At 43.1% G+C, this 57,671-nt stretch carries 54 protein-coding genes and 1 tRNA gene (2 of these 55 running past the window's edge); 46 read left to right on the top strand and 9 right to left on the bottom strand.

Features of this window, described 5'->3' with window-relative positions:
- The 42 genes from D0T20_RS00745 to upp all read left to right on the top strand — a co-directional run.
- Window positions 1-66, top strand: the final stretch of a protein-coding gene (locus D0T20_RS00745; protein WP_016810207.1) for an ABC transporter permease subunit. 924 nt of this gene lie to the left of the window's left edge; the window shows 66 of its 990 coding nt (coding positions 925-990); its start codon lies off the left edge, out of view; it ends in the stop codon at window positions 64-66.
- Between the two features lie 135 nt (window positions 67-201).
- A complete protein-coding gene (gene gatC, locus D0T20_RS00740; protein ID WP_004114131.1) occupies window positions 202-498 on the top strand; it encodes an Asp-tRNA(Asn)/Glu-tRNA(Gln) amidotransferase subunit GatC in 297 nt (98 codons plus the stop codon).
- A gap of 2 nt (window positions 499-500) precedes the next feature.
- Window positions 501-2,042, top strand: coding sequence for an Asp-tRNA(Asn)/Glu-tRNA(Gln) amidotransferase subunit GatA (gatA, locus tag D0T20_RS00735; RefSeq protein ID WP_101889503.1), 1,542 nt, complete (start codon window positions 501-503; stop codon window positions 2,040-2,042).
- Window positions 2,043-2,074: 32 nt separating this feature from the next.
- Window positions 2,075-3,574 carry an Asp-tRNA(Asn)/Glu-tRNA(Gln) amidotransferase subunit GatB gene (gene gatB / locus D0T20_RS00730; RefSeq protein WP_116285403.1) on the top strand — a complete coding sequence of 500 codons (1,500 nt, stop codon included), beginning with the start codon at window positions 2,075-2,077 and terminating at the stop codon, window positions 3,572-3,574.
- Window positions 3,575-3,750: 176 nt separating this feature from the next.
- Complete coding sequence (locus D0T20_RS00725; RefSeq protein ID WP_116438128.1) at window positions 3,751-4,722, top strand: GNAT family N-acetyltransferase; 972 nt, start codon at window positions 3,751-3,753, stop codon at window positions 4,720-4,722.
- Window positions 4,719-5,033 (top strand): DUF2469 domain-containing protein, encoded by a 315-nt coding sequence (locus tag D0T20_RS00720; RefSeq protein ID WP_004105898.1) that lies wholly within the window; start codon window positions 4,719-4,721, stop codon window positions 5,031-5,033. The genes D0T20_RS00725 and D0T20_RS00720 overlap by 4 nt, the downstream gene beginning before the upstream one ends.
- Before the next feature lie 103 nt (window positions 5,034-5,136).
- Window positions 5,137-6,756 (top strand): NAD(P)/FAD-dependent oxidoreductase, encoded by a 1,620-nt coding sequence (locus tag D0T20_RS00715; protein WP_116438127.1) that lies wholly within the window; start codon window positions 5,137-5,139, stop codon window positions 6,754-6,756.
- A gap of 205 nt (window positions 6,757-6,961) precedes the next feature.
- Window positions 6,962-8,875: a transcription termination factor Rho gene (rho, locus tag D0T20_RS00710; RefSeq protein WP_116438126.1), complete on the top strand. Its 1,914-nt coding sequence runs from the start codon at window positions 6,962-6,964 to the stop codon at window positions 8,873-8,875.
- Window positions 8,876-9,168: 293 nt separating this feature from the next.
- Complete coding sequence (locus D0T20_RS00705; RefSeq protein ID WP_004132301.1) at window positions 9,169-9,666, top strand: Lrp/AsnC family transcriptional regulator; 498 nt, start codon at window positions 9,169-9,171, stop codon at window positions 9,664-9,666.
- Window positions 9,667-9,673: 7 nt separating this feature from the next.
- Complete coding sequence (locus D0T20_RS00700; protein ID WP_116438693.1) at window positions 9,674-10,069, top strand: chorismate mutase; 396 nt, start codon at window positions 9,674-9,676, stop codon at window positions 10,067-10,069.
- Window positions 10,070-10,144: 75 nt separating this feature from the next.
- Window positions 10,145-11,200 (top strand): class II fructose-bisphosphate aldolase, encoded by a 1,056-nt coding sequence (fbaA, locus tag D0T20_RS00695; protein ID WP_016636068.1) that lies wholly within the window; start codon window positions 10,145-10,147, stop codon window positions 11,198-11,200.
- A gap of 129 nt (window positions 11,201-11,329) precedes the next feature.
- Entirely contained in the window at window positions 11,330-12,631 is a 1,302-nt protein-coding gene (locus D0T20_RS00690; protein WP_116438125.1) for an adenylosuccinate synthase, read from the top strand.
- Between the two features lie 54 nt (window positions 12,632-12,685).
- Window positions 12,686-13,186: a fluoride efflux transporter FluC gene (locus D0T20_RS00685; protein WP_116438124.1), complete on the top strand. Its 501-nt coding sequence runs from the start codon at window positions 12,686-12,688 to the stop codon at window positions 13,184-13,186.
- Window positions 13,183-13,602 (top strand): fluoride efflux transporter FluC, encoded by a 420-nt coding sequence (locus tag D0T20_RS00680; protein WP_116438123.1) that lies wholly within the window; start codon window positions 13,183-13,185, stop codon window positions 13,600-13,602. Before D0T20_RS00685 ends, D0T20_RS00680 begins: the two co-directional genes overlap by 4 nt.
- 131 nt (window positions 13,603-13,733) lie before the next feature.
- Entirely contained in the window at window positions 13,734-15,092 is a 1,359-nt protein-coding gene (locus tag D0T20_RS00675) for a ClC family H(+)/Cl(-) exchange transporter (RefSeq protein ID WP_116438122.1), read from the top strand.
- A 140-nt stretch (window positions 15,093-15,232) separates the two neighbouring features.
- Window positions 15,233-16,357, top strand: a complete 1,125-nt coding sequence (locus tag D0T20_RS00670; protein ID WP_116438121.1) for a CpaE/TadZ family protein — start codon at window positions 15,233-15,235, stop codon at window positions 16,355-16,357.
- Complete coding sequence (locus tag D0T20_RS00665; RefSeq protein WP_116438120.1) at window positions 16,338-17,372, top strand: TadA family conjugal transfer-associated ATPase; 1,035 nt, start codon at window positions 16,338-16,340, stop codon at window positions 17,370-17,372. The genes D0T20_RS00670 and D0T20_RS00665 overlap by 20 nt, the downstream gene beginning before the upstream one ends.
- 67 nt (window positions 17,373-17,439) lie before the next feature.
- Window positions 17,440-18,078 (top strand): type II secretion system F family protein, encoded by a 639-nt coding sequence (locus tag D0T20_RS00660; RefSeq protein WP_116438119.1) that lies wholly within the window; start codon window positions 17,440-17,442, stop codon window positions 18,076-18,078.
- A gap of 78 nt (window positions 18,079-18,156) precedes the next feature.
- Complete coding sequence (locus D0T20_RS00655; RefSeq protein WP_116438118.1) at window positions 18,157-18,774, top strand: type II secretion system F family protein; 618 nt, start codon at window positions 18,157-18,159, stop codon at window positions 18,772-18,774.
- Window positions 18,775-18,925: 151 nt separating this feature from the next.
- Entirely contained in the window at window positions 18,926-19,201 is a 276-nt protein-coding gene (locus D0T20_RS00650) for a DUF4244 domain-containing protein (RefSeq protein WP_116438117.1), read from the top strand.
- A gap of 164 nt (window positions 19,202-19,365) precedes the next feature.
- On the top strand, window positions 19,366-19,827 hold the full coding sequence (locus D0T20_RS00645; RefSeq protein ID WP_409256826.1) for a TadE family protein: 462 nt from the start codon (window positions 19,366-19,368) through the stop codon (window positions 19,825-19,827).
- Window positions 19,824-20,228 (top strand): Rv3654c family TadE-like protein, encoded by a 405-nt coding sequence (locus D0T20_RS00640; protein ID WP_116438115.1) that lies wholly within the window; start codon window positions 19,824-19,826, stop codon window positions 20,226-20,228. Before D0T20_RS00645 ends, D0T20_RS00640 begins: the two co-directional genes overlap by 4 nt.
- 131 nt (window positions 20,229-20,359) lie before the next feature.
- A complete protein-coding gene (dnaX, locus tag D0T20_RS00635) occupies window positions 20,360-22,717 on the top strand; it encodes a DNA polymerase III subunit gamma/tau (protein WP_116438114.1) in 2,358 nt (785 codons plus the stop codon).
- The gene (gene recR, locus D0T20_RS00630) at window positions 22,718-23,326 is read left to right on the top strand and encodes a recombination mediator RecR (RefSeq protein WP_004132322.1); all 609 of its coding nucleotides are present in this window, start codon (window positions 22,718-22,720) and stop codon (window positions 23,324-23,326) included. It begins immediately after the preceding gene.
- 197 nt (window positions 23,327-23,523) lie between these two features.
- Entirely contained in the window at window positions 23,524-24,288 is a 765-nt protein-coding gene (locus tag D0T20_RS00625) for an aspartate kinase (protein WP_004131083.1), read from the top strand.
- Window positions 24,289-24,406: 118 nt separating this feature from the next.
- The gene (locus D0T20_RS00620; RefSeq protein ID WP_004132324.1) at window positions 24,407-24,988 is read left to right on the top strand and encodes an ACT domain-containing protein; all 582 of its coding nucleotides are present in this window, start codon (window positions 24,407-24,409) and stop codon (window positions 24,986-24,988) included.
- A gap of 99 nt (window positions 24,989-25,087) precedes the next feature.
- A complete protein-coding gene (locus D0T20_RS00615; protein WP_116438113.1) occupies window positions 25,088-26,155 on the top strand; it encodes an aspartate-semialdehyde dehydrogenase in 1,068 nt (355 codons plus the stop codon).
- 51 nt (window positions 26,156-26,206) lie between these two features.
- Complete coding sequence (locus D0T20_RS00610; RefSeq protein WP_004131086.1) at window positions 26,207-26,827, top strand: DUF5701 family protein; 621 nt, start codon at window positions 26,207-26,209, stop codon at window positions 26,825-26,827.
- A gap of 52 nt (window positions 26,828-26,879) precedes the next feature.
- A complete protein-coding gene (locus tag D0T20_RS00605) occupies window positions 26,880-27,581 on the top strand; it encodes an ABC transporter ATP-binding protein (protein WP_116438112.1) in 702 nt (233 codons plus the stop codon).
- Between the two features lie 32 nt (window positions 27,582-27,613).
- Complete coding sequence (locus D0T20_RS00600; RefSeq protein ID WP_116438111.1) at window positions 27,614-30,391, top strand: ABC transporter permease; 2,778 nt, start codon at window positions 27,614-27,616, stop codon at window positions 30,389-30,391.
- 75 nt (window positions 30,392-30,466) lie between these two features.
- Window positions 30,467-31,939: an amino acid permease gene (locus D0T20_RS00595; protein WP_116438110.1), complete on the top strand. Its 1,473-nt coding sequence runs from the start codon at window positions 30,467-30,469 to the stop codon at window positions 31,937-31,939.
- A 42-nt stretch (window positions 31,940-31,981) separates the two neighbouring features.
- Window positions 31,982-32,755 (top strand): endonuclease NucS, encoded by a 774-nt coding sequence (gene nucS, locus D0T20_RS00590; protein WP_116438109.1) that lies wholly within the window; start codon window positions 31,982-31,984, stop codon window positions 32,753-32,755.
- 328 nt (window positions 32,756-33,083) lie between these two features.
- Entirely contained in the window at window positions 33,084-34,082 is a 999-nt protein-coding gene (locus tag D0T20_RS00585; protein WP_116438108.1) for a DUF6788 family protein, read from the top strand.
- A 302-nt stretch (window positions 34,083-34,384) separates the two neighbouring features.
- Window positions 34,385-35,251: a GIY-YIG nuclease family protein gene (locus tag D0T20_RS00575; RefSeq protein ID WP_116438107.1), complete on the top strand. Its 867-nt coding sequence runs from the start codon at window positions 34,385-34,387 to the stop codon at window positions 35,249-35,251.
- Window positions 35,252-35,508: 257 nt separating this feature from the next.
- Entirely contained in the window at window positions 35,509-36,525 is a 1,017-nt protein-coding gene (locus D0T20_RS00570; protein WP_032815502.1) for a hypothetical protein, read from the top strand.
- Window positions 36,512-36,724, top strand: coding sequence for a hypothetical protein (locus D0T20_RS00565; RefSeq protein WP_016635898.1), 213 nt, complete (start codon window positions 36,512-36,514; stop codon window positions 36,722-36,724). The genes D0T20_RS00570 and D0T20_RS00565 overlap by 14 nt, the downstream gene beginning before the upstream one ends.
- Window positions 36,725-37,004: 280 nt before the next feature.
- Window positions 37,005-38,324 carry a hypothetical protein gene (locus D0T20_RS00560; protein ID WP_162862645.1) on the top strand — a complete coding sequence of 440 codons (1,320 nt, stop codon included), beginning with the start codon at window positions 37,005-37,007 and terminating at the stop codon, window positions 38,322-38,324.
- 196 nt (window positions 38,325-38,520) lie between these two features.
- Complete coding sequence (locus tag D0T20_RS00555; protein WP_162862644.1) at window positions 38,521-38,817, top strand: type II toxin-antitoxin system RelB/DinJ family antitoxin; 297 nt, start codon at window positions 38,521-38,523, stop codon at window positions 38,815-38,817.
- On the top strand, window positions 38,807-38,968 hold the full coding sequence (locus D0T20_RS06360) for a hypothetical protein (RefSeq protein WP_205412671.1): 162 nt from the start codon (window positions 38,807-38,809) through the stop codon (window positions 38,966-38,968). Before D0T20_RS00555 ends, D0T20_RS06360 begins: the two co-directional genes overlap by 11 nt.
- Before the next feature lie 393 nt (window positions 38,969-39,361).
- On the top strand, window positions 39,362-40,585 hold the full coding sequence (locus tag D0T20_RS00550) for an NUDIX hydrolase (RefSeq protein ID WP_116438105.1): 1,224 nt from the start codon (window positions 39,362-39,364) through the stop codon (window positions 40,583-40,585).
- Between the two features lie 46 nt (window positions 40,586-40,631).
- On the top strand, window positions 40,632-41,291 hold the full coding sequence (locus tag D0T20_RS00545; protein WP_016801838.1) for a hypothetical protein: 660 nt from the start codon (window positions 40,632-40,634) through the stop codon (window positions 41,289-41,291).
- A gap of 262 nt (window positions 41,292-41,553) precedes the next feature.
- Window positions 41,554-42,192 carry a uracil phosphoribosyltransferase gene (upp, locus tag D0T20_RS00535; RefSeq protein WP_004120306.1) on the top strand — a complete coding sequence of 213 codons (639 nt, stop codon included), beginning with the start codon at window positions 41,554-41,556 and terminating at the stop codon, window positions 42,190-42,192.
- A gap of 107 nt (window positions 42,193-42,299) precedes the next feature.
- Here upp and D0T20_RS00530 read toward each other — a convergent pair whose 3' ends face one another.
- The 6 genes from D0T20_RS00530 to ftsY all read right to left on the bottom strand — a co-directional run bounded on the left by D0T20_RS00530 (window position 42,300) and on the right by ftsY (window position 50,455).
- On the bottom strand, window positions 42,300-43,103 hold the full coding sequence (locus D0T20_RS00530) for a type 1 glutamine amidotransferase (RefSeq protein ID WP_101889489.1): 804 nt from the start codon (window positions 43,101-43,103) through the stop codon (window positions 42,300-42,302).
- Window positions 43,104-43,117: 14 nt separating this feature from the next.
- A complete protein-coding gene (locus D0T20_RS00525) occupies window positions 43,118-44,506 on the bottom strand; it encodes a Mur ligase family protein (RefSeq protein WP_198684166.1) in 1,389 nt (462 codons plus the stop codon).
- Window positions 44,490-45,953 carry a replicative DNA helicase gene (gene dnaB, locus D0T20_RS00520; protein ID WP_032839990.1) on the bottom strand — a complete coding sequence of 488 codons (1,464 nt, stop codon included), beginning with the start codon at window positions 45,951-45,953 and terminating at the stop codon, window positions 44,490-44,492. The genes D0T20_RS00525 and dnaB overlap by 17 nt, the downstream gene beginning before the upstream one ends.
- Window positions 45,954-46,097: 144 nt before the next feature.
- Entirely contained in the window at window positions 46,098-47,453 is a 1,356-nt protein-coding gene (locus tag D0T20_RS00515) for an MATE family efflux transporter (RefSeq protein ID WP_018620626.1), read from the bottom strand.
- A 241-nt stretch (window positions 47,454-47,694) separates the two neighbouring features.
- Complete coding sequence (locus D0T20_RS00510; RefSeq protein WP_016635483.1) at window positions 47,695-49,212, bottom strand: ammonium transporter; 1,518 nt, start codon at window positions 49,210-49,212, stop codon at window positions 47,695-47,697.
- A gap of 121 nt (window positions 49,213-49,333) precedes the next feature.
- Entirely contained in the window at window positions 49,334-50,455 is a 1,122-nt protein-coding gene (ftsY, locus tag D0T20_RS00505) for a signal recognition particle-docking protein FtsY (protein ID WP_116438103.1), read from the bottom strand.
- A gap of 206 nt (window positions 50,456-50,661) precedes the next feature.
- Here ftsY and D0T20_RS00500 point away from each other — a divergent pair, with 206 nt between their 5' ends.
- Both D0T20_RS00500 and D0T20_RS00495 read left to right on the top strand, forming a co-directional pair.
- Entirely contained in the window at window positions 50,662-50,925 is a 264-nt protein-coding gene (locus D0T20_RS00500; RefSeq protein WP_116438102.1) for a mycoredoxin, read from the top strand.
- A gap of 59 nt (window positions 50,926-50,984) precedes the next feature.
- Window positions 50,985-51,057, top strand: a tRNA-Lys gene (locus tag D0T20_RS00495).
- A gap of 164 nt (window positions 51,058-51,221) precedes the next feature.
- Here the strand turns inward: D0T20_RS00495 and D0T20_RS00490 are convergent.
- The 3 genes from D0T20_RS00490 to D0T20_RS00480 form a co-directional block, all read right to left on the bottom strand.
- Window positions 51,222-51,668: an RbsD/FucU family protein gene (locus D0T20_RS00490; protein ID WP_116438101.1), complete on the bottom strand. Its 447-nt coding sequence runs from the start codon at window positions 51,666-51,668 to the stop codon at window positions 51,222-51,224.
- A 264-nt stretch (window positions 51,669-51,932) separates the two neighbouring features.
- The gene (locus tag D0T20_RS00485) at window positions 51,933-53,369 is read right to left on the bottom strand and encodes a DUF4032 domain-containing protein (protein ID WP_116438100.1); all 1,437 of its coding nucleotides are present in this window, start codon (window positions 53,367-53,369) and stop codon (window positions 51,933-51,935) included.
- Between the two features lie 189 nt (window positions 53,370-53,558).
- The gene (locus D0T20_RS00480; protein WP_116438099.1) at window positions 53,559-54,686 is read right to left on the bottom strand and encodes an ABC transporter ATP-binding protein; all 1,128 of its coding nucleotides are present in this window, start codon (window positions 54,684-54,686) and stop codon (window positions 53,559-53,561) included.
- Between the two features lie 348 nt (window positions 54,687-55,034).
- Here D0T20_RS00480 and D0T20_RS00475 point away from each other — a divergent pair, with 348 nt between their 5' ends.
- Together D0T20_RS00475 and D0T20_RS00470 are read left to right on the top strand one after the other, a co-directional pair.
- Window positions 55,035-56,804 (top strand): bifunctional serine/threonine protein kinase/MFS transporter, encoded by a 1,770-nt coding sequence (locus D0T20_RS00475; protein ID WP_116438098.1) that lies wholly within the window; start codon window positions 55,035-55,037, stop codon window positions 56,802-56,804.
- A gap of 84 nt (window positions 56,805-56,888) precedes the next feature.
- A protein-coding gene (locus tag D0T20_RS00470; protein WP_032815985.1) for a DsbA family protein crosses the window boundary here: on the top strand, window positions 56,889-57,671 show its 5' portion. Its footprint extends 156 nt past the window's final position; 783 of the gene's 939 nt are visible here — the first part of the coding sequence; the start codon lies at window positions 56,889-56,891; its stop codon lies beyond the right edge, outside the window.

Below are 57,671 nucleotides of genomic sequence, written 5' to 3'. Positions count from 1 at the left end.
GTTCTCGCTTGGGGCGTAATCATGTATGCAATTGGCCACGTTGTGGAAAAGCATCGCGATATCTAAAATATTAAAATATTCTGCAAATAATATTTTGCAAAAATAATAAGGGCTTTATCTCGTAACTGACTACAAGATAAAGCCCTTTTTGCATAATTTTTGCTATAGCAAAGGTCACGCATCACACATATAGTTGAGGTTATGCCAACATTCACACGCGAAGAAATTGAGCATCTGGGCGTTCTATCCCAGATTGCGCTTAGCGACGAAGAAATCAGTCGCTTGCAAGGCGAATTAAACGTCATTGCAGAATCCATTAACAAAGTGCAGGAAGTTGCTGGCGAAGATGTGCCACCTACTGCAAATCCAGTACCTCTTGAAGCGTATTTGCGCCCAGACGAGCCTGCTACGCCATTGACTCAAGAAGAAGCGCTTTCTGGCGCTCCTAGAAGTGAGTCTGGCATGTTTGTAGCACCTCGAATTTTGGGGGAGGAATAAACATGACTAATACTCAAGATTTAGTAAAGCTTTCTGCTGCCGATATGGCAAAAGCTGTAAAAGCTAAAGAAGTTTCTAGCCGCGAGCTTGTTGAAGCTCACTTGGCAGTAATCGAAGCAGCCGAGCCAGAAATCAAAGCATTCTTGCATGTTTCTGCAGATGTTGCACTTGAACAAGCAGATGCCTTTGATAAAAAGAATGCTAATGGCGAAGCTGAAGGCTTACCTGAGCTTGCAGGCGTTCCAATTGCCATTAAAGACATGATTGTTACTAAGGGCATTCCTACTACTGCAGCCTCTAAGATTCTTGAAGGCTGGGTTCCACCTTACGACGCTACTGTTATTGAAAAGCTCAAGGCAGCTGGCATGCCAATTCTTGGCAAGACTAATTTGGATGAGTTTGCTCAAGGTTCTTCTACCGAGCATTCTGCCTACCAAACTACTTGCAATCCTTGGGATACCGAGCGCGTTCCTGGCGGTTCTGGCGGCGGTTCTGCAGCTGCTGTTGCTGCATTCGAAGCCCCTATTGCTTTGGGTACAGATACTGGTGGTTCCATTCGTCAGCCAGGCGCTTTAACTGGTACAGTCGGCGCAAAGCCAACTTACGGCGGTGTTAGCCGTTTTGGCGCAATCGCCATGGCAAGCTCGCTAGACCAGATTGGCCCTGTTTCTCGCACCGTTCTTGACTCTGCACTTTTGCAGGAAATCATTGGCGGCAACGATAAGCGCGATTCAACTTCGATTCCTGCTCCTGTTCCTCCAATGGCTCAGGCTGCGCGCGAGGGTGCTCGCCGTGATTTGAAGGGCGTAAAGGTTGGTCTTGTTAAAGAGCTTAGCGGCGAAGGCTTCCAGCCAGGCGTTGAAGCACGCTTTAATGAGGCTGTGCAATTGCTTAAAGATATGGGCGCAGAAGTAACAGAAGTCTCCTGCCCTCACTTCCCTTACTCGCTGGCCGCATACTACATTATTATGCCTTCCGAAGTTAGCTCCAACTTGGCTCGCTACGACGGTATGCGCTACGGTTTGCGCGTAATGCCACCAGCAGATAAGCCTCAAACTGCTGCAAACATGATGGCCGCAACTCGCGAAGCTGGCTTTGGTGACGAAGTAAAGCGCCGTATTATTCTCGGCACCTACGCACTTTCCGCTGGCTACTACGACGCTTGGTATGGCTCTGCACAAAAGGTTCGTACGCTTATTATTCGCGATTTTGAAGAAGCGTTTAATAAGGTAGATGTTCTAGTCTCCCCAACAAGCCCTACAACGGCATTCAAGTTTGGCGAGAAGATGAACGATCCACTCTCCATGTACATGAACGATATTGCTACGATTCCTGCAAACATGGCTGGCGTTCCAGCTTTGAGCCTCCCAGCTGGCTTGAGCGATGATGGCTTGCCTGTTGGCATTCAGATTATTGCTCCGCAATGCCATGATGAAAAGATGTACAAGCCTGCAGCAGCGTTGGAAGCAGCGCTCGAAGAAAAGTGGAGCGGCCCAATCTGGAAGTCGCTTAAAGCTGGTTGGCTCGATTCATTGGCTAAGTAAAGTGAAATAAAGCTTAAGTAAGAAGGATTCTCATGGCTGAAAAACTTATGAAATACGCCGATGCTGTGGAGCAATTTGACCCAGTTTTCGGCTTGGAAACTCACGTTGAGCTTAGCACGCGCACAAAGCTGTTCTGCCCAGCGGAAGTATCTTTTGGCGGCGAACCAAACACTCAGCTAACACCTGTAAGCCTTGGTTTGCCAGGCTCTTTGCCAGTTGTAAACAAGACTGCAGTTGATTACGCGATTAAGCTTGGCTTAGCGTTGCATTGCGAGATTGCCGAGTGGAGCCAGTTCGCTCGTAAAAACTACTTCTACCCAGATATGCCTCGCGATTACCAGATTTCCCAGTACGATAAGCCTACTAATGGCAACGGCTACTTGGATGTTGAGCTGGAAGATGGCACTGTGTTCCGCGTTCCGATTGAGCGCGCTCACATTGAGGATGACGCTGGCAAGAACACTCACGTTGGCGGCGCAGATGGACGAATCGAAGGCGCAAATCATTCTCTGGTTGACTACAATCGCGCAGGCGTGCCTTTGATCGAGATTGTAACTAAGCCAATCGAAGGTGCTGGCAGCCGCGCTCCAGAAATCGCAGGCGCATACATGCGCGCTATTCGCGATATTGTTCGCGCTCTCAACATCTCCCACGCTCGCATGGAGCAGGGCAATATGCGCGCAGACGTAAACGTTTCGCTTCGCAGAAAGCCAACCGATCCGTTCGGCACGCGTTCTGAAACTAAGAATGTGAACACATTCCGCGGAATTGAAAAGACGCTGCAATACGAGATTCGTCGTCAGGCTGCTATTTTGAGCGAAGGTGGCGAGATTTTGCAAGAGACACGTCACTGGGATGAGGCAACTCAGACTACTGCTGGCGGCCGCGTAAAGTCTGACGCCGACGATTATCGCTACTTCCCAGATCCAGATTTGGTTATGCTTCACATTACTAAAGAGCATATTGAGCGCATGAAGGCAGAGATGCCAGAAATGCCTCGCGAGCGCCGCAACCGCTTGCAAAGCGAATGGGGTATTAGCGATCTTGAAATGCGCGATATTCTTAACGCGGATGCTCTTGATTTGGTTGAAGAAACCGTTAAGGCTGGTGCAAGTGCTGCTGGTGCTAAAAAGTGGTGGCTTGGTGAGCTTGCTCGCGAAGCAAACACTCGTGGTGTAACTTTGGAAGAATTGCCTATTACTCCGCAAGACGTTGCGCAAGTTGAAAAGCTCATTGCAGACGGCAATCTTAACGATAAGCTTGCTAAGCAAACTGTTGCATGCGTTTTGTCTGGCGAGGGTAAGCCTGATGAAGTTGTTAAGAAGCACGGATTTAAGGTTATGAACGACGATGGCGCTTTGGAAGCCGCTGTTGATGCTGCTCTTGCAGCAGACCCAGAGGTTGCCGAAAAGCTTAAGTCTGGAAATATGAAGCCTATGGGCGCGATTATTGGCGCCGTTATGCGTGCAACTAAGGGTCAGGCAGACGCTAAGGCCGTTACTAAGATTGTAATGGCAAAAATCAAAGGCTAGTTTAGATTAGCTTTTACTTTGCACTTTTTGCGCTTTATACTTTGCGTTTTAACTTTGTATTTTATAGCATTGTATAGGGTGCAAAAAGTGCGATTTTATAACGCTATTTTTACTGCTTTTGTAGTGCTTTTTGTAAGCTTTGTAACACGTAAGTCGATTGTACGAAAAAGGTGAATATGCAAGGATTCAATGCTGATTCTACAAGCCACCGCGAGTTGCCAGAAAATATTACGATTCCACCAATCCGCGGCGAAATGGCGCGTCTTAGGCCAGCAACAATCGAAGATTTGGCGCAAATGGATGCATTGCACGCTTTTGATGGAGCAGCCGTTATAACAGGCAAAGATTCGCAATCGGAGCGCGCTATGGTTCATGCGTGGGTAAATCGTTCTGTGCAATGGTCTTCGGCTGGAATCAATGAGGCAAAATCTAATCAGAATGCCGCCTCTGGCGACGCTCAATCGCGCCCAACAATCGCATGGTCAATTGTGCCAGATTTTATTGATGACTCCGAAAACATCAATGGCAATATTATTGGAATGATATTTTTAATTGACATTGATGGTTGGTCTAAATCCGCTAGGATTCAAGTGATTCTAGGACGCGACTATAGGGGTCGTGGGTATTCTAGGGATGCAATGCCTAGAGTTATGACTTACGGTTTTGCACCAAGCGAGGTGGGGCTTGCTTTACACAGGATTTGGGTTGGCGTTCCTGCAACAAACACACGCTCGCTTTCCGTGTACCAGTCGCTTGGATTTATGAAGACGGGAACTGCTCGCGATGCACTTTGGGATTCTCAAAGCCAAAAATATCAAGATTTTGTTGTAATGGATACTCTTGTAGACGAGTACGATGCGATTCGTTCGCTAGACGCTTTTGGACTACACGTTATTGAAGATAATCCTGGCGTTTGCGAAGCTTTAAGCGCGCACGAACATTCGATTGCAATCCCAGTTAAAAATGACGATTCGCGCAAGTCGTTAGCGGCCGATAAGGCCGAGCATAGCGTTAATCACACGGATAATTCCTCTAAGCGCGCATGGTGGCGTATTATAGGACGAGGCCGCAAGCGTGCTCAAGAAGACGACGCAGCGAATAAAGCTACATCAAATACGCAAATCACGCCAACGGAAGGGAAGCAATGAGCGCCGAAGACCTCGACAATTACGAAACAGACGCCGAACTTGCGTTATACAAGGAATATCGTGACGTTATTAAGCTTTTTACGTACGTTGTAGAAACAGAGCGCCGATTTTACTTGGCAAATAAGGTTGATTTTAACGTGCGCTCCGCAGGTCAAGACGTGTACTTTGACGTGCAATTAACAGACGCTTGGGTGTGGGATGTTTACAGACCTTCGCGGTTTGTGAAAAACGTTCGTATTGTTACGTTTAAAGACGTAAATGTGGAAGAAGTACAAAAAACAGATATTGATATTCCAGAATCTATCGCGTGATAAGAGTATAATAGTAAAGCTTATATTTAGATTTTAGTATAAATACGTGCTTGCAATTTTGCGTTTTTGACTTTATAAAGCGGTTTTTAGTTATGGAGGAAAATTGGCTGATACACAATCCCAGAAACAATCTGTAGTGATTATTGGTGGCGGTCCGGCAGGGTTGACGGCAGCTTGGGAGCTTGTAAAAGATGGCGGCTCTAGCCGCTACGATGTGACTGTTCTTGAGGCAACCAGCGAGTTTGGTGGCATTTCTCGCACCGTAAAATACAACGGAAATCGCATGGATATTGGCGGACACCGATTCTTCTCTAAAGACGATCGCATTATGCAATGGTGGCGAGATATGCTGCCTCTTCAGGGCGCTCCTTCTTACGACGATAAGAAGCTTGGCAGGCATCACGATTTAGAGGCTGGAGGCCCAGACCCAGAAGTCGAAGATGAAGTTATGCTTAAGCGTCATCGTGTTTCTAGAATCTTCTGGAATCATCATTTCTTCGACTACCCTATTTCTCTTTCTGCGTCCACCTTGCGATCTATGGGCTTTACGCTAACAATGAAGGTTGGTTTTAGCTACCTTTGGTCCATGATTCACAAGTTGCCAGAAACAAACCTCGAAAACTTCTACATTAATCGCTTTGGCAAAAAGCTGTATTCCATGTTCTTTGAGGGCTATACCGAGAAGCTTTGGGGAAGGCATCCAAGCCAGATTTCTGCCGATTGGGGTGCTCAGCGCGTTAAAGGTTTGAGCATTGTTGAAGTTTTGAAGAACGCTATTTCTAAGCTTATGTCTAAGAATAAGGCAAGTCAGAAAGAAGTTGAGACTTCTTTAATTGAGGAATTTTGGTACCCTAAGCTTGGTCCAGGTCAGCTTTGGGAGACTGTTGAACGCCGTTGCCGCGAAAATGGCGCTACTGTTTTAACAGGATCTAAAGTTGTTGCCATAAAGCAAGCGGATGGCAAGATTTGCAGTGTTGTTGTTGAAAATCAAAATGGCGAGCGCAGTGAGCTTCGTGCAGATCAGTTTATTTCGTCTATGCCAATTAAAGATTTGGTTGCTTCTATTGAGCAAGGCGCGAATGGCGATGCAAATGCAGAAGTTCCACAAGACTTGCAAAAAGTTGCGTCTGGCTTGCCTTACCGCGATTTTGTAACTGTTGGCTTGCTTGTTAAGCGCATGCGTTTGCGCAACACTACCGACATTCCAACGCTTGGCAACCCTCCTATTGTGCCAGATTGCTGGATTTACGTTCAAGACCCTGGTTACAAGGTTGGACGTTTGCAAATCTTTAACAACTGGAGCCCATACCTTGTTAAAGACGTTGATAATACTGTTTGGATTGGCCTTGAATACTTCTGCAGCGAAGGCGACGATTTTTGGAATATGAGCGACGAAGAAGCTCGCAAAAACGCCATTGACGAGTTGATTCGCATGCAAGTTATTGACAGCGAAGACGACGTTTTAGATGCTCATCGCGAACGCGTTCCAAAGGCCTACCCTGCTTACTTTGACACTTACGCTCAAATGCCTGAACTTGTTAAGTACTTAGACGGTTTTGGCAACTTGTATTGCGTTGGCAGAAATGGCCAGCACCGCTACAATAACCAGGATCACTCAATGGCAACTGCTATTGAAGCTGTACAAAACATCAATAGTGGTAAGAAGTCTAAAGATAACGTTTGGTCTGTTAATACCGAAAAATCGTATCACGAAAAGAAGTAGCGTTTGTAGCGTATTCGCGTATATCGCGCATATAGTGCATACCCTGCCACGCGTGTGTTGTGAGTCTTACGAGTGTAGTAGCATACATTTATCAGCGACTAATACACATTGATATGTGTTTGTCGTTATATTCACAACGGATTTTCCGTAATCTTCCACGTAAAGCTCCAAGCAATCTATCTTGGAGTTAGGGAAAGGCATAACTGTGGCAACAAGCCAAAATCTTGATGATATGAAGCTTTCGGAGCTTAAGGATCTTGCGAAGCAAATGGGTCTACGCGGTACGTCTACAATGCGCAAGCCAGATTTGGTTGCTACGCTAACTGCTGCGCGCAATGGTGGGGATGCTCCAGCTGGTGTTAGCGTTCATGTTCCTAAAAGCACTTTACGAATAAATCGTGTTTCTCAAGGCGACGACGAAACGCAAAACAATTCATCTTCTTTTGAACTCCGCTCGAGCATTGACACGAATCGCGATTTTAATGATTCTTCTGATTCAAGCGATGAAAATAGAGGTGAGCGTCATCGCAATTTTGCGCGCGAAAATCAGACTCATCGATATCGCAAAGAAGGCCCTACAAATGTTACGAGAGAAGATAACGCTCGTACAAATGCAAGCGTAAACGCTGAACAAAATAATGGTAGTAATTTTGCTAAAACAGACGAAGTGGATGCTAATTTAGATCAGATTCTTGCCACTTTGCCAAGCGAAAAGTCTTCTGCTCCAAACGCTAACCGCAACTCGGAATCGCGCAGAATGCGTATGTCTACTCGCTCTAGCGAAGAAAATGATTACACTTCTAAAGCAGAAAGATCTGATAGATTCCAGCGCAGAACGCGACGCACTAGAGACGACTACGATTCTAAAGCGGAACGTACTGAACGTGCGGAACGCTCCGAGATTCGTGAAGAGCACGAGATTCACGAGCAAGCTCCACGTCGCGAAGAGCCAAAAGAAGAGCTTGTTCCGGTTGCTGGCATTGTAGATGTGCTTGAATCTTACGCATTTGTGCGTACTTCTGGCTATTTGCCTGGTCCAAATGACGTTTATGTTTCTATGAGCCAAATCAAAAAGTACGGCTTACGCAAGGGAGATGCGGTTCAAGGCTCTATTCGCGCTCCTCGCGAGGGAGATCGCAGGAATCAGCGTCAAAAGTTCGTTCCTTTGCAAAGTGTTGACAGCATTAACGGCATGAGCGTAGAAGAGTCTCAAAATCGCCCACAATTTGCTAAGCTCACACCTTTGTATCCGCATGAACGCTTAAAGCAAGAGACTACGCCAAATCGCATGCTTGGCAGAATCATTGATCTTGTGGCGCCTATTGGAAAGGGTCAGCGTGGTTTGATTGTTTCGCCTCCTAAGGCTGGTAAAACAATCACTTTGCAAAATATTGCTAACGCGATTGCTGTTAACAATCCAGAAGTACATTTGATGGTTGTTCTTGTAGACGAACGCCCAGAAGAAGTTACCGACATGGAGCGCACTGTTCAAGGCGAGGTTATTTCTTCTACATTTGACCGCCCAGCATCAGACCACACTACTGTTGCAGAGCTTGCGATTGAGCGCGCTAAGAGGCTTGTAGAGCTTGGCCAAGATGTTGTTGTTCTTCTTGATTCCATGACTCGCCTTGCTCGCGCATACAATATTGCCGCTCCTGCTTCTGGCCGTATTCTTTCTGGCGGTGTAGATGCTCAAGCGCTTTACCCTCCTAAGAAGTTCTTTGGCGCAGCACGAAACATTGAAAATGGCGGCTCTTTGACTATTATTTCTTCTGCTTTGGTGGAAACTGGTTCAAAGATGGATGAAGTTATTTTCGAAGAGTTTAAGGGCACTGGAAACATGGAGCTTCGTTTGAGCCGCGATTTGGCAGATAAGCGACTGTTCCCAGCTGTAGACATTAATTCTTCTGGCACGCGCCGCGAAGAGTTGATTACTCCTGCTCAAGAGTTGCCGATTATTTATCGCTTGAGGCGATTGTTCGGCGGACTGGAGCCAGAACAGGCTTATCAGACTTTGGTTCCGCGCTTAAAGAAGACCGCTTCTAATCGCGATTTTCTTGCGGCTATTGTTCAGCAAGCCAACAATTCCACAAATGGCGGAACAGGCGCAATCGCATAAACTTTACGCGTAAAATTTACGTATAAAATAAAAATCTAAATTAAATGCCTCTTGATTTAATAATCGGGAGGCATTTTTAATAATCTCATACATAAAACATACAAAAAATGGAATGGTCAAAAGTTTATGTATGTAAACATGTGTTAAATAATGTGAAAAACCGTGATTTTTTATCTAATTTTGTTCTTTTTCATTAAAAAATACGATACGATTGAAGAGACTGCAGGGGGCGCAGCTAAAGTCGAAGAAGCAAAACAAAGATTTTGGTGGCGCTATATGAGGATGGAGATCGCATGACGGGAAACTCTCATAGGATTGAAAATAATATTCCTTCTGGCTTAGAAACCAGCGCGAGCACAGTTGCTCCGATAGATTCTACGGATGCAATTATTGTAGATATTCTTGAGCACGATGGCCGTGCAACATTAACCAAACTAGCTAAAGCTTCTGGACTGTCTGTTTCCGCTGTGCAATCCAGAGTTCAAAAGCTCGAGCGCAAAGGAATCATAACTGGATATCGCGCTTTGATTGACTACGAGCGCAGAGGCTTGCCAGTAAGCGCATTCGTGGCAGTTACGCCTCTTGATTTTGAGCAAGAAGCTTCTGTTCCAACCAAGTTGAAAGACATTGACGGCATTGAAGCGTGCTATTCGATTACTGGAAGCCCAAGCTTTATGCTTGTTGTTCGCGTTGCAACTCCTAGCAAGCTAGAAGAACTAATCAACACAATTCATCGTGTTGTTCCAGTTAGCACAGAAACAACAATGGTTTTGCAAACTTATTTTGACTAAAAATAGCATGTTCAACTTTTCTAAAGAGTCGATTGACGCGCGCGAACATTTCGATGAATCACATTGCAACGATTGCAGCGATTATAGTGATTGCAACGATTGCAACGATTGCAACGATTCAATGAATGAGATTTTTGCGCTGCGTCAGTCGATTGACAATATTGACAATGCAATTGTTTCGCTTCTAGCAGAGCGCTTTAAAGTTACGGAAAAAGTCGGAGAAATAAAAGCTCGCGCAAATCTTGCTACAGAAGATAAGTCTAGGGAAAATCGCCAGGCGAATCGACTTAAAAAAATTGCTGAAGAATCTGGATTAAAAGAAGAAATCGCGCTAGAGTATCTACATTTTGTAGTAGCGGCGGCAAAAAAACGCCATCAAGAAATCAAAAATAGTCAAAAATAAATACAAATTTAATCAAAAATAGTAAAAAATATAGCAAAATATAAAAATATGCGCGCTTAGAGTCATAATAAAAATATGACTATTGCAACCGTTGAACGTTACGCACAAATGCTTGATGCAGCCAGCAAAGGTGGATACGCCTACCCTGCGATTAACGTTACTAGCACACAGACCTTAAACGCAGCACTACAAGGATTTGCCGAAGCTCAAAGCGACGGCATTATTCAAGTGTCTGTTGGCGGATCCGCATATTTTTCTGGCCAGTGCGTAAATAATCGCGTTGTTGGATCAATCGCATTTGCGCAATTCGCGCATCAAGTTGCTGCACAATACCCAAACATTACGGTTGCATTGCACACAGATCATTGTGCAGAAGCCTATTTAGACGATTGGATTAGGCCACTTTTAGCTTATGAAGCAGATCAAGTTGCGAACGGCAAAGAGCCGATTTTCCAGTCGCACATGTGGGATGGTTCCACAGTTAAGCTTGAGCACAATCTAGATATTGCAGAAGAATTACTGGAAGAGTCTGCAAAAGCACGCACGATTTTAGAGATTGAGATTGGCGCAGTTGGCGGCGAAGAAGACGGCCACAGAGCAGATATTGACGAAAAGCTGTACTCCACTCCCCAAGATGCTATGCGCGTTGTTGAGCGATTAGGTTTAGAGGACCGCGCAAAATACATGGCCGCTTTTACGTTTGGAAACGTGCATGGAGCTTACAAGCCAGGCGTTGTTAAGCTTAGGCCGCAGTTATTAGACAACATTCAAAGCGCTGTATACAACAAATACAAGCTTGATTTGTGTAATCGCAAGTTTGGCGTGCCAACAAAACCATTCTTGCTAGTGTTCCATGGCGGGTCTGGCTCTACAGCCGAAGAAATTGCGCAAGCTGTAAAATATGGCGTTGTAAAAATGAATATTGACACAGATACGCAATACGCTTTTACGCGCGCAATCGCCGACCACATGTTCCACAACTACGATTCCGTTCTTAAAATCGACGGCGAAGTTGGCGCCAAGAAGCTTTACGATCCAAGGTCTTGGGGCAAAGAGGCAGAAAAAGCAATGGCTCAGCGTGTTGTTGAAGCCTGCGTGCAACTTGGGTCTGCTGGAAAAGCTCTAAAATAGTGTAATCGCAAATATTATTTGGCATTATTCAGCATTATTTAGCATTATTCGGTATTGGCTTTGCGCTAATCTTAACACGTAGGAATTGTGTTTATTTGGGCAACGTTAGCTCAAAAATGGAGGTTCAGCATGCCTGGAATTGTGCTTATTGGCGCTCAATGGGGTGACGAAGGCAAAGGTAAAGCAACTGATTTAATTGGTTCTAAGGTAGATATTGTTGCACGTTTTAACGGCGGCAATAATGCTGGCCACACTGTTGTTGTAGGAAACGAATCTTACGCATTGCACTTACTTCCTAGCGGCATAATCAGCCCAAACGTAACTCCCGTTATTGGAAACGGCGTTGTTGTAGACCCAGAGGTTCTTTTTGAAGAGATTGACGCGCTAGAATCACGCGGCGTTGACTGCTCGAAGCTGCTTGTTAGCGAGTCAGCGCATGTTATTACGCCGTATCATCGCGTAATCGATAAAGTTACAGAGCGATTCCTTGGAAAACATAAGATCGGCACAACTGGCCGCGGAATTGGCCCGACTTATGCCGATAAGATTAATCGCGTTGGTATTCGCGTACACGATTTGTTTAACGCGGATCATTTGCGAGATAAAGTAGAAGCCAGCTTGCATCAAAAGAATCAAATGCTTGTTAAGCTCTACAACCAGCACCCAATTGATATTGATGCCGTTACAAGCCAGCTCGTAGAACTCGGAAAGCGCTTAAAGCCATACGTTGCCGACACTTCGCTTGTGCTAAACCAGGCAATGGAAAATGGTAAAACCGTGCTTTTTGAAGGCGGCCAGGCAACTATGCTAGACGTTGACCACGGAACATACCCATTTGTAACGTCTTCTAATCCTACAGCTGGAGGCGCTTGCACGGGTACGGGCGTTGGTCCTACTCGCATTAATCGCGTAATCGGAGTTGCTAAGGCTTATATTACGCGCGTTGGCGAAGGCCCATTCCCTACGGAGCTTTTGGACGAAAGCGGCGATTGGCTACGCGAGCAAGGTCACGAATATGGCGTAACTACTGGCCGCCCTCGCCGATGCGGATGGTTTGATTCCGTTGTTAGCCGTTATGCTACTCGCGTAAATGGCTTAACTGATATTGTTCTTACAAAGCTAGATGTTTTGACTGGCTTAAAAGAGATTCCAGTTTGCGTAGCTTACGATGTAACTTTAACTGACGGAAGCGTTGAGCGCGTAAACGAGATGCCAGTAGATCAGTCTTTGTTTGCTAGCGCTAAGCCAGTTTACGAGATGCTTCCAGGCTGGAGCGAAGATATTTCTAAAGTGCACAAGTTTGAAGACTTGCCTTCAAACACTCAAAGCTACGTAAAGCGCTTGGAAGAGCTTTCCCATTGCCGCATTTCTGCAATTGGTACTGGTCCTCAGCGCGACCACATTATTAGCGTTCATTCGTTGATCGATTAATGCTATTAATGCTGACTAAATACCTATTAAACGCGATTTAAGGCGGCTAAAAATATGAGTGTTCCGAGAAAAAATCGCCCAGACTTGCCTAAAAAGCGCCAGCATAAATCACTTGGTGCAAAAACATATTTTGTTGTGTTTATTGGTGGATTGCTTGGCGCTTTTGTGCGTAGTGAAATAGGCGTTTTTACGTACGGCATGCATTGGGACTCGGGATATTCTATGCTTTTTAGCCGCTTTACTTTTGCAACTCTTTTGTCTAACATTTTGGCATGTTTTATTCTTGCTTTAGCGAGTTCGATTGTTGCACAAAGATTGCGCAGCAAGAACAAAGACTTAATAAAATACGGTTTTTGCACAGGATTTTGCGGCGGACTTTCAACAATGTCTACTTTTGCTTTTGAAGGCGCATATTCCGCATTTACCGCAATGAACATTGTAAAAGTAATTGCCATTATGGCGTTTTCTATGATTTTTGGCATTTTAGCGGCTCTTGCTGGAAGCTTAATTGGAGATAAATTTTCTGCTTTTAATAACAAAGGCGGCGCAAAATGATGTTTTACACATACGTTCTTTTTTTGCTGCCTCTTGTTTTTGCAGGACTTGGCGCAATGCTCCGTTGCGCAATATCTGACGCAATCGGGCGCGTTTATAACCATGATTTTCCAATCGCAACTTTGCTAATCAACGCTTTTGCGTCTTTTATAATGGGCTTAGTTGTATTTTTAAGTTCTTCGATTATATACGATTTAACTTTTGCTTCGACTATTATCTACACGTGCGCATTGGGATTTTTAGGCGGATTTTCAACGTTTTCAACCGCAATCTTAGAAGTCGTAAGCCTGTTTAAGCTAAAGAAAATCAAGCTTGGACTATGTCTTTTTATTAGCGAACTAATAGTGCCATTCTTGTGCGCATTTATTGCATACGCTGGACCGTGTTTTGTAATGTTTTTACTTCTAAAGTCTTAGTTTTTAATTTTATTAATTGACGTATTTTATTTATTAATTAACGTATTTTATTAATTAACGTTTATTGTGTTATTAAAATGTTAAAATGCTTTGTGTATTTGTTTGCGATTTGATTTAAGAATAGGTTTATTGTGACTTTAAAGAACGTAGGCGGTTTTATACGCGATTTTTTGCGCGACTTTTCGGATCGCATTCTTAAAACACTTAAGCATCTTAGATGGAAGATGGTTCTTGCAGGCGTAGTTGTTGGCCTTGTTTCTGGCGCGCTTGTAGCAACTTATAGACTTGGGATTGAGTACGGAACCGATTTTGCGCGATGGATGTATGCGCGAATGTTGCAAAACATGTTTTGGATTGTGCCTTGCGTAGCTTTTGCGATTGCTGCTGGATTCTTTATTGGGTGGATGAGTCGCAAAGAAAGCATGGCGTCTGGAAGCGGCATTCCACAAGTTGTTGGATACGTTCAGCGCGGACTAAAAATGTGTTGGAACACTATTTTGCCTGTTCGATTTGTAGGCGGATTGTTGGGGTCGCTATTTGGCTTGTCTCTTGGTCGCGAAGGCCCTTCGATTCAAATCGGAGCTTGCGGCGCGCAAATGATGTCTCGCATTTTTAGAAAAGGCAATAAAAACGATACTCAAGAGCATTATGTTGTAACCGCTGGAGCTGCAGCTGGCTTATCTGCAGCATTTAGCGCTCCACTTTCTGGGCTTATGTTTGCTATGGAAGAAGTTCAACACGGATTGTCTTCTACAGTTCTTATGGGAGCTGCTGCTGCATCTATTTGCGCGGACTTTGTGTCTCAAACATGCTTTGGACTTCGACCTGTTTTAGACTTTGGAAGGATTCCAGACTTGCCAATGGCACTTCATTTTTGGCTGATTCCGCTTGGCATTTTTGCGGGACTTATTGGCTCTTTAATGAACAAATCCTTGCTTGGATTGCAAACGCTGTATAAGTATTTGCCAAAGTGGGCTCCAGTATCTGTAGCATGTTTAATCGCAATTCCTGTTGGCTTATATTTGCCAGACGTTCTTGGCGGAGGCTCGAATCTTGTTAAGCTCTCTGAATATGGAAAAGCAAGCATAGCGCTTTTGTGCATTCTGTTTGTTGCAAAAATGCTATTTACTTCTACAAGTTTTGGATGCGGAGCGCCTGGCGGAATTTTTATGCCAATTCTTGCTGTCGGCGCTCTTGCAGGCGGCGTTGCTTCTCGCGCAATAATAAGCATTCCGATTCTTGGCATTGACGCAAAGCTAATGCCAATTTTTACAGTGTGTGTTATGGCTGGCACGCTTTCTGCTTCTGTAAAAGCTCCGCTTACTTCGATTTTGCTAACTGTAGAAATGTCGGGAACAATGATTCACACTCTTCCAGTTGCTGCATCTGCTTTTATTGCGCTTCTTGTATCCGATATTTTGCACACTAAGCCAATCTATGGCGAACTTCTGGAAAGGTACATGGCTTCCAATCCAAAACTTGTGCATTAATATGCTTATACGCTTGTACAAAAATACGCTAAAACAGCAATGTGGATAACTTTTTGGCGGATTTGCAACGTTTATTGAGCCTTTAACCACATTCTTACAAAAGTATTGCTTATTTATTTTGTATGCGATTCAATAGCTGCATGAGCAATATGAGTATTGATAACTACGATGCGCCTTCGTGCGCCGCTAGGGTACTTAACACGTACCCTCCGCAGGCGAGTGCGCTTAAAAACGCCATTAATCAGTCTAACAATGTTAACGACTCAACTGTTATTGCATCTTTTAATCGTAGTTGTGAACTGGCTGAAAATCCTACGTTTAACAAAGATTTTGGCGTTATAAATAATCGTGTTCTTAAAGACAATAGTGTTGCTCAAGAAACTACTGGAATCTTGAACTATTCACTAAAGCCTTTTCCAAAAAATGTTGTAATTGGTTCAGCAGCAAATAGCGGGATTGGCTTAAGTACTACTCTTGCACTTCTTGCAAGTAATATTGCTAGTAAAAAATACGTTGTAGCTTTAATCGACGCAGATATTTCTAATGGCGGTTTAGATGTTTTGCTTGGATTAGAGCAAGACGAAGGCAGAAGATTGCAAGAGGTTCAAGCTCCTTTAGGAAGATTAGACGGCTACGTTTTGCGTTGCGAGCTTTTGCACTGGAACAACGTGGATATTTTGGCCTATTCTCCTTGGAAAAATCAGGAGCCTAAACCGTGGGTTATTGAGGCTGCAATTAGAGGTCTTGCTAAAGCTTGCGACGTTGTGATTGTAGATATTGGATCTGGATTTTCAGCAAGAAGGCTTTTACAAAGTCTTCCAACTCTAGCGAATGTTCCAACAATTTTTGCATCGGAACTTAGCGTTTTAGGTTTAGCTCGATTGCGAGCGCATCTAAAAAATCTAGAGTCGGATCATAAAAATTACGCCGAGAATCTAACTTATATTGTTGCAGGCTTAAATCCACGCGGGCTTTCTAGCAGATTTTGCCCAGTAGAGATTACAGAAGCTTGTGATTATTTGCTTTGCAATGTAGAAGGCCCAATTGGTCACGATTCTAAGATGTACGAAGACATAATTGGCGGATATGGGATTAGAAGCATACCAAAATGCGCGCAAAGTGCGGTAGAAAAAATCACCGTATGGCTGCTTGGCGACTCGCGCAAATCGGGTTTAATGGCATCTAGTACACAAGGTGATTCTTCTTATGCGTTTGGCAGATTTTCAAAAATAGTGGGTGGTAGGCATGGCTTTACAAGATATTGATTTTGGAATTTTGCAAGATATTGCAGATAATCCAAATGTAACGGATATTGTTGTTACAGACGAGGGAAGAGTTTGGGCAGACTTTGGTCTGGGCCTTAATGAATACAATCCAAGAATCCCGTTTGATAATCCCAACGTTTTGCGCGAATATGCAGTCTGGCTTTGTGCTCAATTGGGTAAACGATTAGACGACGCATGCCCGATTGCAGACGCTTCTAGCCCACTTGGCGTGCGCATTCACGCTCTTATTGCACCAATAGTTTTGAGCGGAGCTGCTATTTCGATTCGTTTCCCCGCGTTAAAACACTATTGTTTAACGGAGCTTAGTAGCAAAGGCATGTTTCCAATTGAACTATCTAGAATTCTTTATTTACTTGTTGAAAGTCGCGCAAATATTTTGATTACAGGTAGCACGGGTTCGGGAAAAACAACACTTATGAAGGCTCTGTTAGCTTCTTGTAATCCAAAAGACAGAATAGTTACTGTTGAAGAAACTAGGGAATTGGGATGCGTTTCTAACGATTACGTTTCTTTAGCAACAAGAGAGGCAAACGTTGAAGGCGCAGGATGCATTGATTTACAAGAGCTTGTAAAAGCCACTTTGCGAATGCGCCCAGACAGAATCATTTTAGGAGAATGCAGAGGAAAAGAAATCGCTGATTTATTGCGCGTTTTTACATGCGGACACAAAGGCGGAATGACGACTTTGCACGCAGATAAAGTGCAAAAAGTTCCAGCGCGATTAATGGCCTTGGGCTTGCTAGCAGGGCTGGAGCCAATGGCACTTTGCGCTCTTGCTGCAGACGCATTCGACGTTGTTATTCACGTTGAGCGCGTAAATGGAATGCGCGTTGTAAAGGAGCTTGGAGTTTTAAGATCTAATGATTCTGGCGCTCTGGAAGGTGTTCCTGTTTTAAGAGTTAAAGGCGCACAAATAGAGGCCACTTTAGAGTGGAAAGATTTTTCATCTAAATGGCATTTACCGTTAAATTCGCAAATCGTTTTAAGAGCTTAACAATCAAAAAGCAAAACAGGCAAAACAAGCAAACTAACAAGAAAAATGAGCTAACAAAGGATTTAACATGAGTATTGAAGAGTCGCTAGCATCTCTTGTTGCATCATTAAAATCGGGAGCTTCGTTTGAGTCGATTATTAGCGTATGCTCCGATTGCAATGTTAATGGCGATGCGCGCAAAGCATACAACAAGCCAATAAATGCAGAATCCATATTACAGTGGTTTGATTCTAGACTAAGCGGAAGCACAATAGAGTCTAGCCTAGATAGCTCTTTCAAAAACGCGAAGAACACAAAAAATACAAAAAATTATAAAAATGCCAAAAAACAAAAAGACATTCGTAAAATAGCGCAATCTCTTATGAGTGTATACAAGTTGAGTAATTCGATTGGCTGCCCAATGGCAGATTGCGTTCAAGCTGTTGCGGATTCTTATTATGCAAACAAAAGGGTTGATGACTTAAGCGCAGAAGTTTTTGCAATGCCAAAAGCCACTATTAAGTTACTTATTGCACTGCCGTTTTTGTCTCTTTTAACTGGTCAGCTTTTGGGAGCAAACCCAATACTAATGATTTTTACTAGCTACAAAGGCTATACGCTTTTAAGCGTTGGAATGGCATTTTACGCGGTTGGAGTTATTTGGGTTGCGCGCATTCTTAAAAATTCTATAAATGCAATGCAATCTGCTTCTTTTAATGGCAATTAAAACGCGAACAAAACAGCAATAAAAAAAAATAATCTAAGAAGTATTTTAGTCAAAACTTAATGCAGTAAAGGAGGATAAATGTTAAGAGCAATTATTATTTGGCTTATTTTAGTTGCATACATAATTATTTTGTGCAAACTTTTTTCTAAGCAAATGGCATCTAGCTCGCTCTATGAGCGCGCTGTTAAGCCGAGCGTTTTTATGCAAAACACTTACGATTTTAGACAAAACATAATAAGCGATATAGATCCGATTCTTGGTTTGCAAATGATAATAGTTGCACTAAAAAGTGGTGTTGCAATAACTAGAGCGCTAGACGTAGTTGGTTGTTCTTTGCCTGCATCAAAAGGAATTTGGCTAAGTCGCGTTTCTAAAGCGCTTATTTCTGGCAGCACTTGGAGAGAAGCTTGGAGTGAGCCACATGTTTGCTTTAGTAAAAAAGATAAAAACGCTTACACGTCTTTTATTTTGAGCACATGGCTAAAAAATTCTTTGCGTGAATCTTGGATTTACGGAAGCTCCCCCGTACCAGTACTTAACGCCGTTTTGCAAAACTACGAGCAATCAATGAAGAATGTTGCAAAAAAAGAAAGTTCTAAACTTTCTGTACGACTTCTTTTGCCAGTTGGATTGTGCTTTTTGCCAGCGTTTATTTTTGTTGGCATTTTGCCAACAGTTGCATCATTTATGCACTAGCTGCAAATCGCAGTGAAAAATCGCAGTGAAAACGATTTTATATAAAAAGTCGCATATAAAAGTCTTAAAAATGGCACTTAAAAAATTTGTATCCAAACTGGGTACATAAATAAAAAATAAACAATAAATAAAAGAAAGGAAGGTAAGTAACATGAAAACAATTGCTAAAGCATTTTCAAAACTTTGTTGCGAGTTTACAATAAACGCAAACAAAGGATTGATTAAAGCAGAACAGGCGTGCAATAGTATGCAAAGCCGCTTGGATAACAGTCTAAAGAAACTAGACGAAGGAGCAGTTACTGCAGAATATGCGGTTGTTCTTATAGCTGCTACAGCTTTTGCAACAGTTCTTATTGCTATTGCTAAGTCGGATGCTGTGCAAACAGCTATTGGCGAACTTGTTAAAAGAGCTTTGCACGTTAGCTAATGTACAGAAGAATATACGCGTGAAACATTGTGTGAAACATTCGAAGCTCTTGTTGATATTTAACAAAATTTGATGATATTAAACAAGATTCAGTTAAACAAGATTAAACGAATGCTAAAGAACTAAGCATAAACACTAATTGGAGATTCACTAATGCGAAAGAAATGAGAAAAATGAAGAATTATACGTTTTTGAATATTTTCAACAAAAGGAATGCAAAAAATACGAGCATAAATAGTTACAATCACACTAAAAGCACTAAATTCACTAAAGATGCTAAAAATATTAAAAATGTTAAAGATCCAGGTGCAGTAACCGCAGAATTTGCGATTATTTTACCTACAGTTGCAATTCTTGCTATAGTGTTAATTTTTGTAGGCAAATCAGTAGTAAATACAATGAATTGCAACGATGCAGCAGGCCAAGTTGCCTATTATATTGCATCTACACACGATTCTAAAGAAGCTCAAAACATAGTGCATAAAGTATCTGGAAAAAATAGTTCTGTAAAAGTCGAATATGTTGGAAATATGGCAAATATTGTTGTTAGTTGCCCAGTCGTGCCAGACCCGCTGAAGGTTTTACCAATGCAAGTAGAAGCGCGCATTAGTCAGGTTTTAATATGAGTCAAAAAAGAGCTAAGCGATTAATAACGCAATGCTTAGAAACTAAACATTCACGCGGAGCGGATTGCGGATCTGGAACTATGCTTGGCATAGGATTAGTAACCGCAATCTGCTCTATTCTGGTTCTTTGTGCGGTTATTGGAACGATTCTTGTTTCCAAACATCGCGCCTACGCGTTAGCAAATGCATCCGCAATATCGGGAGCGGTTGCTATACAAAACATGCACGGAAATGCTTGCAAAATCGCGCAAAACACGGCTACAGCAAACAATGCAAAAATCGAGTCTTGTGTGGAAAAAGATAACGATGTATCGCTAAAATTAAGCGTTCCTTTACACGTTCCAATGGCCTCTAGAATAACCGTAAGCGCTAAAGCAGGTTTAGTTGATTGTAGCGAGTGAACCATAATGTAGCATGTAGTAGAGCGCGCATCGTTAGCATGTTAGTGCTTAGATGCTTAAAATGGAACAGATGATTTGCTTAAACAGTAAGCGGATTTAAGTTAATATCTAGTTGGCGGTAGGTTATAGTTATGGCACTTGCGTTGTATCGAAGATATAGACCAGACACTTTTGAAGGTGTTATTGGTCAAAATCAGGTTACGATTCCGCTTATTAGAGCGCTTGATCAAGGCAAAATTACGCACGCGTACCTATTTTCTGGTCCGCGCGGATGCGGAAAAACAAGTTCGGCACGAATTTTAGCGCGATGCATTAATTGCGAACAAGGCCCAACTTCTAAGCCGTGCGGAAAATGCCAAAGCTGTAAAGATCTTGCAACAGGCGGTCCAGGTTCTATAGATGTTGTAGAAATAGACGCAGCAAGCCACAACGGTGTTGACGACGCTAGAGAATTGCGCGAGCGCGCAGGATTTGCGCCAGCTAGAGATAGATATAAGATTTTTATTTTAGACGAAGCTCATATGGTAACTCCTCAAGGTTTTAACGCTTTGCTTAAAATTGTAGAAGAGCCGCCTGAGCACGTTATGTTTATTTTTGCTACGACTGAGCCAGATAAGGTGATTGGAACAATCCGCTCCAGAACTCACCACTACCCGTTTAGACTTGTGCCACCAGAAGTAATGGGTCCGTATTTAGAAAACATTTGCCAAAAAGAAGGAATTAAAGCGCAAAAAGGCGTCCTTCGACTTGCTATGCGAGCAGGCGGCGGATCGATGCGAGATACTCTTTCTGTGCTAGACCAGTTGATGATTGGCTCCGTAGATGGCGTTATATCGCTAGATTCTGCAGTTGCTCTTCTTGGATTTACGCCTTCTAATTTAATCGGGGATGTTGTTGACGCTCTTATTGAAAAAGATGGAGCAAAGCTTTACGAAACTGTGCAAAAAGTTATTGTTGGAGGCTTCGATAGTCGCAAGTTTGTAGAAGATTTGCTTGGTCGCTTGCGCGATTTGTTGCTACTGGCTTCTGCTGGAATAGATAGTGCTAAAAATTTGCTTGGGGATTTATCTCCAGAAGACATGCAAGATTTGCAACGTCAGTCAAGTCAGCTCACTTTGCAAAGCTTGTCTAGAATGGCAGAAATCGTAAATAATGCTTTTGCTGGAATGGCAAATGCTGTTTCGCCTAGAATGAATCTTGAAATTCTTGTTGCGCGCCTGCTTTGCACTAGAACGGATTCGAGCGAAAACGTTAAAACGCAAGTTTATGCAAAAAATGTTGAAGCGCCAAAAGCGAACGTAAAGCATTTTATTGGCTCGGCCGATGCAACTGAGTCTGCAAGCGCAATACAAAATAATGCGCAAAGCGATGCTCAAAATAATGCTCAAAATACAATTCCAAACACTCAAAAATCTGTTATTACAAATACGATTGAAACTGCCGAAACAGCTTCAAAGTGGCTAGAACAGCCAGAAAACGCAAACGCTAGCATGAATGCAAATGCAAGCGCAACTACAAACACGCATCAAATTTTAGACGTTGACGAATCTTGGAACAATCTTGTTAAAAGTCTTCCAAACGACGTTCGCGAATACGTAGAGCGAAATCACGTTCCAAAAGTTAGATTAGATGAAAGCAATCCGCTAAAAAGAAAGCTTGTATTAACTTTTGACGAGCCTATAAGTCAGCATGCTTTTGCGCTTGCTCTTTGCACAACTGCTCCTTACGATGGCAAAAAAGTGCCAGTTGTTGTTATGAGCAAAGTAAAAGACGTTTTTGGTAAAGACGTTTCAATCGCGCCTGATTCGGTTGCAGAAAACGGGCAAAAAGTTGAGTCTGTAGCAAAAATGGATCCGCAAAAACTTGCGCAAGTTAAGCGCGAATTACTTATGCGCAAAGCTGGAATCGTAAAAGGATTTGGCAAAAAAACAAGCGAAAAAAGCGAGTTGAGCTCTGATAGCCCTTTAGGCGGCGATAACGCTTTAGATAATTCTTTAGACGAATCGCAAGATGACGCTTGGGCTAGTATGGCTTCTGCTCCAATGGGAGATGCGATTGCATATACACAGTCGCAAGATAAATCACAGTCGCAAGATAAATCGCAGTCGCAAGATAAATCGCAAGCGCAAGCTCAAACTCAGCAACCGCAAGCACTGCCTAGTCAGCAAGAAAAGCAAGCAATAAAGCCATTTAACAGTGCGCAAAACATGCAAGAAACGCATGAAGCAAAAGAAGCTCAGCAATCGCAAGTTTCATCGCAAGTTTCATCGCAAGTTTCATCGCAAGCGCAAACTCATTCTTTAGAAGTCATAAATGGCGCTCAAGAAGACGAATGCTCAATGCAAGACGAGTCTTTAGAATCCGCTACAAATTTGAGTATAGACGACTTGGAAAAAATGTTTGAAGTCAAATCTGTAAAAGAATTCAGCGCAAGCGACCCAAATAATCCTAAAAACGCACACACTCGCAAAAAGAAGAAAGAGAAATAAATGCATAATGTGTCATCATACGAAGGCGCAATCGGCAGAGTTATAGACGCATTTTCTAGCCTTCCTGGAATCGGTCCAAAAGGCGCACAACGAATCGCATTTTACATACTCTCGTCTTCTAACGTGCAAGCGCAAGAACTAATCGACTCAATTAACGACTTAAAAGAAAACGTGCGATTTTGCGAAATTTGTGGAAACGTGTGCGAAAAAAGCCCATGCGTTGTTTGCTTAGACCCCAGAAGAGACCACACAAAAATATGCGTTGTAGAAGAGCCAAAAGACATTATGAGCATTGAGCGCACGCACGAATACGCAGGCGTTTACCACGTTCTAGGCGGAGCGATTAACCCAATGGCAAACGTGGGGCCTGCAGACTTAAAAATAACGCAACTGCTCGAGCGCTTAAAAGACGCGCAAGTAAAAGAGATTATTTTAGCGCTGGACCCAAATATAGAAGGCGAAGCAACAGTTACGTATTTAGCGCGACTGCTTGAGCCGCTAGGCATAAAGGTGACTAGGCTCGCAAGCGGATTGCCAGTTGGCGGAGACCTTGAATATGCAGACGAAGTGACTCTTGGGCGCGCTTTTGCAGGAAGACAAGATGTTTGAAGATTGCACGCGGAAATTGCGCACGGAAAAGTCGCAAGCAACCGCTAGCCAGAATGCACGCCACTAATATATTGCAAAATAAAAATAAATAAAAATAAATAGAGCACGCTTGGTAATCTGATTTTGTAGTCTGATTTTAGATTAGTTCTTCTAACGCGCGTGCTTTAGAAGCATACGGCTGAACATAAGGGGTTAGAGTGGCTCTTATAGTGCAGAAATACGGCGGTTCGTCTGTAGAAGACACGGACGCAATTCAACGCGTAGCAAAAAGGATTCTCGATACAAAAGCTGCTGGAAACGACGTTGCGGTTGTTGTTTCGGCTATGGGAGACACAACAGACAATCTGATTGACCAAGCAATGAGCGTAAATGCGCATCCGCCTGCACGAGAGATGGATATGCTTATGACTGCAGGAGAGCGCATTTCTATGAGCCTTCTAGCAATGGCGATTCACGCGCAAGGCTCGCATGCATACTCTTTTACAGGCTCGCAAGCTGGTTTTATGACGGACGCGCAATTCGGAGCGGCGCATATTCGCGCTGTTAAGCCAGATCGCGTTCAACACGCGCTTAAAAAAGGCAGTGTTGCTATTGTTGCAGGATTCCAAGGAATCAGCGAGATTGGCGACGACACAACGCTTGGTCGAGGCGGCTCAGATACTTCGGCAGTGGCTCTGGCTGTAGCTTTGGGTGCGGATATTTGCGAGATTTACACAGACGTTGATGGCGTTTTTACAGCAGACCCTAGAATCGTTCCAACAGCAAAGCGAATCCCCGTTATTGACTACGATTCAATGCTAGAAATGTCGTCTTGCGGATCGCGCGTTTTGGCTTTGCGATGCGTTGAATATGCGCAACGATTTAGCATGCCATTGCATGTTCGCAGCTCGTTTTCGCACAGAAATGGCACTTTGGTTGTTCCTAATGGCGTAGATCCAAAGAGCCTGCCAAATCTAAGTTAATTATTTATTAAAAGATATAGGCATAAGACACAAAATAAGACACAAAATAAGACGGTAAATAATACAAAGTAAATAAGAAAAGACAATAGACATAGGCAATAGACAGAAGGCGGCAAAAATGGCAAATAAAATAGCAAATGTAGATATTCGTTCAACAATGGGCGATCTATTCCCAGACTTAGGCCCAGAGACACCTGTGATTTCTGGCGTTGCGCACGATAGAAGCGAGTCTATGATTACTCTTCGAGGAGTTCCCGATAAGCCTGGAAACGCTGCAAAAGTATTTACAACTCTTGCTGCTGCAGACGTTAACATAGACATGATTGCCCAGGCAAGCGCATCCACAGAGACGGCAGACATATCTCTTACAGCTCCAAGCTCGGCTTTAGACGCCGTTTGCAAGGTTTTGCAGGGAGCGCGCGGCGAATTGCAATTTACGTCTATGGACGTGGACCCTTCTGTTGGAAAAGTCGCAGTTGTTGGCGTTGGAATGAAAACCTATTCTGGTCTTGCAGCCACCTTCTTTACAGCTCTAAGCGATCACGGAATTAATATTCTTATGATTTCCACATCCGAGATTCGCATTGCGGCGATTGTTCCAGTAAAGCAGCTCGACGAGGCGGTTCGCGCACTTCACACAGCCTACGGATTAGACGCAAGCAAAGTCGAAGCTGTTGTTTATGGAGGAAGCGGACGCTAATCGCGCGCAAAAATCACGCAAAATCACGCAAAAATCACGCTTAAATAATCGCAAAAATCAAAGAAAATCGCAAAATAATCGCAGAATAAGGGAGACAAAATGGCAATTATAAGCAACACGGGCGTAAACCTTGCGGTTTTAGGCGCCACTGGCCAAGTCGGAATGGTTATGCGCCGCGTATTAGACGAGCGCGATTTTCCAATTAAAAACTTGCGATTTTTGGCTTCCGCACACTCTGCTGGAACTGTTTTGAACTATCGCGGCAAAGATGTTGTTGTAGAAGACGTAGAAAAAGCAGATTTAAGCGGAATAGATATTGCGATTTTCTCTGCAGGCGGCGGAACATCCAAAGTGTGGGCGCCGCGATTTGCGGATGCTGGCGCAATAGTAATCGACAACTCTTCTCAATGGCGTATGCATAACGATGTGCCACTGGTTGTTGCAGAAGTAAATCCGCAAGATTTGAACGATATTCCGCGTGGGATTGTTGCTAATCCAAATTGCACAACAATGGCGTGCATGCCTGTTCTAAAACCACTTTCTAAAGCTTTTGGCCTAAAACGACTTATTGTATCTTCTTACCAGGCGGTTTCGGGAGCTGGCAGAGCTGGCGCGTTGCAACTTATGAACGAAGCGCAAGCGGCTTTAGATCAGGGAGCGGATAAGCTTGTGTTTGATGGAGATGCGATTGATTTTCCGCAACCAACAAAAGTTGCGCGCACAATCGCATTCAACGTTGTGCCATTTATTGGCGCGATTGTTGATGACGGATCGCAAGAAACCGACGAGGAGCAAAAGCTTCGCAACGAAAGTCGTAAGATTTTGCACTTGCCAAATCTTGCAGCAAGCTGCACATGCGTGCGCGTAGGAGTTTTTACAGGCCACGGAATGAGCATTAATGCCGAATTTAATCGCGATGTAACTCCAGAGATGGCTCGCGATGTGTTGAAATCGGCCGCTGGCGTTGCGCTAGACGATATTCCTACTCCTCAGCTTGCTGCAGGAAAGTCCGCAAGCTACGTTGGACGCATTCGCCAAGACCAAGCAGTTGATGGAAAGCGCGGATTAGCAATGTTTATTACAAACGACAATCTTCGCAAAGGCGCTGCGCTTAACGCTGTACAATTAGCAGAAATCGTAGCTAAAAAGCGCGGATTTGCGTATTAATCGAGCTAGGTCGCACTCGCGATTGTAGAAAATTTTACGTAAAATGTAACTATGTCTATTGCTTCGCAAGAAATACAAAAGCAGCTTGACCGCATTGTGGCCCTTGGCTACCCAGATGTTGCAGATATGAGTGCAGCGGCGTTCCGCGCTTTAGCATTGCCGCTTATTCGCGCGCTTGAGCAAAGCGATTTAGGAACAAACATTCTTCTTGTGCCTACTCGCGAGCTGGTTTCGCCAGAATCTTTGATTTCTCGAACTAGCATTGAGCGAATGGCTGGGTTTACAACAATGCCGCCTCGAGATATAGCTAGCTTCTTGCCACAAGATGGTTTTGAGCCTCCAGAAGGGCCATTTTACCTTGCGATTGATCCGCATACGGGTACATCGTATTTGAATCGCGAGCCAGATGTTGCCAGAAAGCTTATAGACTCCGACGAGCGCCTTCCTTTGACTTTAGAAGAAGGATTAGCGATTGCAACGCAGCATCCTGATTGGCTTGAGAGTAAGAATGGATTTAATCTTTTAGGCTCAAAAAGCTCCGATGGAAGAGTTCCAAGTATTTGGATAAGTCAAGGAGCCGCACGTCTTGGCGCTGTTTGGCCAAATTCAAGGCACACTTGGCTTGGCAACGCATATTGTACTGCAAGACGCGGCGTATCACTATTCCAATAAAGCATCCGCAAACCCAGCAAACCCAGAAAAGTCCTATAAGTAAGGTGTAATTTTGGCATACATAACATTTGATCATGTTGTAAAAGAGTACCCATCTGGTACAGGCGTCGTGCGAGCGCTAGATGATGCCAGTTTTACAGCCGAGCGCGGCAAACTAACCGTTATTTTAGGCGCTTCGGGAGCCGGAAAAACTACAGCATTGAATATTTTAGGCGGTATGGATACAGCAACAAGCGGTAACGTAACTGTTGGCGATTTAAATGTTACAAAGCTAAATGGCCGTGGGCTTGTAAAGTATCGAAGAGAAGATATTGGATTTGTTTTTCAATTTTATAATCTTGTTCCAAATTTAACGGCATTAGAAAACGTGGAGCTTGCTTCCCAGATTTGCGCGGATCATTTTGACCCAGCTCAAACACTTATTGACGTAGGTTTGGAAAACAGACTTAACAATTTTCCAGCCCAGCTTTCGGGCGGCGAGCAGCAACGAGTTTCTATTGCGCGCGCACTAGCTAAAAAACCTAAGCTGCTTTTATGCGACGAGCCAACCGGAGCATTAGATTACGAAACTGGAAAAGCTGTTTTGCAATTACTTCAAGATATTTGCCAAAAAGAAGGCATGACGGTTCTTATAATTACGCATAACGCTGCACTTGCTCCTATGGCACACAAAGTTGTGCGATTCCATTCTGGGAAAGTCGTAAGCGAAACTGTTCAAGAAAATCCCGCTGCAATCGCAAACATTGAGTGGTAATGCAGAAGGGTGATGCAGAGTGGTGATTTATAGTGAATAACAAAACCGTAAAATCCAAGATAATCAAGCGTAAAACTGCGATTCGCACTAAGCGCGCACACTCCATTTTGCCAATAGTTTTTATTAGCGCCGTACGAATGTGGATTCATGAATGGCGCCGTTTTTGCATACTAGCAGTTATAGCAATGCTTGGGGTTGCTGTTATGACAGGCATCTACGCAGGCTGCAACGATATGCTTCTTGGCGCAAACAATGTTTACACAAATCTCAAAGCTTACGACTTGCAAATCGTATCTACTCTTGGATTAACTAAAAACGATGTTAAAGCAATCAAAAAATTGCCCATTGTTAGCGAAGCCGAGGGCGAAAAGTCTTTTAAAGCCACCGCCCACCCGCTAAATAATGCCAGTTTGTCTTACGCAATGAACCTCGTTCAATATAATCACAATTCTAAAAATCTAAATCGACTGCATCTACTGCACGGCAATATGCCAACTAATAATCGTCAAGCTGCCGTAACTGAACGATTTTTGCACGATAGTGGATTGAATATAGGTAGTACGCTGTTTTTAAGTGTGCAACAGAACTCTGGTTTAGCTAATGGTACTAGTCAAAAGCAAAAATATAAGATTTTAATCACAGGAAGCGTGTTGGATGTTAACGATTTAGACAATCCAAACGGGTATCAGTCAAAAGCTTTCCGCAACTCTGTTATATCGAGATATTCAATTTTCACATCTGCTGCTAGCAAAAGCACTAATAACCACCCATACACATCTATATCGGTGCGATTGGCAAAGCCTAGCCGCATTAATGATTTTTCGCAAAAGTATCGCGCAATTGTGGCAGATGCTTCAAATCAGATTAAAAATAGCGTACAAAGCGATTGCCAAAAAACGCGCAGAAATCAAGTTATAGAAGACCAAACTAATCAAAAAGTAAATCAAACTATAGCCAACATGCCAATGCTTAAAAACGCTCCCGACTCGGTTTTAGCTAAGGCTCGCGCGCAGATTTACGCAAAAATTAAGCCAGAAGTAAAAAAGAACGTTCCTAAAGCAAAATGGTATATTGCTACTCGCGTTGAAAATGGAAGCTATGCTCGCTTGCGATCCGACGTAGCTTCAATTCAGTCACTTGGATATGCCTTCCCAGTGCTTTTTCTTGTAGTGGCAATGATGATGAGCCTTACAGCCATGGCAAGAATGGTAGAAGAAGAACGAGCGCTAATAGGAACGTACTTAAGCTTAGGTTATGGACGTTGCGCAGCAATAACAAGGCACGCTTTCTTTGCGATTTTTGCATGCTTTATAGGCGGTGGCATAGGCGATATTCTGGGATTCTTAGCAATTCCATCCTTATTGCTTAAGATTTTGCGCGGATTGTACACAGTGCCAGGAGTTGTTTTGCGATACGACTGGCTTTACGGCTCGCTTTGTGTGCTCGCGTTTGTAATACCAGTTGCAATATGCACAATAATCGTAAGTTGGAAAGAGACCAAGCAAGTTCCAGCAACATTACTGCGTCCAAAATCTCCAAAAGCTGGAGCTCGCGTGATTCTTGAACGATTACCTTTTATTTGGAATCGTCTAAGCTTCCTAAACAAAGTATCTATAAGAAATCTAGCTCGTTTTAAAAGCAGATTATTTATGACGATTGGCGGCGTAGCTGGTTGCACGGCATTAATCGTATGTGCTTTAGCGTTAAACGATACTGTAGCAACTCTTGGAATACGCCAATATGACGGCATTTACCACTACGATATGATTTCTATTTCCACTCCAGATGCATTCCAAAATATGAAGAAAAGCGTGCAAAAAGATAAATCCAACAATCTTGTTGATACCATTTTGCCTGCCTACATTAGCTCTGGAGAAATCGCAAAAAGCAATGCGAATAATGGTAATTCTAATAGTAAATCCAACAGCAAATCTAACAGCAAATCACATAATAGCAGCGTTGAAGATTCCGAAAGCGTGCAAATCGTAGTTGTTAAAGATTCGTCAACATTGTCTAAAATGATTCGTCTACAAGATGTTAACAATAATTTGCAAAATATTTCGCTTGATGACTCGGGTCCGCTTCTTTCACAAAGCGCATCATCATCGCTGGGCATTTCGAGTGGAGACTACATTACAATAACAAACTCAAGTTTTAAGCGTGCAAAAGTGAAGTTGCGCGCAATTGTGCGTAATCTTATTGGTTCAAACATTTATATGACTTCTCGTTGCTATGAAAGAATATTCGGTTTTAAAAATGGGAAAAATGTTAAGAATAATGCACTAATGATGCGCCTTCGCGGAAATGATGACGCAAAAATGCGTTACGCAGATCAATTTGCAAACAGAAGCGGCATTCTAGCTGTTATGAGCATTACGCGTATGAAACATTCGTTTAGCTTCGACTTAATGAATGCTGTTGTAGCGCTTATAGTAACTTTGGCTGCTGGCTTAGCATTAGCCGTGCTATTCACGTTAGCAAGCACAAATATTTCGGAGCGATCGCGAGAGATGGCAACGCTAAAAGTTCTTGGATTCTACCGTAGAGAAGTTCACGCTTACGTTCATAAAGAGATGTTTACTCTTACTCTAATCGGCGTGATTGTTGGCTTACCTCTTGGAAGATTGGTTGCAAGTCTACTAACAAACGCATTAAAGATGCCTGCACTGTATTTTGAGGTTGAGGTTTCTCCATTAAGCTATGCGATTGCTGGCTTTGCAACGCTGATTTTTGCTTTGATTGTTCAATGGTCAACTAATCCCGCGTTGGACCGCATTGACCCCGTAAGCTCGCTTAAAAGTGTGGAATAAAGTTGAATAATAATCCAATATTTAAGGGTTCCTATAAAATTGAAAGCTCACGTCTAAAAGAATGGAGTTATAGCAATGAGTGATATTGGCCAAACTAACAATGGTCACACTAACAAGATGGAGCGCAGCCTTACAAAAAGACACGTACAATTCATTGCTATAGGTGGAACAATCGGCACTGGCCTATTCCTGGGTTCTGGCAAATCCATTAGTCTTACAGGCCCAAGCATTATGTTGGTGTACATAATTGTTGGCTTAATCATGTTTTTGCTTATGCGCGGCATTGGCGAGCTAATGTATAAAGACCCAAATCAGCACACTTTTATTAGCTTTATTACAAGATATTTAGGCAAAGGCTGGGGCAATTTTGCAGGATGGTCGTATTGGATAGTGCTTGTGCTTATTGGCATGAGTGAGATTACGGCAGTTAGCACGTATTGCGTTACTTTCTTCCAAACTTTTGGCATAGACGTTAGCAGCTGGAAATGGCTTATAGAAGTAGCGTTTTTAGCTGCATTAGTGTGCATAAATCTGGTTGCTGTAAAGCTATTTGGAGAAACAGAGTTTTGGTTCTCAATGATTAAAATCACGCTGATTGTGGCTCTTATTGCAACTGCTGTGGTTATGGTTATTATTGGCTACCATTACCCTGCAACGCAGATTAGTGGCGTTACAAATCCTGCAGGCCACGCGGGATTTGACAATATTTTCAACAACTTCTCACTTATGCCAAATGGGTGGCTGGCATTTTTGATGAGCTTCCAAATGGTGTTCTATGCATACCAGCTTATTGAGTTTGTAGGCGTTACAGTTTCGGAAACTAAGAATCCTCGCCAAGTTTTGCCAAAGGCGATTAACGAGATTATTATGCGAATCTTGATTTTCTACGTTGGAGCGCTTGCTTCAATCATGCTGATTGTTCCTTGGCAACAATTTAAAGCTACCGATTCTAAAGGCGTTTATATGTCTCCGTTTATTATGGTTTTCCAATATGCGGGGCTTCATTGGGCTTCGGCGCTTGTGTTCTTTGTTGTTATTACGGCAGCGTCTTCTGCGCTTAATTCGCTGCTTTATTCTGCAGGAAGACACATGTATCAAATTGCTCTGGAATCTAATTCTCCTGTTCTTTCGCATTTGCGCAAAGTTTCGCGCACTAAGGTTCCTGCGCGAGCAATCATTTTTTCTGCTGCACTAATACTGTTCTCGCCGATTATTAACTCAATTCCTGGAGTGCATGGCGCGTTTATTGTGTTTGCTTCTGCGTCTTCGGCAGTAATAATCATGATTTACATTTTGATTATGGTTACGCATAGAAAGTACCGCGCTTCGGCTGATTTTATGCCAGACGGCTTTGTTATGCCGCACTATAAGCTGCTTAATTCACTAACGATTGCTTTCTTTGTGTTTGTGTACATAACGCTGTTTATTAGCGAAGACACTCGCGGATCTGCGATTGGCGGCCTTATTTGGCTCTTGCTTTTTGGAGGCTATTGCGCGTTGCATCAGCGCTGGCAGAATCGCGATTTAGCGGAGGCTTTGGGCAGATAGTTTTTGTGCAAGTAGTTACGCGATTTATGCTACGCTTTTTGTGTGCGAATTATTGTTGCGGATTGTAGTGCAGAATACACTGGTAGGCTTAATGCAAGTCTTCCAACAGCTAAGCGCGTTTTGCTTATTAAAGAAGACGGAAGCGTGCTTATTTTTTCGGAGATTGGCTCATACAAGCCTCTAAATTGGATGGTTGCTCCGTGCACGATGCACGTTGAGAAGGATTCTGGCGATTCTGCCGATTCTGGCGAGGCTGGCGATTCTGGCGAGGCTTGCGAATCCGATATTGAATCTAGCGAAGAATCTAATACAGAATCTGTTTTTGCAAACGGAACTGTTCTAAAAATCGCAGCAAAAAAGGGCAACGACATACTTCGCATTGTTTTGCAACACGTTTATAGCGATTCTTCCTACGACTTAGGCGAGGATCCAGGTCTTATTAAAGACGGCGTGGAAGAGCATTTGCAGCATTACTTAGCAGAGCAAATTGAACGCATTGGCAAAGGTGCAAAGCTTGTTCGACGAGAATACCCTACTGCGATTGGCCCAGTGGATATTATGGCTAAGGATTCTAACGGCGTTCACGTGGCTATTGAGATTAAGAGAAATGGCGGCATTGACGGCGTTGAGCAGCTTACTCGATATTGCGAATTGCTAAACCGCGACCCACTTCTTAAGCCCGTTCGCGGCATTTTTGCAGCGCAAACGATTAGTCCACAAGCGCGCGTTCTTGCGCAAGATAGAGGATTTACTTGCCTTATTTTGGATTATGACGATATGCGCGGTGCTGATTCAAACGAGCTGCGACTTTTTTAGGCATACTCACGAATCGCGTTTCGCGCGCATCCACACAGCCACGCATCCACACAGTCGCAGCGATTGGCGAGTTTTTGATATGACGATTGTCGGGATATTGATACGACGATTAGCTATGTTTAGAAATGTGGTTGTAAGTGCTAAACGTTAAAAGGTTTAATTAGTGGCGGCTTTAAGCTGATTCGGCGCGGTTCTTGAACTGTGTTTTGGGGAACAAAACGGTGAAATAATCGTAAAAAAGTTCCCTACATTATTTGATTATTGGGGAACAAAGCAGTAGATTATTTAAATAAATGTTCCCCAATTTACGCGCGAAAGAAGTGTGAAAATGGCCGCAAAATATGAGGATGTGCAAGAATTGCTTAGAAAAAAGGCTGATCTTAATGCTCGCTTGAGTTTGCTTGCCTATGATGGCACTCCTGAAATCAAAAATCGTGGAGATGGAAAATATTTATACACCAGAAAACGTGTTTCTGGAAAGTTGACGTCTACGTATGTTGGCGTATATTCGGATGATTTGTATAATCTTCTTCTTCGCAATGCAAGTGAATCTAGGCAATTACGTAAAGAACTTCGCGCTGTAGTAAGGCAGCTCGCGAATGCTGGATATTCTAATAGTGAGTTATCTGCTGATTTGGTGAACAATATTGCTTTTGCAAGGGCTAACTTAAAGTCGAATATTTACGATCAGGCGGTTTTGGAAGGTGTTGCTACTACTTTTCCTCAAACTGAAGAGATTATAGATAACGGGAAAGTGTTTGGTGTTTCTGCGAGTGACGTTCAAAAAATCTTGAATTTGAAGCATGCTTGGGAGTTTATTTTAGACGAGGATGTTTTGTTAAGCAGGTCTGATTATTACATGCTTAGTCATATAGCGAAGCTTGTTAATGAGGGGTTTTTCTTAGACGGTGGCCGTATAAGGGGTGTTCCTGTTGCGATTGGTGGCTCTACTTATATTCCGCCTATTCCTAATGAAATAGATGTTAAAGAAAAAATAAGGAATATTGTTGAAGGTGAGAAAGATAGTGAGAATGTTGAAGATAAAGAAGTTAGTGAGAATATTGAAGATAAAGTCGGAGGGAAAGAGCCTATTGATATTGCGATTGAATTATGCGTTTATTGCATGAAGTCGCAGATATTTTTAGATGGGAATAAGAGAGCTTCTGTGATTTTTGCGAATCATTATTTGATTTCTCATGGCAATGGCTTGTTGGTTATTCCAGAAAATAGGGTTCCTGAGTTTAAGAAGTTGCTTGTTGAGTATTATGAAGGTGAAGATTCGCAGGTGATTGCTTCGTTTATGAGGGAATATTGTTGGAAGCATTAAAGCATTAAGACAATATCAGAAGGCAGATTCTTCAAATTCCCGTAATGGCATCTAAGGATAAGCAGTACCAGAACGCTATGAAGAATTCTGATGAGCAGGAAGCGCGGACTGAAAGTGAGTGCGCACTTCAACAGGTTATTTTCTCATATCATGTCCGACAATATGGAGCTGTTTAAGCAATTCCAAGACAATGTGTCGTTCAAAAAATGACTCTCGGATCTGGTCTTTAATCTGACTTACAGTAAAGAAGGAAATCCGTATATTTTGCCTGATTGTGAAGAAGATGGTATGAGGGACTAATTATGTCACGAGGTAAAAGTCTAAATTTATACCTAATTGGCGGCACTCCAAGTGGTCTTATCAAGTGCACCCTAGCTAACTGGACAGGACTTGCATACAAGATTCCACGCACTCTTCTTGCTCAAGCCAAGCACATTGACTTTCTCAACCAGACAGGTGTTTATTTTCTGTTTGGTGAGGATGAAGAAACCGGTAATCCACAGTGTTACGTAGGTCAAGCTGGTGTTCGCAAGAATGGAAAGGGTATTCATTGTCGTCTCGATGAGCATAACCGGCCAAAAGAAGGATGGTGGACAGCAGCTATTGCATTCACCACATCAAATAACAGCTTCGGCCCTACAGAGATTAGCTACCTAGAAAACCGCTTCTATAACATGGCGGCAGAAGTTGGACGCTACGAAACAAAAAATGGCAACGATCCTAATCCTGGCAACATAACCGAGGAAAAAGAAAGCGAACTTGAAGAATACATCGACTACGCCAAAATTGTTATGGGAGCACTTGGCTATAAGCTCTTTGAGTCACTTAGAGAAATGACTCAGGCGCAAGAATCGGAGCCAGAGTCCGCAAGCAATGAACCCGTTCTCTATCTCAGGTACGGTCAAGCACAAGCTACCGGTCAGCGCACAGCTGAGGGTTTTGTTGTATTTGCAGGCAGTCGTATTTCACCTCAATTGACGAAGAGTGCAGGCAAGGCGGTAGAAAAACATCGAGAGCGTTATGCCGAGAAAATTGATCAGCATGGAACCTTGCTTGCTGATTTGCTCTTCTCCAGCCCCTCGGCATCAGCGTCCTTTGTAGGCGGAGCAAGGCTGAATGGAAATGCACTCTGGAAAACGGAGGATGGAACGTCGCTTGGCCAACTGTGAGGCTAGTAAATCTCGTAACGCACAGCCCTGAACAATTTAACGAACAGCTATACAATTTAACGCAGGCCTCTAAGGGGTACGAACTTACCTGCTCTATGCTCAATCAAGCAGCCTAAAATGCACCTTTGTGAACATTGACTCTGAAAAAGCGAACATTGAAAATAAAAAAGTGAACATTGAAGAGGATTTTACAGCAAAGACCGCTTCGCATGTTCACAAATCACAACGCCTATTATAGAAAAGAGGAGGATGCGCAAATGGATAAACAAGAAGTAATCGAAATACCTGCAGACGAAATTGAGACAATTGACATAGAAGATTATAGAGGAGAAATTGCTGAGCACTTCCATCAGATGCCTGATGTTGCTAGACCATTGATGAGTGAGGCAAAACAGACTTTTCATAGAATTGAGCAGATGCTGTATTCAGCGCCAGCTTTCATAAATGCTGTAAAAGCTGCAATTCCAGATGTTACACTTCAAGCTGTTCTTACGGATGACCAGAAGAGTCAGCTTGCAAAAGGCGCGCTTAAATTGATGACAAAGAAAGATGGTTATCTTATAGCAAACCTTGTGAATCCGGAAACTAATAAAATTGTATCCACTATTCCATTGAAAAGCGTTCAGATGGCACCTGAAATGACACAAGCGATGACTAGCTTTTCAACACAGATGCAAATGGCACAAATCGCAGAGCAGATACAAGTAGTGCAGATTGCTGTAGAAGAAGTAAGACAAGGCCAAGAATATGACCGTTTAGCAATAGCATATAGCTGTCAGCAAAAATTATTACAAGCAATGGCAATTAAGAATCCTGAACTACGTTCTATGGCTTTAATGCAGCTTGCAGCTTCTGCTGAGGATAGCAGAAATCTATTGATGTTGAGCCAGAAGTCAAATGTTAAGTTTATTTCAGAACAGCCAGAAGATTTACTTGGTAAGATATTTAATGGGGATTCACCTGAAAAGATTAATTTGAGAATGAACGAAATTAGAGAGAGCTTATGTGCGGTAAATATGGTTTCTTTTACCGAGGCTATGGCTTATCAAGAAATGAATGAAGATGAAGCTGCTCACCAAAGTTTGACTTATTTTGCTGACTTCGTAAATGATACATATCTTGCCGTTCCGGGATTAGTTGAACGACTTGATTTAATAGACCCATCTTCTAAGAATTACTGGTCACAGACACTACCAAATATAAAAGAAAAGATTAATGCGCTTCCGTGCGCTGGGAATCCGATTCTAATAGGAGGTTCTGATGATGAAGAATAAAACGGATGAAGTGAAATATTGTAAAAGTAAGAATTGTAAAAAAGTCTTTCCGGTAGGATACAAACATAAATATTGCGAGGCATGCAGAAATAAACATGCAGAAACCACAAAGAAAACCTTAAAAGCAGTTTTCGGAACAGCTATTTCTGGCGCAGTACTTGCATTAACTGCTGGAATGATTAAGCCAAAGAACAAATAAAGGCCTATAGTCCGAAAATCAATCATTCCACGCAATCATATATAAAATAAAGAGTTGGACTGATTCCAATACGGTATCTTACACCCAACCTCAAGCAAACATTTGGAAATGCAAGTACCATCGTCAAGATATGAATGTAGATATTCAATTAACGGTTTTAGCGTTCGACTTGTATGTAGACAAGAGCCAGTTCAAAGACAGTCGATATGAAAACTAAATAATAACTAAGCCAAAGGCGACCAACCGTAAAAGTTGGTTGCCTTAGTTTGAAGAAAGAGATGTGAGGAAAATGCATTATAAAACTGGATTGGTATGCGACAAAGAGTTCTTCAATGGGATTGATTCTCAAAACTATTTTGCTTCATTTTACAGCAAAATGAAAACAGAAGTAGAGCAAATGAGTGATGAGGAAATTGTCTCTTATAATTTTGAAGAGTGGGCAGATTATCTTGCAACAAAGTATTCTGTTGCGCCCATTTCGATTTTTGAAACAAATATTGAGAAAACGCTTTCTGAAACAAAAGTCAAAAAGGCGAATACTTTCCGAAGGTATCCTGGTGAAAGAGACTTTTTTGAGATAGACGGAGTTCAAGTGAGATTCAAAATCCCGTTTGACGGAGATCCAAGCCTGTTCAAGTTACGACCCAGTAGACGTATTCTATCAAGATTTGCAACGCAAAGTTTTGTAAGTCCTCATGATGAGGACCGCGGAAGTTTCAATCTGGATTTTGAATATACAAAGCAGGAGCTTCAAGACAAGGGTGATGCAATGGCTGAGTATGTGCAAAAACAGTTCGAAAACGAATTTAGTAGCTATAAGACAATGATTGACAATGTGAACGCCGAGGTTACTTCGTTCAATAGCGGACTTACAGTTTATGCCATGAGTTTGTTGGAGAAACGAAAAAAGAAAGCAGACTCTTTCTCCGCTATTAGCAACGCATTACAGATTCCATTGACTGCGAGCAAAAACGCGCCTAATACCAAGCCAATCCAGTTGAAACGGATAGTCCGTCAATCACCTGCGAAACCAACAGTTAAAACTGCAATTCCTGAACCGTGCATCAGTGATGGCGATTATGAAAATATCAATAATATCATTTTGATGTGTGGAACAACTATGGAAAAAACAGCGAGAACATATTTTGCCAATACCGAAGAAGAACTCAGAGACCATCTATTAGCAACATTGAATACGCATTATGAATCAGCAACGGGAGAAACCTTCCGAAAGATTGGAAAAACTGATATTCATATTGAGTTTGAAAACAAGGCTGCTTTCATCGGAGAATGCAAAATATGGCACGGTGAGCGTTTGTTCCAAGGAGCAATCCAACAAGTTATTAACTATTCAACATGGCGAGATATAAAAGTATCAGTGATTATTTTCAACAAAGAAAATCAATCATTCCCCGCAATCATATCTAAAATAAAGAATTGGGCTGATTCCAATACGGTATCTTACACCCAACCTCAAGCAAACATTTGGAAATGCAAGTACCATCGTCAAGATATGAATGTAGATATTCAATTAACGGTTTTAGCGTTCGACTTGTATGTAGACAAGAGCCAGTTCAAAGACAGTCGATATGAAAACTAAATAATAACTAAGCCAAAGGCGACCAACCGTAAAAGTTGGTCGCTTTTGTTTTGCCCATTATCAGAAAGGAGAAGTTGCCCATGAGTAAAGAATTGGAAAAGCTTGGTAATTCGTAGCCGGAAGTCAACGTTGTGTATGTATTGTGTTGCAATATGCGATACAGTATTTTATGATGTGTGTATGGAGGTTGGTTGATATGGCAGTTACTAAAACAGCGAATGTGAATGTGAGAATACAAGAAAATATTAAGCAGCAGGCGGAGCAGATTCTGGAAACGATTGGAGTTCCTAGGGCTACGGCTATTGACATGTTTTACCGTCAAATCATTCTTAATAACGGTATTCCGTTTTCGCTTACTATTCCAAAGTCGCTTCCAGCACAAGATGATATGGATGAGAAAACATTTAATGCTTTGATGGCTAAAGGCTATGATCAGGCGATTCAAGGTGATAGTTATACGATAGATAATGTTTTTGAGGAACTTGAACACTGATGAGCAGCCATGGGGTAAGCTTGGGTTTAGAAAAATACGCGTAAAAAACTATTACATTTACTTTTTGGTTGATGAGAATAGAAAAGAAGTTCAAATACTCGCGGTTATTTACGTTAGAAGAGATCAAGCTAGGCAACTGGAAGAATTGTAATGTAACGCGCTATTAAGCCGGTCTTAAACCTTTTTAACGATATATTTTTCTATCGTTAAAAGGTGCACCCAATATCCATAGTGTGCACTTGAAAAAGTGTAGCTATACTCATAAGTTCTCTCAATCCAGTCAGAATGACTGTCATAGGTCTACGCATCACGGTCAAAATGCACAATATCACAGTCAAAATGCGTAATATCACAGTCAAAATATAGCCAATCACATTCAAAATCGAAAAAATGACAGTCATAACACTTTTATATCAGTCATGCCTGTGTACAAAATATAAAATATTAAAAATATAAAACACAAAAGCCAGCAACTAAAAGTTGTGAAAGTAAAAGATTAAAGCATAACTAAAAGTTACAAAAGAAAAACGCTAAGATAGTGAATATGAGTGCAACAGTAGCGAAGAGATATGTTGAAGCAGCTGGCGGAATCATCTACCGCTTGCGCAAAACTGCTAGCAAAGAAAGCAAGTCAAGCAATCCGAACATCACAAATCCAAATAAAGATTTCGGTAATGTTGGCAGCGAATCCAACGCTTGTAATCAAGTGTTAAACGAAAGCAACATAGAACTTTGCCTTGTTTACCGCCCAAAATACAACGATTGGAGCTGGCCAAAAGGCAAGAACGAAGCCAATGAATCGCATCGTCACACTGCTGTGCGCGAAGTTGGCGAAGAGACTGGCTACGCAGTTACACTAGGACCACATATTGCGCAAATCGAGTATCCGCTCGAAAACGAAGGCAAAAAATCGTCTGCAAAAAACGGCATAAAAAGCAGCACAAAAAACGGCTCGCAAAATAACGATCAGTCAGAAGTAATCAAGCGAATTCACTACTGGATGATGCGCGAAATCAGCGAAAGCGATGCAATAAAGCGACTTCCAGCATTTGGCCCAATAAAACCAGCAAAACCTACAGAAATCGGCAATGTTATTTGGCTTACACCCGAAGACGCTCGCAAAAAACTTACGCACGATAGTGATCAGCTTGTTTTAGACGCATTCCTTGAGCGAATCGAGTCTGGGCAAGCAAATTATAAAACGCTGATTCTTGTGCGTCACGGCAAAGCGGAATCGCGAAAAGCTTGGCAAGGCAGCGAAGCCACTCGCCCAATCACGCCTCTTGGGTCCGCCGCATCATATGCGCTCGGTCGCGAGCTTGCTTGCTATGCTCCAAACAAAATTGTTTCTTCTCCTTGGAAGCGATGCTTGGAAACTGTAGACGCTTTTGCAAAAAACTCTTCAATCAATATAGAAAAAGTGGCGGAACTTACAGAAGATTTTCACGAGAAAAATCCAAAATCAACTCTAAACGTGCTAACAAGTGAAATAAAAAATCTTATAGATGCAACTAACGATGGCAACACAACAGAAACAACAACAGAAACAACAACAGAAACAACAACAGTTATGTGCTTGCATCGCCCAATTATTGGAACATTTTTTGCGCATTTAAGGGATATTTCTAAGCCAAAAGCAAATAAACGCATACTTAGTCAAAAATCGCCATATATGCCTACTGGAAGTGCCGTAATTTTGCACATTGTAAGCTCCAAAAAAGGTCCTAAAATCATAAACATAGAAAAGGTTTTGCCAATTGTCTACTAATCTAAATTCAAAATCTGGCTCAATTCACTCAAGCGCATCCGCGTTTATGCCAAGTCCAATCGGCGCAAATCGCCCTAGCAGGCCAGCACAAATGGACCCAGCAATGCTCGCGCAAATTGAGGGCGGCACAGACCCACAAATCGTAAACGAAATTAGTCACACTTCAGCTGCCGTTTTGCTAAACCGCGTTCATAAAACGCAAACTCCCGAGATTGTTGAGCGCGTGCTTAACTTGGTAGAAAACGAGGGCATTGAGATTATTGCGGATTTGTGGAGTAAAGCCGAAGCTCAGTCTCTTCCTGGAATGCTTTGGCGATTGTATTTGCTTAGAACATCACTACGCAAAAATGGCGACTCTTATGCTGCATATTGGCGCATTGGCGAGCCAGAGGCCACTAGCGCTTCGGCGATTACTGGAGTTGACGAGTCTCCTACAAAAGAAGATATTGCGCGACTTGCAGACTCGATTCTTTCTGGCGCGTTTACTGGCGACTTTGCGGTTGCGCTATATCGCGCTTCTGCGTTTAGCGCGATTATTTCGCGCGGAATGCGCACGTACGCAAAAAGACTAGGCCAGACGCAAAATTCTGAAAGCAGCAGCGCGCAAAAAATTGCCAACGTTTTACACACTTGCGCAAACATGCACGCGCTTTCTTTAGACTTTGCTAGCGGCGCAAAATTATGGCAAGCAGGCAAGCTTGATTAGATTATTCGCGGCGCGCTGAAATCGGAAAGCATGTATACTCGGGAGTGACGCTGGCTTGTGCTTAAGCCCCGGGCTCCATTTTTTGCCGCTGCGAGCGGCGTTTGCGCCGACAGGCGCTTTCGCAAGTCAGCGTTTTTAAGATGTTTTATATTCTCCAGCAATTCACAAAATTCAACCTTCATTAACAATTGTTTATATTTTTTCTAAATAATCACGGCACGCCGCTAGCTTAACGTGCAATGCTTGCACTAATCTAGAAGGTATGGATCTTCATGTTTTACATCATCCGCTGGTGGACCACAAGCTCACCGTTTTGCGAGATAAGAATACACCATCTAATATTTTCCGCGAGTTAGTTTCCGAATTGGTAACTCTCGAAGCATACGAAGCAACACGCAATTTGGAAGTTAGCGATCGCGAGATTGAAACTCCTATTTGCAAGATGACTGGCAAGCATTTAAACCGTCCACGCCCAATGGTTGTGCCTGTTTTGCGCGCTGGTCTTGGTATGCTCGACGGCATGACTCGCCTTCTTCCAACCGCTGAGGTTGGATTCCTTGGCATGAAGCGAGACGAGCAGACGCTCGACATCGTCACTTATGCTAACCGTTTACCAGAAGATTTGACTGGTCGTCAGTGCTTCTTGCTGGACCCAATGCTTGCCACTGGTGGCACTCTTATTGCTGCTACGCATTATTTGGCAGAGCGCGGCGCTAAAGATGTTACTGCTATTAACATTTTGGCAGCACCAGAAGGCTTGGAGCGCATTGAGAAGGAGATTGATCCTTCTATTGACTTTAAGGTTGTTGTTTGCGCTGTTGATGAGCATTTGAACGACAAAGCTTATATTGTTCCTGGTCTTGGAGACGCTGGCGATCGTTTGTACGGCTTGATTGACTAATAATCACCAGCTAAATCAAACGAAAACTAGAATCAAAAGCTAGAAATAAAACTACGAAATAGCCTGCTGATTTGCAACACTTTGCGATTTTCAGCAGGCTTTTGTATTTACCGCGGACGAGTTACGGCCACTTTGCGAGCGCGCTCGGCTAATTCGTCCAATTTGGCAAGCTCCGCGCGCTGAGCGTCACTTTGCTTTGGCGCAAATTCACCGTAACGATTTTGCGCAGCTGTACGAATTAAAAAGTCAGCCAAACGCGGATTTTTTGGCAAAACCGAACCGTGCATATAAGTGCCGATAACGTTGTATTTGCGCGCACCTTCCGTGTGGTCTTCGCCGTTGTTTCCACAATTTTCGCCATCAACCAATCCAAGTGGCTGCGTACCATCTTGCAAACTTGTGCGCCCAGAATGGTTCTCGTATCCCACAATATCTCCAAAATCGGCGCTATGCTCCACAAGATTTCCAATCATGCGCACGTCTTGGCCAACCGTATGCTCGCCGAGTATGCCTATGCCTTTAAGCTTCTGGCCTTCAATAGTCTCAAAGTATTCTCCAAAAAGCTGGTAAAGCCCGCAAATCATAAGCATTGGAACGCCATTTTTTGCAAGCTCACGAATTGCGTCTGCGCGCGCAAATAAATCATCCGTAACTCTACTTTGACCATGATCTTGACCACCTCCGCCAAGAATCATATCTACTCGCTTTGGCCAATCATCGCCAACGTTGTATTCGTGAAGCACAGGCTTGTAACCGTACAATTCCGCTCGACGCATAATCGTAAGCACATTGCCATAATCACCGTAAATATTCATGTCTTTTGGGTATAGCGACACAATGTCTAATACGCGATTTTCGGCTTTGCTTGCAACTACAGTATTCGCTTGACTAACATCACTAACATTATTCATGACGACTACTTTCTTTACTTTCCAACTCCAACGTCTTTAACGCTTGCGATTTGCCCCAATGTAGCTCGCACGCGAAGCATTGCAGTGTATGTGCAATATATGCGTTTTGCATTTTTATCATCGCTACTAAAATCGCCATTTACAAAGGCTTTAACGTCTTCTTCTAAATCAGTGTTCACGTTTCTAGAAGCAACTTTGTCGTATTGCAAACGCAAAGCCATATCCCACGCGCGTGTGCCAGAAACGCAAGCGACTCCAGTGCTGCTAAGGCTCGTAAAATCAACGTCCCACAGCCAGCTCATGTCTCGACCGTCCGCGTATTCGTCGCAAATTGCAATCATTGTGTCATGATTTGCAGGCTTACAAGAAGCGAGCGCAAGTCTAAATCCAATAGGATTTTTCACTAGAACAAGCTCCACAGGAGCGCCGTTAACTTCGATTACTTCACCTCGCCCAAATGCTGGCGTTACGCGAGAAATCGCATCCATAAGCGCATCGTCGTTGAATTTTGCGAGCGTTGCATCTTTTTTAGCAGCATCCGCCAAAATAGCGCGCACAATCGTAGACGCAGCAGCAGCATTAAAAACGTTATACACGCCTCGCAACTTAACGCTCGTAGTTTTTCTATGACCATCAATCAAAAAATCAGCTTTATTGCCATCAACTTTTGCCAAAACAACATCTGCATGCGGAAGATTGCGCGAATCATCATGCGAATCACTACGCGAATCGCCAGCCAAATCGCCAGCCAAATCGCCATCCAAATCACTATGCAAATCGTCGTCGGTTGGGAACATGCTTCTTAACGAATCATCCAAACCAAAATACTTTACTTTGCAAGGCGACAAAACGTCTTTAGAAAGCGCGGAAATTCGCGGATCTTCGCGATTTAACACAACTACTCGCTTAGTCGCGTGCGCAACATTACTCAGCAATTTAGCTGTAGTGTCAATCTCGCCAAATCTATCTAACTGATCTCGCATAACGTTTAGAAGAAGCGAATAGCGCGGCTTTATTTGATTTACAAAATGCACAGCATAAGCTTCATCAAGCTCTAAAACAGCTATATCCGCATCTAACTTTGTGCCAAAAACAGGCATTTCTTGCACAAGCGACGCCACGACTCCGCGCGTAAAATTCGATCCCGTAGGATTTGTAAACACGCGCAATCCAGCATCTCTGAGCATAGACGCAACCATGCGAGTCGTAGTAGTTTTGCCATTAGTTCCCGAAATTAGCACAACTCCGTAAGGCAAACTCCCTAGCGTTCTAGCTAAAAACCCACGGTCTAGTGTTTCTACAACTTTGCCTGGTAAAGCGCTTCCACCGTGGTGCAACGCTCTAGAAACCGCGCGAACCAGCTTTCCTACAGCTGGCATAAAAGCATCAAGCAGCCTGGCCATCATAGCCTCCAACGGCATCGTTTCCTTGCGCATATGATTGCGGCTGGTATCCTTGCGGCATATCTTTAAACTTAGACGTTGCTCCAAGAAAAGCTAGATTAAACGTTTCTGTAGGGCCATTACGATGCTTTGCCATAATAATGTCTGCTTCGCCAGGGCGATCTTCCTTGTTGTAAAAATCAGGCCTATGCACAAGAAACACAACGTCTGCGTCTTGCTCAATAGATCCCGATTCGCGCAAATCCGAAAGCTGAGGCTTTTTATCGTTTCGCATTTCTGGCCCTCGGTTTAGCTGGCTTAGTGCAACAACTGGCACTTCTAGCTCTTTTGCAAGCAGCTTTAACGCACGCGAAAACTCGGAAACCTCTTGCTGCCTAGATTCAACCCTTTTACCCGAAGTCATAAGTTGCAAATAGTCGATTACAACTAGCTTTAGGTCGTTCGTTTGCTTTAGTCGCCTGCATTTTGCGCGAATTTCCATAAGACTCATATTTGGACTATCGTCTATAAAAAGCGGAGCGTCTTTCATTTTTGACCAAAACGCATTTAGCTTAGTCCACCTATCTGTTGTAATGTCTTCTGGAGTTCCGCGATGCATTGCCGTCATTGGAATATCCGTTTCGGCTGCGATTATTCTTTGAGCAAGCTCCAATTTGTTCATTTCTAGCGAGAACACGATTGTTGTCATATTGTGATGCAACGCTGCAGACCGAGCGAAGTCGATTCCAAGAGTTGACTTTCCCATTGCAGGCCTACCAGCTACGACTACCATTTGCCCTGGTTGCAAGCCTTGCGTCATGTCGTCAATATCTCTAAATCCTGTTGGAACACCTTTTTCAATCTCGTTACTTTGCAACTTGTCTAACTGCTCGAGAGCGTCTTGCACAACTGGGCCAATAGCGGAATAATCTTGATGAACTTTGCCAGAGCTCATCTCGTAAACTTCGGATTGCGCAAGGTTCACAACATCTTCTGCTTGATCTCCCGTAGCCGAATACCCCATTTGCGCAATCTTTGTTCCAGCAGCAATCACGTTTCGCAAAATCGCATTTTTGTGCACAATATCCGCATAATATAGCGCGTTCGCTGCTGTAGGAACGCATGCTACAAGGCTATGCAAGTAGTCTGCTCCGCCAATTTTCTCCAGGTTTTCGTCTTTTAGAAGCTCGTTTGCAACTAAAACAACGTCTACTGGTTGCGACCCAGAAAACAGGCTTATAATCGCGTCGTAAATTGTTTGATGTTTTGGAATATAAAAGTCTGCTGTTTCTAGGATTTGCGAAACTTCGCCAATAGCATCTTTGCTCATTAGCATTCCGCCCAAAACGGCCATTTCCGCATCTTCGTCGTGAGGCGGAACCTTGTCAAACAAGCTAACATTAGCGTTGGCGTTGTTTAATCGGTTTGAGTCTTTTCGATTTGACTGCCACATATCATTATCTGCCATAAAATCGAGTATAAACGTCTGCACGGAGCACGCAAACAAAAGTTTATATAAACTAACACAAATAGTAAGTTAAATGCTTTGCGATTTTACGAATCAACTTAAAAGTCACAAATCACAAATCAACCTAAAAATCAACCTAACAAGTCACAGATTTGCGCACTTCATCCAATCATCCGTTTTAACTCTAAGCGAATTTCCAAGCGCTCGTCCGCCAATATACACAGCGTTAAGAGCAACCCACAGCGATATTGTTTTAGTAATATCTCCAGCAAAAAGAGCCACATTTGCCACACAAACCGCGCTAATTACAATAAGATACACAACTGCTGTAATTGAGCACGATTTGGCTAAATACTTGTGATCTCCAGCTCCGATTAACACTCCGTCTAGAGCCCACATAAATCCAGATAGCGGCAAGAAAATTCCAAGAATCGTCATTCCTATTGAAACCAAAAGTTGCACTTCTGCATTTGGACTAAATAGCGGCGAGCATAACCATCCTGCAGATATCATTAGAATTCCAACGATTACGCTACTTAATGCTCCTACTTGTGCGCAAACTTTTGTTATTACATTAGCGCGTTTTAATAAGCCAGCTCCAAGCGCGGAGGCGACTATTGTTTGAGCTGCAATTCCTATAGCGTCTAATATGTTCATAACAAAATTCCAGCAAGAATTTGCAACTTGATATGCAGCTAAAGTGTTCGTTCCAAGTCGCGCAGCAGCTGCAACAGTTGCCACCATGCACGCGCGTAATGCCAATGTGCGTATAAACAGCGGAACGCCACTTCCAGCGCTTTTAAGTATGTTACGCGCTTGTGGACGCAAACGTGCTTTTTCTCGAGCTGCCCAAAAAATCGCTGGTAGCGTTAAAACAATGCCCATATACCATTGCGCTATCATCGTTGCTATTCCAGACCCGGCAATGCCAAGGTTCATTCCAAACACAAATAGAATATCTAAAATCGCGTTTAGCACAGCTCCACTTATTGCAGCAAAAAGCGTGATTTTTACTTTGCTAAGTCCTCTAAAAATGCCATTTGCAGCGTAAATTAGCAACATTGCAGGCAAACCTGGCATAACAGTTTGAGTGTAAATAATCGCGTTTTTAAGCGTTTCGCCATTTGCGCCAAAACTTTGACAAAGCGAACGCGCAAACACCATTAAAACAAGCGTTAGAACAACCCCAAGCACGAGAGCAAGCCACAATCCATCCATTCCAACGCTTAGCCCTTGGCGATTTTTGCCAGCACCCAATAGCCTTGCAACTTGGCTTGTTGTGTTATACGCCAAAAACAGGCACAGCCCCGTTGTTGTTAAGAGCACGGTTGAGCCTATTGAAAGCCCCGCTAATTGCGTTTTACCTAAATGACCTACTATTGCAGTGTCTACTAAAACAAACGCTGGTTCTGCAATAAGCTGGCCAAATGTAGGAATAGCTAGAGAAAATATGTGTTTCAGTAGGTCTTTTTTGTTAACGTTTTCACTCTGATCGCTCATAATAATGGCCTATTTAACGCCTTTTCATGCCTTTTTGGTAATTGAATCATTTATCTTGAATTATGCAATCGCTATCATAAAATTTTTTGAATTGCAAACTGAATATGATTTCAAAAAAGTTATCCGCAGGATATCCACAAAGTTATCCCCCATTTGTGGACAACTTTTATAGATATACACAGCAACACGCCTAAAATGTGGATAACTAAAAGTTTTATCCACATTGCGCAATCCGAGTGTGTCACATTTGCGTCTTATCTTCAGCGTCAATCGCAGATTTTTCTTGAGCAATACCAGAAAAATCGTACGCACGCTCACCTTGATCCGCTAAATCAACGCCCTTACGCTCTTTAGCCTCCGATATTCTCCAACCAAAAAGCTTCTCTAATCCAAAAGCAAGCAACGCGCTAACGGCTCCAGAATAAAGAATCGTGATTGCAAGAAGGCATATTTGCGCAATTAGCTGATGCCAATCGCCAGTAGAAAGCAATCCGCTCGCATCCGCAAATAATCCAACAGATAGAATGCCAATAAAAGCGGCAATGCCATTTACGCTTACAACGTGTAGCGCACCATCGTAGCGAGTAAAAGTCTTAGAATGCGTAGCAAGGCATGTAACAACTCCAACAATCGCACCCAATACAACCGCCCACAAAGGCGCTATAACGTCTGCAGCGGCAGCACTAGCGGCCAAACCAGCCATGATTCCACTAGCTGCACCAACAGCACTAAAGCACCCCGAGCGCAAGCGTTCCGTAACACCCCAAGCGAGCATAGACGCAGACGCTGTAATAGTTGAGCTAACCCACGCGTACCCAGCAACCCCTGGAAGACCTACAGAAGAACCAATCATTAAGCCAAGCCAGCCAAACCAAATGATGAAAATTCCAAGAACAACAAATGGAACATTGTGCGGAGCGCGTGCAGAAACATTGGCAAAATTGCCATTAGCCGCAAGCTCGCTAGCGTTTTCTAAGGAAGAATCACCCTTAGCTTTAGAATCATCGCTAGAAGCAGCAGAATCATTAGTCTTATTAGACTTTGCGACTTCCATCAAAAGTGCGCGAACTAAATTGCCCTTGTGCTCCGAATTTGCGCCACCCAAAGTCGCAAAAGACTTGGTATGCAAAACAAAATTCTTAAGAGGAAAATGAGCATGACCGCCAATAATAAGCACAATTGCTAAAGCCGAAACTGCCGCAGCTACGTGCAACAAAGATCCGCCTGCAAAATCATGAACCTGGATTCCAAGAGCCTGAGATATAGCGCCATTTGGCGAAAGCAGACCGCCTCCGCAAACCATGTGCGCAAGAGGTGCAAACACAAGCGTTACCCAAACAGCAACGAATATTAGCCAAATCGCATAGCGCACTCGACCAGCAAGCGCTCCAGTTATAAGAGCCACAGCAACAACCGCGCACGCAAGTCTAAATGCCGCTGGAATTCCGCCAGCAAGACCAGTGTTTGCGTCCATCGAAGTAAAAATGCCGTGATCTGCCACCATTGAATCGCGTAGCAGCAATCCGCTTACAGGGTCTCCAACAACGCCGCCAATCATGTCTTTGCCAGCAAAGGCCATTGACCAGCCCCAAAGCGTCCAAACTATGGTTGTTACCGCAATTGCACCAGCGGAAAGCATCATCATATTAACCATTGATGTTGCGCGCTCACGGCCACCATAAAACAGTGCGATTCCTGGCGTAATTATAAACACTAATGCGGCAGCTAGTAACGCCCATTGCGGATCCATTGCGGTCATTTTTCACCTCACAAACGCAACCATCGGTGGTTGCAATTTAATTTATATTCTAATCAACTCAAGCTAAAAGTTACTAAAGCAAAATCACTTAATCTAAACTGCAACTAAAGCCAAAAGCAACTCACGCCAAAATGCCGTCTACAAAACTTTCTGGGTCAAACGGAGCAATGTCGTCTGGACCTTCTCCTAGCCCAACAAGCTTTACAGGAACTCCAAGCTCGCGTTGAACAGAAATCACAATTCCACCCTTTGCGGAACCGTCTAACTTTGTTAGCACAACGCCCGTAATTCCAATAGCTTGAGCAAAGACTTTTGCTTGAGCCATTCCATTTTGGCCAGTTGTAGCATCAAGCACTAAAAGCACTTCGTCTACAGGAACAGTTTTTTCGACTACGCGGCGGATTTTGCCAAGCTCTTCCATAAGATTTGCTTTATTTTGCAACCTTCCAGCCGTGTCTACAATCAAAACGTCTGCGTTTGCTTCTTTGGCAGCCGTAGCGCCATCAAAAGCCACGGAAGCAGGATCTGCTCCATCTTTTTGACTACGCACAACTTTAACGCCTGCAGCATTTGCCCAAGTTTCAAGCTGATCGGCAGCAGCCGCGCGGAAAGTATCGGCAGCAGCAAGAATTACAGAACGATTTTTAGAAACCATTAGTCGCGCAAGCTTGCCAGCAGTAGTGGTTTTTCCAGTGCCATTTACGCCAACCATCATAATTACGCTTGGCTTATTTGCATCTTGCAAATCTGCTTTTAGACTTCTATCGGTTTTGCTGCCAACAACATCTAGAAGTTTCGCGCGCAATGTTTCGCGAACCTCTTGCGCGCTTGCAGTATCACAAATCCTAGCGTCTTTTTTAAGCGACTCAACCAACTCTTCGCTTGCTTGCGCGCCAACATCCGCCATTAAAAGCGTGTCTTCTACATCTTGCCAATCGTCTTCACTAATATTATCTTTGCTTAAAATGTTAAAAAGCGCACGCCCAAAAGGATTTTGACTATTCGCAAGCTTGCCTCTAAGCCTAGCCATTCTAGACGTTGCATTTTCTGGCAATTGCTCGCTAAAATCGCTATTATTTTCAGCACTACTAGACAATGGGTCTTCTTTGCTAGTAGGTATTACTGGGCCATGCGATTTTCCAATAATTCGCAAAACAACAGCTACCGCCACTAAAGCAACAGCTAAAATAACTGCGCCAACAGTAAACCATATAACCAAATTTAAGTCCATAACCATGTTCATATAATAAGCCTATGAAATTAAAGGGACACATTAAAGAAAATTAGCTTAAATTATAGTTGAAATTGTTGATTATTCGCAAAAATCACGCAAATATTAGTGTTCTAATACAATAATTTTTATAGACCATTATGAGTGAAAATTTATGCTACATTTGCAAACCACTTTAATGGCCACTTTACAATCAAACTAAATTGGGGTGATATTTTATGGAAAATTTGCCATTAGTCAATGTTTACGGAGCCGATTGGTGTGGCGATTGCATTCGCGCTAAATCCGCGCTTAACCAGTTTAATGTTGCTTTTACTTGGCACAATATTGAATCCGAAGACAGAGCTGCTCAAAAAGCTGTTGAGATTAGCGGTCAGAAGCATATTCCTGTTGTGACTTTTAGCGACGGCAGCTTTATGGTTGAGCCATCCGCAAGCCAAATCAAAGATAAGCTTATGCAATTAGGACAACTTGCAAACTAACACGCCAACATCAAAGAAGTTGGATTAGTCTACAAAATGTAGTACACTAAGCATTTGTTGCCCCTTTAGCTCAATTGGCAGAGCAGAGTCCTTTTAAGTCTTGGGTTGTGGGTTCGAGTCCCACAGGGGGCACAAAATAAGCACTGCACGTAACAGATGGTTCTTAAATTCCAAATCATCTTGTTGCATGCAGTGCTTTTATGCTATAACACTTAGATTTCTATATCTCTACAAACAGATAACAAGCAAATAACAGATAAATAGCATATAAATATAAACTTATTTACCTATTTACGCTACTCTCCAGCAAACACCACGCCCTTACGCAGCATAATGTTAGCGTATTGAGCACGCTCACCCGTGGCAACAACACAATATGCCTTCTTTGCCTCATCGTAGAACGCAAATCTTTCAAAAGTTCCTAAGGTGCTTGCTCCACGTTTATCGTATTTAGCAATAATATCTTCATATTCTTTCCAGATTGGAGTTTCGCAAGGGTCTCCTGGAACAACTTCCATAAGTGTAGCTGGCTTATCGGTGTATTGATCGAGTGGCATCAACTTTAAGATTGCAGTTAGCAATTCCGAAGTTCCATGACCATCGCAGCGTACAACTATAGCGTCTTTTCCTACAGACTCAGTTGGAAAATTTCCATCGGCCAATACTAAAACATCTCCATGGCCCATTTCACAAAGAACCTTCAGCAACGCTGGAGGAATTATAGAATCTACACCTTTTAACATAATAATCTCCCTTGATTAATTGATAAATAACTATTATTAGTTGGCAATCATTGACAACTAACAAGAAAATTCTATCACCATTCACAAAAGAAATTAACAAAATTCCTAAAATAAATACGAATTATTCCACATTTCAAAGAGAATAATTCCACACTTCACTAAACAAAAGTAAAGCAGGCGCAAAACAGGTGTAAAGTAAGGAATCTCTTAAAACGCTAGCAAAACAAAAATGCTCACAAAAGCACGCAAAAGCTCACAAAAAGCTCAGCTTGCCCAAACACTTGCGTCTTGATCATACTCGTCATCGTCGTCGCTCGCCGCAACCGCAGGAGCGGCTGCAGGCGCAGGCGTGGAATACGTATACTCGTCATCTACAACGCCAGAATCCGCATCCGCATTAATCGCAGCCAAAACGCGCTTATCCATCTTGTATTGAGGCAAAACGTTCTTAATGTAACTTGTTACTGCATCTTGCATAGAAACGTCGTGCCCAACGCGCTCTGCCATAAACCAACGATGATCCAAAACTTCGTGGAAGAATTGTGCAGGCTGGATTTGCGACCTAAACTCAGGCGGAATCATGCGAACAGTAGGCTCAAACACTTCGCGCATCCAGTCTGTAGCAACAATCTCCAGCTCTTCGCCTTGACGCCATGTAGAAGTGCGATACGCGTCTAAATCGTTAAGAAGCCTACGAGCTTGATTTTCTTGCACATCTAAGCCAGTCAAACGCAAAAGCTTTCTAGAAGCGTATCCAGCGTCCACAACTCGCGGTCTAACCAAAACTCTTCGCCCATCTTCGGAAGTCTTCATCTCAAGCTCGTCTACATCAAATCCAAGCTCGTTAAGGCGATTCACGCGGCGCTCAATACGCCACATTTCGTCTGGGCTAAACTTATCTACGTCTGTAAGCGTGCTCCAAAGCGAATGGTATCTGTCTACAAGCCTGTTTCCAATGCTAATTTCGTCAACTTCTCCAGGCAAAAGCTGGCCAGAACTCAAATCCATTAATTCGCCGATTATATTTGTGCGAGCTAAATCAATATCGTACTCGCGCTGGCCTTCGGTAAGGCTTCCGTGCAAATCGCCAGTTTCCGCGTCCACCAAAAACGCAGTAAATGCGTCGGCATCTCGCAAGAACAGAACGTTAGAAAGCGAAACATCTCCCCAATAGAATCCCGAAAGATGCAAGCGAACCATAAGCACAGCAAGCGCATCAATCAAACGCTCCGCAGTATCTGGGCGCAAAGTTCTAGCAAATAGTGCTCGATAAGGCAGTGAGAATTTAAGATGACGAGTAACAAGCATTGCTTCAAGCGGCTCACCATTCTTATCTTTTCTACCAGCAACAACTGCTATAGGCTTAACTGTTGGAAGTTCCAGCTTGCGCAAACGTCTTAAAAGCTCATATTCGCGCTCCGCGACTTGACGAGTAATCTCCTTCATTGCGTACACTTCGTCGCCTACGTGCACAAAACGCACAACGTGCCTAGATATGCCTCGAGGAAGGTTAACAAAAAGATTTGTAGGCCATTGAGAAAGCGGCAGCTCCCAAGGAAGCATAAACATTTGAGGATTAGAGCTTGCAGCAGTAATCTTCAACGCTGGCGGTTCCGCAGAAGATACGGTCTCGCTAAAAGCAGAAACCGATGTTGCTTGCGCAGCACGCGGATCCATTAAAGGAGTTTCGTTCCATTCCATAAAATCTAGTCTACCCGTAAAGATGAACGCTAATAACCAAATAATCACCAAATGTGAATAAATGCAAATACAACTACAGATTAAAATAAGCTAAATCATGCGAAAACGGGGCTCGCCTAGCGAACCCCGCCATACCCTTATACAGAAATCTTGGGCACTCAAAACAAGAATCAAGTGCCCAAGAAAACGCTAGTTCAAACGCAACTCTGTAGAAGGCGCAAACAGGTGCATCTTGGATGGATCAATCTTAATCTTTACAACGTCACCAACCTTTGGAAGCGCACGTGGGTTCACGCGAATCGTTGTGAGCTTGTTCTGGTCGCTCATCATTGTAGATGCTTCTTCTGGAGATCCATCGGTGATGATGTTTCCGTAGATGTAACCGTCGGAGCCAAGATCTTCCACGTTTACAACCTTCAAGGAGAAGGCATTTGGATCGTCGGAAGTTGCCAAGCTTGCATCTTCTGGACGGAAGCCAACAATAATCTGACCCTTATCTTCCTCGGCAAGCTTATCAACAGCTTCTGCTGGAAGAGTGATGGAATCCTCGCCAATTTGAGCCTTGCCATCAACCACTGGATGCTGGTTAATGTTCATAGATGGGGAACCAATGAAGCCTGCAACAAACACGTTTGCTGGGCGGTCATAAAGCTCGGTTGGAGCGCCAACCTGCTGCAAAATGCCAAGCTTAATAACGGCAATGCGGTCACCCATTGTCAAAGCCTCGGTCTGATCGTGCGTTACGTAAAGAGTAGTAACGCCGAGCTGACGCTGCAATGCCGCGATTTGCGTACGAGTCTGTACGCGAAGCTTTGCATCAAGGTTGGAAAGAGGCTCATCCATAAGGAAGACTTTTGGTTCACGAACAATTGCGCGACCCATTGCAACACGCTGACGCTGACCACCAGACAAAGCCTTTGGCTTACGATCCAAGTACTCAGTCAAATCCAAAACTTCAGCAGCTTTTTCAACGCGCTTGCGGATTTCTTCCTTGTTTACGCCTGCAATCTTAAGAGCAAAGCCCATGTTATCTGCAACAGTCATATGTGGATACAATGCGTAGTTCTGGAACACCATTGCGATATCGCGATCTTTTGGCTGCATTGTAGTAACGTCTTGACCACCAATAAGAATGCGACCCTTGTTAACCTCTTCCAAGCCAGCCAACATTCGTAGCGTTGTGGACTTACCGCAACCAGATGGACCAACGAGTACAAGGAACTCGCCATCCTTAATAGTCATGTTCAAATCATCAACCGAAGGCTTATCGTTGCCTGGGTAGATTCGAGTTACATGATCAAATACAACTTCTGCCATGATATTTTCCTTTCATCGGCAGGTACGTGCCGAACGATCCGTTGTGAAGGGTGTGCACCAAAGACCCCAAGTCCTACATCGGCGGCGTCAATCGTCCACATTTACTTACATGGTTCATTGAAGGTTCTCTTCGTTGAGCCATGATTCAATATATCATGTTTATTCAGTAAAAACAGCAAAATTACAGTATTTTCTAACACTTCGGCGTGTCGAGTATAAAAATCACGCATAAACAAAGGCTTATAAACACGATTACTTTTACAGTAGATATATAAACATTTGTTTATAAAATCGCGTGTTTAGTGTTAAAAAACAAATTGGCATAGCTGCACACTAACATAATGCATTATGGAAGATGTGAGCATGTTTGACTTGCGCTCTGGCCAAAATGTTGGCGGATACACGCTGATTGAGCGACTGGGCGGAGGCGCTATGGGCTCCGTTTGGCGAGTAAAAGACGACGGTGGCCATTTTTACGCAATGAAGATTTTGCGCGCATCAATGCTAGAAAACCAAGACGATGATTTGGAATCTGCAGAAGTTAGCAATCCGCAAGAGCAAGCAAGACTTAGACTTAGGCGCGAGGCGCTAGCTTTGCAAAAAATACACCACGAAGGCGTGTGCTCAATAGTAGACATGGAGCTTGATGCTTCAATCGCTTTTATAGTCACGGAACTTATTGACGGCCACAATCTTAAAGAAGACGTTGCAATTAACGGCCCATACGCTGGGGGCGATTTAGAACGACTTGCACACAAACTAATCGACGCCGTAAAAGCAGTTCATAGCGCGGGCATAATTCACCGAGATATTAAGCCTACAAACATAATGATTTCCACTACTGGCCCCGTTTTAGTTGATTTTGGAATATCTATGGGGCAGGGCGAGTCGCATGTTACGCGAACTGGCCTTGTAATGGGAACCCCAGGATTTATTGCTCCAGAAATCATTGAAGGCGGAGAATCGAGCGAACTTACAGATTGGTGGAGCGTGGCTGCCGTTCTAGCTTTTGCAGCAACAGGAAAGCCTGTTTTTGGAACCAAGCCAATAATGGCAGTTTTAGAAAGAGCAGCATCTGGGAACGCAAATCTTAATGGCCTTCCAATAAGAACAATGCAAGCATTCAAAAGCGCATTAAATCCTAAAAGAAGCGAAAGATGCACTCCCGAACAGCTTGAAAACGCAATTTTCCAAGATGCTATGAACCCTACAGACTGGCAGGATTCAAGCTACCCTTTTGAGCACAGCTTTAGTGGAGAAACTGTACCCAATAATACAAAAATTCACAATTTTAACACGACTTTTCAAACAAAAACGCTTCCAGAAAACCCTAGAAAAATGTGGGTTTCTAAGAATATTGACAATACAACTTTGTTACACTCTACAGAATCGGATTTAATAGACCCCGAGCCAACATCTTTACTAGACGCCACTAGCACATCCACTACCAAGGTATACGCAAACGGGTTAGAACAAGCTATAGATCCAGAACAGGTTACAGAGCCAGAACAAATCGCAAATTCAGAACAAGCAACCAAAATTGCTGAGCCGCCTGAGGTAGATGAAAATCCGCATCCAAACGTAAATAAATACTTATTTCGCGGGCGAGTGGCGGCGGCTGTATTCATTACTCTTGCAAGCTTACTAGCTGCGATTTCTCCAATAGATGCATTTGCTGCAAATCTTATTTTTATGCTAATTACAGCAACAATCGGATACAATGTTTGCTCAAGCGTACGCAGAAAACGCGCGAACGAATCCGTTGGCGGAAAAGACGTATTCATAAGAATCGCTAGCATACCGTGGCATTTTATTAAAGCAATCGCATACTCGATTGAAAAAATCCTAACTCTTGCAATAGCAGGCATTATTGGCGCATACGTGTACCCAATTTTAATACATGCATCTAGTCAATTAATCAAAGTTCAAGTTTGGTCAATTAGCGTGATTTTACCAACATACGCTCCAGATATTTGTTCGCCAACTTCAATTGGGTACATTATTGGATTTATTGCAGGATGGATTATTTCTTTTATATTAGGTAAAACTAAAATATTCGCCGTTGGAGCAGGGGCCATTTGCGGCGCGGGAAAATCGCAAGCAACCGATGGCGATTAAGCCCGTTGATACCGTCAACTAGACTATTCTTTTAGATTAATTGACTTACGTATGTTATTTGTAAAAATCAGGGGAAGGATAGGCATGCCTAACAGTAGCAGAAGCGCGCAAAATCAATCAAATCAAAATCTTCAAGCGCGCAAAGCTAAAGAATTACGCCAACAAACAATCGTTGGAATTGTTGTTGTTGTCATTTTAATTGGCATGATTGCAGCAATTGGAATTACAGCCCTTAACGCCACTAATGCGCAAAATCAAAAGAATGTCGAGCAAGCTCAACAAGCAAGACGAGCTGTTAAAAATCTTACGACTAATCAAAAGCCTAAGTACGCAAACGAACAAGGCGGAATTTTAATCAGCAAAAACGGCTATAACACAACGGCTCCAAACGCTCCGACTATAGCGGTTTATGCCGATCCTCTGTGCCCAGGATGCGGTAATTTTAATCGCGATTCCGATCAAATGCTTATTGCAATGATGAAAGCCGGCCAAATCAACCTTGAGATTCACCCAATGTCGTTCTTGGATAGAATTTCTAGCGACCACTATTCAACACGCGTAACTGGCGCAATCGCATACATTTCTTCTAACGACGACAATCCTTCGCACTTACTTCAATTTATTAACAACATTTTTGCAGAAGACTTCCAGCCAGAAGAAGGCGACGACTACAAGCCTGTTAGCAACAAAAAGCTGATTGAGCAAGCCATAAACGCGGGCGTTAGCGAAGAAGTGGCAAACAAAGCATTCAACAGAAATTATCTTGATTGGCAAAACGCTATTAATGCCGATACACCAAATCGCAAGGCTTTGTGGAATGTTAGCGGATCAAATAAGGGAGCTATGACAACTCCTACAACCACTATC

Origin of the sequence: Gardnerella piotii (genome assembly GCF_003397585.1) — a bacterium.
Taxonomy (GTDB): Bacteria; Actinomycetota; Actinomycetes; order Actinomycetales; family Bifidobacteriaceae; genus Bifidobacterium; species Bifidobacterium piotii.
Note: the sequence above shows the minus strand (reverse complement) of the source record. Positions and strands in the feature narration are given on the sequence as shown.

Bases quoted from the DNA above. Each gene is read 5' to 3' on its own strand.
- D0T20_RS00610 (WP_004131086.1), top strand. From the start codon at position 26,207: ATGTCTATTGCTTCGCAAGAAATACAAAAGCAGCTTGACCGCATTGTG.
- ftsY (WP_116438103.1), bottom strand. From the start codon at position 50,455: ATGAACATGGTTATGGACTTAAATTTGGTTATATGGTTTACTGTTGGC.
- D0T20_RS00705 (WP_004132301.1), top strand. From the start codon at position 9,169: ATGACGGGAAACTCTCATAGGATTGAAAATAATATTCCTTCTGGCTTA.
- D0T20_RS00680 (WP_116438123.1), top strand. From the start codon at position 13,183: ATGATGTTTTACACATACGTTCTTTTTTTGCTGCCTCTTGTTTTTGCA.
- D0T20_RS00665 (WP_116438120.1), top strand. From the start codon at position 16,338: ATGGCTTTACAAGATATTGATTTTGGAATTTTGCAAGATATTGCAGAT.
- D0T20_RS00555 (WP_162862644.1), top strand. From the start codon at position 38,521: ATGGCAGTTACTAAAACAGCGAATGTGAATGTGAGAATACAAGAAAAT.
- D0T20_RS00585 (WP_116438108.1), top strand. From the start codon at position 33,084: ATGGCCGCAAAATATGAGGATGTGCAAGAATTGCTTAGAAAAAAGGCT.
- gatB (WP_116285403.1), top strand. From the start codon at position 2,075: ATGGCTGAAAAACTTATGAAATACGCCGATGCTGTGGAGCAATTTGAC.
- D0T20_RS00530 (WP_101889489.1), bottom strand. From the start codon at position 43,103: ATGAATAATGTTAGTGATGTTAGTCAAGCGAATACTGTAGTTGCAAGC.
- D0T20_RS00700 (WP_116438693.1), top strand. From the start codon at position 9,674: ATGTTCAACTTTTCTAAAGAGTCGATTGACGCGCGCGAACATTTCGAT.
- D0T20_RS00620 (WP_004132324.1), top strand. From the start codon at position 24,407: ATGGCAAATAAAATAGCAAATGTAGATATTCGTTCAACAATGGGCGAT.
- D0T20_RS00645 (WP_409256826.1), top strand. From the start codon at position 19,366: ATGAGAAAAATGAAGAATTATACGTTTTTGAATATTTTCAACAAAAGG.
- D0T20_RS00660 (WP_116438119.1), top strand. From the start codon at position 17,440: ATGAGTATTGAAGAGTCGCTAGCATCTCTTGTTGCATCATTAAAATCG.
- recR (WP_004132322.1), top strand. From the start codon at position 22,718: ATGCATAATGTGTCATCATACGAAGGCGCAATCGGCAGAGTTATAGAC.
- upp (WP_004120306.1), top strand. From the start codon at position 41,554: ATGGATCTTCATGTTTTACATCATCCGCTGGTGGACCACAAGCTCACC.
- dnaB (WP_032839990.1), bottom strand. From the start codon at position 45,953: ATGGCAGATAATGATATGTGGCAGTCAAATCGAAAAGACTCAAACCGA.
- D0T20_RS00480 (WP_116438099.1), bottom strand. From the start codon at position 54,686: ATGGCAGAAGTTGTATTTGATCATGTAACTCGAATCTACCCAGGCAAC.
- D0T20_RS00490 (WP_116438101.1), bottom strand. From the start codon at position 51,668: ATGTTAAAAGGTGTAGATTCTATAATTCCTCCAGCGTTGCTGAAGGTT.
- gatC (WP_004114131.1), top strand. From the start codon at position 202: ATGCCAACATTCACACGCGAAGAAATTGAGCATCTGGGCGTTCTATCC.
- D0T20_RS00685 (WP_116438124.1), top strand. From the start codon at position 12,686: ATGAGTGTTCCGAGAAAAAATCGCCCAGACTTGCCTAAAAAGCGCCAG.
- gatA (WP_101889503.1), top strand. From the start codon at position 501: ATGACTAATACTCAAGATTTAGTAAAGCTTTCTGCTGCCGATATGGCA.
- D0T20_RS00670 (WP_116438121.1), top strand. From the start codon at position 15,233: ATGAGCAATATGAGTATTGATAACTACGATGCGCCTTCGTGCGCCGCT.
- D0T20_RS00725 (WP_116438128.1), top strand. From the start codon at position 3,751: ATGCAAGGATTCAATGCTGATTCTACAAGCCACCGCGAGTTGCCAGAA.
- D0T20_RS00575 (WP_116438107.1), top strand. From the start codon at position 34,385: ATGTCACGAGGTAAAAGTCTAAATTTATACCTAATTGGCGGCACTCCA.
- D0T20_RS00615 (WP_116438113.1), top strand. From the start codon at position 25,088: ATGGCAATTATAAGCAACACGGGCGTAAACCTTGCGGTTTTAGGCGCC.
- D0T20_RS00640 (WP_116438115.1), top strand. From the start codon at position 19,824: ATGAGTCAAAAAAGAGCTAAGCGATTAATAACGCAATGCTTAGAAACT.
- D0T20_RS00485 (WP_116438100.1), bottom strand. From the start codon at position 53,369: ATGGAATGGAACGAAACTCCTTTAATGGATCCGCGTGCTGCGCAAGCA.
- D0T20_RS00655 (WP_116438118.1), top strand. From the start codon at position 18,157: ATGTTAAGAGCAATTATTATTTGGCTTATTTTAGTTGCATACATAATT.
- D0T20_RS00550 (WP_116438105.1), top strand. From the start codon at position 39,362: ATGAGTGCAACAGTAGCGAAGAGATATGTTGAAGCAGCTGGCGGAATC.
- D0T20_RS00515 (WP_018620626.1), bottom strand. From the start codon at position 47,453: ATGAGCGATCAGAGTGAAAACGTTAACAAAAAAGACCTACTGAAACAC.
- dnaX (WP_116438114.1), top strand. From the start codon at position 20,360: ATGGCACTTGCGTTGTATCGAAGATATAGACCAGACACTTTTGAAGGT.
- D0T20_RS00565 (WP_016635898.1), top strand. From the start codon at position 36,512: ATGATGAAGAATAAAACGGATGAAGTGAAATATTGTAAAAGTAAGAAT.
- fbaA (WP_016636068.1), top strand. From the start codon at position 10,145: ATGACTATTGCAACCGTTGAACGTTACGCACAAATGCTTGATGCAGCC.
- D0T20_RS00525 (WP_198684166.1), bottom strand. From the start codon at position 44,506: ATGGCCAGGCTGCTTGATGCTTTTATGCCAGCTGTAGGAAAGCTGGTT.
- D0T20_RS00720 (WP_004105898.1), top strand. From the start codon at position 4,719: ATGAGCGCCGAAGACCTCGACAATTACGAAACAGACGCCGAACTTGCG.
- D0T20_RS00650 (WP_116438117.1), top strand. From the start codon at position 18,926: ATGAAAACAATTGCTAAAGCATTTTCAAAACTTTGTTGCGAGTTTACA.
- D0T20_RS00510 (WP_016635483.1), bottom strand. From the start codon at position 49,212: ATGACCGCAATGGATCCGCAATGGGCGTTACTAGCTGCCGCATTAGTG.
- D0T20_RS00595 (WP_116438110.1), top strand. From the start codon at position 30,467: ATGAGTGATATTGGCCAAACTAACAATGGTCACACTAACAAGATGGAG.
- D0T20_RS00545 (WP_016801838.1), top strand. From the start codon at position 40,632: ATGCCAAGTCCAATCGGCGCAAATCGCCCTAGCAGGCCAGCACAAATG.
- D0T20_RS00475 (WP_116438098.1), top strand. From the start codon at position 55,035: ATGGAAGATGTGAGCATGTTTGACTTGCGCTCTGGCCAAAATGTTGGC.
- D0T20_RS00690 (WP_116438125.1), top strand. From the start codon at position 11,330: ATGCCTGGAATTGTGCTTATTGGCGCTCAATGGGGTGACGAAGGCAAA.
- D0T20_RS00500 (WP_116438102.1), top strand. From the start codon at position 50,662: ATGGAAAATTTGCCATTAGTCAATGTTTACGGAGCCGATTGGTGTGGC.
- D0T20_RS00570 (WP_032815502.1), top strand. From the start codon at position 35,509: ATGGATAAACAAGAAGTAATCGAAATACCTGCAGACGAAATTGAGACA.